This window comes from Fulvivirga sp. (assembly GCF_040218215.1).
Taxonomy (GTDB): Bacteria; Bacteroidota; Bacteroidia; order Cytophagales; family Cyclobacteriaceae; genus Fulvivirga.
In genome coordinates this window covers 1-57671 of the sequence record NZ_JAVJQL010000015.1, presented here as the reverse complement: position 1 = coordinate 57671, position 57671 = coordinate 1, and the positions used below count along the sequence as shown (strand labels likewise).

Here is a 57671-nt window from a genome sequence, read left to right as displayed (position 1 = left end):
AAGTATAACTTCAAAAATGTATTGAGCAGAAAAGATGAAAGTACAATAACCACAGCCTCAATGGACCTGTGCCAATGTTTGTTGGTGCCATAAAGTGAAAAGAAGATAATAGGCACACCTGCCAGATAAACGTAGAGATTGCCAAGCTCCGTGATACCCTTCATAATGGAATTCATCAGAGGATCACGGTTACCAATTATGAAGGCCGATATATCGTCATCAAAATCTGCTAAAGCCCCTCGGTGCAGACTCCCTGTTACTTTGAAGAACACAAAAAGAGCAAAGCCACAAAAAATAGTGAGCACCACCATGGAAGCCACAAATCTCCACTCGGAACGGATCGTTTGTGAGAAATTATCTTTCAAATGCTATTCTGATATTTCAAATTCAGCCATCAAAGCTTCCAATGGCTTCACTTCCTTAAAGTAAGACAGTACTTTCAACATCACATCGTCCACTAGAGTGTCCGGGCAGCTCGCTCCACTGGTCAGCACTATTTTGGTTGGTGTGTTTTTTGGCAACCATTGTTTGGTTGTCAAATTCGCCTTATTATGATAATCGAAGTGGTAAATTTCACCTTCAGATTTTATTTCATTAGGAGAGTTGATGAAGTAAGTGGGGAATTTTCTTTCGCACAGTTCAACAATATGCGAGGTATTAGAGCTATTATAACCACCAACCACTATTGCTAAATCAGCCTCTTCTTCCAGCAGTCCATATGTGGCATCCTGATTATCATTAGTAGCATAGCACAATGTATCACGTGTATCCGCGAAATGTTCTTTCAGTGAGGCTTCGCCATAAACTTCAAGCATGGTTTGCTTTATATAATCTGCTATTTCCTGCGTTTCTGTTGCCAGCATGGTTGTCTGATTTACCACACCAACTCTGGAGAGGTGCTGCTTTGGATCAAAACCTTCAGAATAACGGCCATCAAAAAGCTTATAAAAATCGTCAGAGCTCAATTCTCCAGATATAACCTTTGCTAGCTTTCGAGTCTCTTCAATATTTTTAACTATGACCGAAGGTGCCGTTTTAGAGCTATGTGAAAATGTAGCTCTTGTTTCTTCATGATTATGCTTGCCATGAATAATAATCGTATGCTGATCATCACCCAGCTTCTCAGATCGCTTCCAAACCTTTTCCACAAAAGGACAGGTAGTATTATACTTCTGCACCTCAATACCAATGCTTTCGAGCTTTTTCTCAATTTCTATGGTGGTTCCAAAAGCCGGAATAATTACAATATCATCAGGATTGAGCGCATCCCACTCGATAAACTGGGTACCATCGGTATCCATGATAAACTGAATGCCCTTGCTTACCAGGTCATTATTCACCTCCTGATTGTGGATCATTTGGCTCAGAAGAAACACCCTTTTGTCAGGATTTTCTTCAAGTGCTCTGTAGCTTATTTCAATAGCATTTTCTACACCGTAGCAAAAGCCAAAATGCCGGGCAATAAAAAACTGTACCGAGCCAAAGTCGAGCTTTGTGGGGGTAAAGTCCTTTTTGCGAGGATCTGTTATTCTTCGTGATTCTTTAATACGGCCTGTGATTGATGACCGGTAATAAACAGGGATTTCGAATTTTTTGATAGCGCGATACTTTTGTTCTCAACAAATTTAAATAATTGTAATTCAAACACAGAGAGAATGGAATTAGTTTGATGGATTGGTAAACTAATTAGTATGTCTTTCCGGAAAATAAAGCCCTAAATTCTAAAAGGGGTTTATTTATCCGGAAACTATAATTACTATAATGAAGATTGCGGATAATTTTCTTTTTGTAAAATGTAAAAAGAAAATTTCCACAATGACAGTTCTTTTAAGACCTCCTCTCCTTATTATTAAGGGTTTAGAGGATGAGTCGTAAATGCCAGAAAACAAAAATGGAGATTTCTCTTAACGAAAAATCTCCATTTCACTTTTAGCAACCGTAGCTGCTAAGGTGACCAAGCTACAGTTATCTGGCTTTGGTAGCGATATTGCACCGAAATGCTCATTCTACTTCTGGCTTTCGTGCTACTCTCTCAAATAATACCGCTCCCTTAGGTGGTACTTAATGTCAAAGCTTTTTGCAACTATTAGTCATTTCAGACAGTCTACCTGGGCAGCTGACCTTTCACCTTTAACATCAAATTCTTTTAAATCTTATTAATCCAGCAAGCTGTATTAACAGTCATTTACAAGAACTATTCTATAATGAATTGACCCTGTGACTTTAGTCATCTCAAGTTCTGAACCGAAGTCCGAAATCCTTGTACAATTACATCACGAAACTAACTTTACTGACCTAACACTCTTTTGTGTTTGCCGAGAGTATCTCTCACTTGGTGAATCTAAGGTCATCATTATTTTTGCAATCGCAAATTTTTTAAGGCTCTTGTTTCCCACAAGTTTTGAACAAAAAAATTGGCTTAAAAGCAGGTATTTATCAACCGAATTTTGCTGATAATCACGGGTTTATCCACAATTATTTCAATGCTTCGAGTTCAATGGTAAAACAGGTGTATTGATTGGGAATAGATTTAACCAAAAGGTTGCCATCATGTAGTTTAATAATCTTTCTGGCAAGGCTAAGGCCAACCCCAGAACCGGCCTTTTTGGTAGTGTAGAAGGGAATAAAGACCTTATCCATATCGTCAGAAGCTATACCTGGACCATTGTCAATTATTTTTAATGTGATCTGACGATTGGTTTTCACAAGCTGAATACTTAGCACAGCATTCTCTTTTTCTCGTAAAGCCTCAATGGCATTTTTTATCAAATTGATAATTACATGTTCCATCAAATCATAATCAGCGGCTATGGTTGAGCTTTCTTCAGCCTTTTGATACTTTATTTCAATATGGGCGCTTTCAAGATCAGGCTGAAAAAGTTTGATGATGCGCTGCAAGAGTTCATCCAATTCGAACTGAGTAATATTCAGATCAGGATTCTTCGCAAAATCTTTATAGGCGTTTACAAACTTCATTAAGCCTTTACTCCTTCTTTCTATGGTTTTTAAGCTATCTGATAAGTCCTGAGTCTCCTCCTCGCTGAAGTTGTTGAATGATTTCTTTTTTTCAAGCAGTTTATTAAAGGCATCACTTAAAGAGGCAATGGGCGTTACTGAGTTCATAATCTCATGCGTCAGTACACTAACCAGCCTTTGCCAGGCCTCCACTTCCTTCTGTTCAAGCTCCTCGTTAATATTTTGGATCAATAAAAGCGTAAAGGTTTTATCCTGCACCTTAAAAAGTTTGCACTGAATAGATAGCTGAATCAGCTGATTATCAATAATGGCTTTTAACACCTTACGATCACCGGATTGCAATGATTTTACCAATTGCAAAAGGCCATGATCAATTTCCTTTAGTTCATCAATATGCCTGAGTATGGGACGTTTTAATAAATTCTTAGCCGCTGGGTTTAGTAGGTCAATTTTTCCATCCTGATCATAACTTAACAGAGCCACTCCAAGATTTTCATTTAAGGTCTGCAAATACAGATAATGAGACTCCCGCTCCATAGAGACTCTGTGAAACTCCTCGATGACATCATTAAAAACCTTGTTCAGTTTATTTTGACCTTCCTGGCCACTTTTAAAAGAATGGGTAAATCCACCTTGCTTAACATTCAACAGAAACTGAGCAAGGTTACGACTGGTCTTTTCTACATAATAAATGAGGTTAGCCACCAGTCCTGAAATGATTATGATCAATACCAGAGGTGTGAAAAACCAATCGCGATTAATCAACACCCAGGAAAGCACCAGAGATACTAAAAGGATAAGTAAGCAGCGGAATATGACATGAAACTTAAAGCTCATTTTTTAATATTTGATGCCATATTTATCCATCTTCCGATAAATGGTGGTGCGGCCCAAACCCAGCTCTTTAGCGGCCTTGCTAATATTGCCTTCATATTTTTTTATAGCTCTTTCTATCGTGTTCTTTTCAATATCGTCAAGATTTACCGTGTCTACCAATGGGTTGCTCGTCAAGTTATTTTGGTTGATAAGGAAATCGTGCATGGTAAGGGAATCTGCATCTGACATAATAACTGCCCGTTCTATTGCATGCATCAATTCACGGATATTACCAGGCCAGCTATAGCCCTTGAGCTCATCAATGACTCCTGCCTCAAAAGATGCATATTTACCATACTTTGTATTAAATGACTTTAAGAAATGGTTGGCAAGGGCGGGTAGATCCTCCACTCTTTCACGCAAAGGAGGCAGCAAAATGGTTACTGTATTTAATCTATAGAGCAAGTCCTCCCTGAACGTCTTATCAACAATCCCCTTCTGTATGTCGCTGTTGGTTGCAGCTATTACCCTGTTGTTTACTTTAGCTGGTTTAGATCCACCCACCGGTGTCACTTCCTTGTTTTGTAAAATAGAAAGAAGCTTTGCTTGCATAGTCAGGGACAAGTTGCCTATTTCATCTAAAAACAATGTTCCCCCATCTGACAAAATAAATCTACCATGCCTGTCTTCTTTAGCATCAGTAAATGCTCCTTTTACATGACCAAATAGTTCCGATTCGAAAAGAGTTTCCGTTATGGCTCCAAGATCTACTTTAATGAAGGGCCCTTTATTGCGGAGGGAATTTTTGTGTAAGAGTTTAGCAATCTCTTCTTTTCCTGTTCCATTTTCACCCAGTATTAAAACATTCGCATCAGTACCGGCAACCTTTTGCACCTGCTTAAGCACTTGCTTCATTGCCTCTGACTCACCTTCCACAATATCATCACTGGCTATTAGCATTTGGTGAATAGAGCTTTGCTGCGCCTTCAAAGTTTTAATTTCCTCTTTGGATTTTCCGTGCTCATAGGCCAGCTGAATAGTTGCCAAAAACTTCTCATTCTCCCAGGGCTTAACTATAAAATCTGCCGCCCCACGCTTCATTGCCTCTACAGCCAGCTTTATATCTCCATAGGCGGTCATCATTACCACCTGCTGGTCGGGTTTAATCTCACGGATTTTTTGAAGCCATGTTAGGCCATCTTGTCCGCTGGTAGCGCCAGTAGTGAAGTTCATGTCCAGCAGTACCACATCAAATTGCTGATTGCTCAGTAGAAAATTAATTTGTTGCGGATTACTCTCCACTACCACCTTTGCAAAATGAGGCTTTAAGACAATGCGTGCGGTGTGCAGCACATCTACATCATCATCAATTACCAATATATATGCATCATTCATATTAATGGCAATTTATTAAAATGTTTCAATACGGAACGTTTCTGTGTTTCATAATGAAACATAGAACTTGAAATTAATTAAAAACAAAAAGACCTCAAGATAGAGGTCTTTTTACATCATATTGATAAAACGATAATTATTGAATTGATATTCTTCTGACTAAAGATGACGAGCTGTCTTTGATCTTCACCAAATAAATACCCTTAGCAAAGGCACTTACATCAATACTGAATTCAGCAGTTTGGTTATTCATTTCTACAGACTTTGCCCATTTAACTTTTCCATTTAGATCTATAATCTGAATTGTAGTTGCTCCTTTGAATGTATTATTAACACCAACTGTCAGCTGCTCATTAGCCGGTACAGGATAAATTATAACATCGCTGCCAGCTTCTTCTGCTATTCCTGTAGGTATGTTATCATCATCAAATTGGATCCTTAGGTTGTCAATTCCCCAACCCCAGGCATTAGCCCCAAAATCTGAGAACAATCTAAACCTGAGCTGAATGATGTCTCCTGCATCAAAGGTACTCTTGATATCTATTTCGCGTGGTCTGTAAAGGCTTACAGTAGCAGACGTTGAGGTACCATCCCAAGCCTCATTTGCATCTGAATCGTAGCCATCTAGCAATGGAATCCAATTATTACCATCTAATGAACCTTCTACAATAACATAATCCCAAAACTGCTGATCACCAAACACAGTTCCTGCTTCACCTTCTTCTACAAGAACTATTTCATCAAAACGAATGAAGGCGTCCCCTTCTGCCACAATAATTGGTTTAGCCAATTGTGCAGTAAGATTTACCTCATTTACTCCTAGGCTTTCAGCTGTAGGATATGGATGATCGGTATTTAACGCCCTGGTAGCGCCTGAGCCAGGTGCTACACTTATGGTGAAACGGTCTCTAATAAAGTCCGCATCATTATTTGGATCTTCGAAGTCTGAATAATAAGAAGTAATAGGCTCTAGATTTTCAGAAACATCAATGGCAGAAGTACTTGAGTAATATGGAACACCATTTACATAGCTTATTGCCTGAATTTCATAATTACCTGCAGCACTTACTGACAATGAAACTTCTATAGACTCAGGCAAATTATTTTCTGGAAGACTGCCTGCATAAAAATCGTTAGCAAAAACCTGGGTGCTATCATAAGCTGATCTCAAGTCAATCGTAAGTTCAATGGCTAGTTCTGTCAGTGATTTTCCTATTGAAGCAATAACAGGTGCCAGTGGTACTTCAGGAGCTTTAAAGTCCGCTAACTCTGGGATATCTGCTGTCCAGATACCACGTCCGTGAGTTGCAATCACAACTTGACCATCTTTAATTTTAAAATCCCAAATGGTTACTGATGGAAACTCATCTACAATATTCCATGTCTGACCAGCATCTGTACTTTCAAAAAGGCCTATTTCCGTACCTGCCCACAGCACATCTTCATCATAAGGCATCGCTTGCAGCGCGAAGACAGCCACATCAGGAAAACCTGTACTTGAACTTCCAAAGCTATAACCAGATATATCGGTCCAGGTCTCACCCAGATCATCCGTTCTTATTACCTTTGGAGAATTTGCTACTGAGAAAACTGCAAAGGCAGTGCTGTCCTTTGTTGGGTGAGAGTAAATACCCGTGCATAATCCTAAATTCATAAAATTTGGTACTGGTTCAAAAGACTCTCCGCCATCAGTGGAAACATGTAGAGAGCCATTCTCAGTCATCCTGCCACCTGCCCAAACAATTCTTGGGTCAGCTTTTGATACTTCGACATCTGACCCACTCCAGAAACCCCACTTTTCTGAAATTGGGATTTCTTTCCAGTTTCTTCCAAAATCGGTGCTCTTAAAAACCCCTGTATTCTCAACGGCAAAAAGCACATCCGGGTCTTGATAAGCCGTAGATAATCTGGAAACAAATGGCCCGCCATCTTCACTTAGTCCATTAGTTGCATTATAAAAACTCTCCCCTCCATCATCAGTACCTACAAAGCCATTGAACTGAGAACCTCCAATGAATTTTAAAGGGTCCGTGTAGTGTGCTACTACTTCAAAACCATCGCCACCAATAAGGAATTGAAAATTAGAGGTTTTTGAAGCGTTTTCACCTGCAATAGACCACCAGGTTCCATTGTCTTGTGCCCCTCCGGCATATCGCTCAACCCCTGCAATTTTGTCTGCCCCATAAAATTGAGTGGTATTGTAAGTGTTACCAACAGCCGTCCAGTTGTTGCTTTCTGTTCCTGGATCTGTTCCATCATTGGAAATATATACCCCTCCATCATTACCTAATAAAATTTTGAATGTCTCGGCTCCTTCGTCAGTGATTATTGGAGTAAGCCAATGCTGATCAGGATGCACATTGGTATTTTTCCCACCAAACTCGTTGTAGGAGTCAGCAACCACAGTTAAATCTCCTCCAAAGACATTCACTTCTTCAAAAGATATTACCAATTTAGAATCCTCGAATGAACCAGGAGTCCAGGAACCGCCATCTGTTAATACCGGCCAAATAAAGTACATGCTGTTATGAACATGACCTCCGGTCTGAGCAATATTATCATCAGGAGTTATAGCATTATAATCAACATCACTGATGTATAAATACTCTCTACTATGAGTGCTTGCATCTCCTTCGGTATTGGATGCATTTAATTCAAAAGTTCCATTGCGCTGCTGATCTCTAAAAGACACCATCAGTTGCCTGTCATTAGCAACATCCCATACTTCAAATGGCACATTCACATAATCAGCATAACTATAATTGGCATCCGGAACACCGGATCCCTGACCTTGAGGTACTAAAAACCGATGGGCTTTCTGACTCTTTCCTGCTCCAAACCTGATTTCAACGGTAATTTCATTTGCCGAAGAACCAACTTCTAATACGCCTCCAGCATTTTCTGCTGAAAAATTAATTAAGTTTAGAAAGGATCCCACCTCATCAATATTAATTGCATAAGCAGAAGAAGTGACATCATTTGTTGGATTTAGCTGCGCTTGAAAAGCACTTATCCCACCAAAATAAACTTTTGTATCATCAAAAGGATGAACCATAATAGTATTATCATACCAGCCTTGGGTACCCAAAAACTCAGGGGCCTCACCATCAAATTTAATATCTACAAGTCCCCAACTATCTCCGCCATTATTGGTAGTGTATAGATCTGATCCTGACCCAGACACAGACCCCTCTGCAGATGCATAAACTCTGTCAGGATTTGAATAAGACACTCCTAGTTCAATTCTACCTCCTGGCAATAACCCGTTGCTCTTCTTTGCCCAGGTTATTCCTCCATCAAGGGTTTTGTAAACACCTGCTGCTTGAGCAACTGCCAAATATTGAATATCAAAATTAGATGGGGCAGCAATAATTTGCTGAACAGGGGCACCGATCTCAAATACTTTAGTCCAGCTTGTTCCTCCATCAATAGACCTCATAACAGCACCAAACTCTTCGGTGCCACCACCCAAAACTTTATGACCAGAAGTACTAGCCAACAGGATGTTCTCATCTGCGGGGTCAACAATGATCCTGCTCACATTGGTGAACTCTGCTGTTGTTGTACTTGGTAATAACGACCAGGTTACTCCTTTATCTGATGATTTATAAATTCCTTCTCCATTAAGTATAAAAGTTCCATTATAAACAAAACCTTCACCCGTACCGGCATAAATCACTGAAGTATTAGCTTCTGACATAGCCAATGTAACTACAGCCATATTCTCAAGATCAGGGGCAATTTCTGTCCAACTAGTTCCACCATTCGTTGTCTTCCAAATCCCCCCGCTTACATTGGCAGCAAACCAGGTTTGTTGAGTAGCATCATCGGGATCAACAATGATTGACCTGGTCCTTCCTGGCACGTTAGCCGGACCACGCTCAATAAAAGTTGCTGTTGATTCTGTACGTGCTTTGAACCGTGATTTTCGGGCACTTTCCAAAGCCTCAAGTTTGTGAAATGGTTTGTATTGAGGATATCTTCTTGGGGCATCCAAATCCTCCTGACCTGCCCGTATGGCTGATTGATAATAGGCAAATTTCTCTGGCCCATCATATCTTAGGCCATTTACTACTATGGATTTTTTAGGTTTAGAGCTTTTTGCCTTTGCAATTAACCTTTCAGAGTCCGTTTTATCAAAATTGAATAATACTGTTGTTATAAGTGCCGCTGATAGCATTGCACCTATTACTAATTTAAAGGTGAACTTTTTCATTTTGGTTATTCCCGGTTTAGATTAGGAGAAGTCTCCTTTTTTTTGGTTTCAACATTGTACACATAAAAATTGTTGGTGCCTTCACCAACTGGCATTCCTATCATCAGATCAGCTCGCACTTCCGTTTCTGATTGCCAAGACACCTTTCTTATTCGTTCTGTTGATTCGTAGACAACCTCGTTCTTATTAAGGTCATAAATTATGAAGACCACACGACTTACATTGTCTTCTACCTTACTTGTTGAACATAACATGTAAGACTTGGTTGCATTTGGTTGATAAAGGACATCATCGCCTAATGCTTTTTGAGCTGCTTCCTCCAATTTTCCTTCACTACTACCATCTGGTGCTGTTTTAGATGCACCACAGGAAGCAGCAAGGAATAGAGTCAGCAAAGCAAATAACTTTGCCATTTTGATTAATAATTTGGTTTACAGTAATAAAATAGCCTGAAATTTACATCTATTTTATAATAGCCAAAATAAAATTGGTCACTAATTAGATTAATACAGCATATTAATTGGAAAATATTGCTGCCTGATGATCAGTACATTAGTTGTAAACTGTTCCGAACTGAAACACCTTATTGTTTCAGTTCGGAACAGTTCTGTATTTGGAATAGCATCAAATCTTACTTTAAGTTGATTAAACCTTATTTTTATGATGTGGCATTGTTTACGCTTATCATTAAATCATGATCAGAAACTATCTAAAAATAGCGTTTAGAAACCTTATCAAAAACAAGGTGTTCACTACTGTGAATATTTTGGGACTTGCTTTTGGAATAGCCTGCTTTGCTTTTATATCATTGTGGGTATGGGATGAACTAAGACAAGACCAATTCCATGACAATGGCGACAACATCTTTCAACTTTTTGGTGAAGTGGGACCCGATGGTGAAAGGCTGATCAGGCCTTACTTTCCTTCCGCTATGGTTGAGCCTATTATTGATCAACTGCCTGAAGTTGAAAATATAACCCGGGTCTTCCCATCAAAAGTGGTCTTTTCAAAAGATGCTTTTAAGTTCTCTGAATCCGGCCTTTATGTAGATTCATCATTTCTAAAGATTTTTAATTTCCCTTTAAAGGAAGGTGTGGTTGAAAATATATTTCGTGAAACTCACTCAGTTGTTATATCAGCCCAATTAGCAGAAAAATACTTTCCTGGAGAATCTGCTTTAGGCAAGTATATTGAGGTTGTGCAGAAGGAAAAGCAACAGTATATAATTACTGGTGTTTTGAAGTCCCTGCCAGGCTATTCTTCCCTTTCATTCGACTACCTTTTACCCTATGACAAATTTGAAGCCGAGACGCACCCTTGGTGGGGGAAAAGCAACAGATGGGCCTTTACAAATTATAATATTACAGCCTATGCCCAACTACAGGACAATATAAATACCGAAGACTTTGAAGCAAAATTAAACTCGCTTTTTCAAAAATATGTTCCGGAAGAAACGGCTGATGAAATCTTTATTTATCCATTTGAAGAAGTGTATTTACATTCAGATTTCTCCAATGGAAGAGTGCCTACAGGAAGAATTGAATATGTGAAACTGCTATTCTTTATTGCACTGATAGTGCTCTTAATTGCCTGCATCAATTTCATTAATCTATCAACGGCCATTGCCCATAAAAGGGCCAAAGAAGTGAGCCTTAGGAAGACAGCGGGGGCGAAAAAGGGACAGATCGTATTTCAGTTTCTGACTGAATCAATTATCATTTCAGCCTTCGCTTTTATTATAGCCATTGCCTTTGTGGAAGTGCTGATGCCCTCATTCAACCTGCTTACCCAAAAAGCCATAGTGGTACCTTTTAGCTCCGTTGGTTTTATCTTGCTGCTCGTTGGTTCAGCTTTGGTTATTGGTCTATTAGCAGGAATTTATCCCGCCTTTTTTCTTTCTTCTTTCGATGTTGCCAAAACATTAAAAAGCAACGGTTCTATCTCTGACGGATTGAAGGGTCTCCGTAAAGGTCTGGTAATTTTTCAGTTTACTTTATCTATCGTATTCATAGTTTTTACACTTCTTGTTTTTGACCAAATTGATTTCATACAAAACAAAGAACTTGGGATAAGGAAAAACAATATAGTAAGACATGCCCTTAACGGCATAAGGGGAAAACAGGACACTTATAAAAGCGAGCTGTTACAAATACCAGGAGTAGAGTCTGTAACTTTTACTGAGCAGGATCCATTCGGCACAGACAATGCTAATGCTGGCGTTTTTTGGCAGGGAAAACCAGAAGATACAGACATCTTTTTTAATGTAATTCAGGTGGATCAGGACTTTACAGAAACCTTTGAAATTGAAATACTGGAAGGCAAAGCCTTTGAAAAAAATAATGCCAGCGATCAAAAAACTTTCCTTATCAATGAGTCAGCGGCCAGAGCTATAATGACAGAAAATCCAATTGGAATGGATTTAACGGTCTGGGGCCATGAAGGCAAAGTAGTTGGGTTAATCAAAGATTACCATCATCAATCATTGGCTCAGGCCATAGAGCCCGTAGTGATCATTTGCAACCCTCCGGAAACGTGGAATGCCTTCATCAGTATTGCAGCTAATCAATCTAAAAAGGATGTTCTTAAGGCCATTCAATCAGTATACTCAAAGTATGAAGATGAGTATGTATTTGAGTACAATTTTGTTGATGACTTGTACCAACAGAAGTACAGTGACATTGATACTGCAGGCAAGCTAAGCAGTGTGTTTGCCGTAGCGGCAATAATCATTTCATGTCTTGGCCTATTTGGACTTTCAGCATTTGTAGCTGAACAAAAATCAAAAGAAACCAGTATTAGAAAAGTGCTTGGCGCCTCAGAGGTGAGCCTACTTATTCTTTTTTCAAAAGGCTTTACTACATTAGTCATAGTCTCCTTTATTATAGCTGCGCCTATTGCCTTCTTTTATGGAAAGTACTGGCTCTCTAATTATGCCTATCATATAGAGGTGGGTGTTATGCCATTTATTATCGCTGGCAGCTCAGCCATTTCCATAGCCCTTCTCACAGTTGGTTACAGCACATTAAAAGCAGCATTGACAAAGCCTGTTGATGTTTTAAAAGAATCTTAGACTCAAAATAAATGCTCAAAAATTATCTAAAAATTGCCTTTCGCAATATCCTTAAATCGAGGGTGCATGCGGCCATTAATATCACAGGGTTGGCTGTAGGGCTGGCTTCTGTACTGCTAATCAGTCTCTTTATCATTGATGAATTGAGCTATGACCAATTTCATGAAGATGCCGATGACATCTACCGCATTGCGTGGTGGTCTGATGATCCCCAAACCCGCACACCGCACCCTATGGCTCAGGGTTTGGTAGCCGAGTTTCCTCAGGTAGAATCTGCTGTTTCGCTCTCACCACTTTGGGGGCCGGGACTGACCAAGCAGCGTTTTTCTATTCGTAATATTGAAAAGGACATCACCTTTGATGAAACGGAATTGTTGGCAGTTGACAGTACTTTCTTTGAGGTCTTTTCATTTAACCTGATTAAGGGCAACAAAGACAAAGTACTTCGCAGTGTTGAGGGTGTAGTCATATCAGAAAGTATGGCCAAAAAGTACTTTGGTGACGAAGATCCTATAGGAAAAGAACTCTCCATCAATTTCGATGACCTTAGGGTGACGGTAGAAGGTATTTTTCAAGATATTCCGGTTAATTCCCATTTCCACTTCGATATTCTGATTTCCTATGTTGCCAACAAAGCAATGCGCGAACCGGGTGATAAATTTTTTACCTGGGCAGATTTCGGCCATTTCAATTATATCAGACTAAAGCCCGGCAGTGACCCACAATTGTTGCAAAACCAACTGATGAGCTGGGCTGAGAAATTTGTAGATGTATCTCCTGAAGAGTGGAAAAATGCCAAAGAAGCTGGAGATCATTTCGAGTTGCAGCGCATTACTGATATTCACTTGAACTCTAACATTAGGTGGGAGCTAGAGCCTAATAGTAATATTGAATACATCTACATTATGCTGGCCGCGGCTATCCTTATCCTTGTTATCGCCTGTATCAACTTTATGAACCTGGCCACGTCACTGTCTGTCATGCGGTCCAAAGAAATAGGCATTAGAAAATCTTTAGGAGCCTTTAAAAACCAACTCACTTTTCAGTTTCTCGGGGAATCGTTCCTGATTGCCATTCTGGCAATGATTTTTGCTGGCCTTATTGCAGAAGTTGGATTACCAATCTTCAATTCAATTACAGGCAAAACCTTAGTCATTTCTTATATCAGTCAACCTATACTGCTTGTAATTTTGGTGGGAAGCACACTGATTTCAGGACTAATTGCGGGTCTATATCCTTCATTATTTCTTTCCAATTTAAATGCGGCTGTTAGTCTTAAAGGGGTTGAAAAGATTAATCCAAAAGGAAGTTTATTAAGGAAATCATTGATGGTTTTTCAATTTGCCATCTCAATGATTCTCATAGTCGGCAGCATTGTAATTTATAATCAGTTGCAATTTGTTAATAGCAAAGACCTGGGCTTTGATAGTGAAAAGGTAGTAGTGGTTCCTTTGAAAAACTATGCGCTGTACTCCAAATTTCAGGAAATGAAAGCCGAAATGCTTCGAATTCCAAATGTTGAAAGTGTATCTGGCAGCTCCAATATTCCTGGTCAGCAATTCAACCAAAATGCAGTTTCCCTCGCTAATGATCCTAACATGCTCGTTAATGCTTCTGAAGTGTTGGTAGAACATGACTTTTTCAAAACATTGGGTATAGAATTTCTGGAAGGCCAAAATTTCAACAAGGACTACAAAAAGGACACTTCCGTTTTTATAATTAACGAAACTGCCGCGAAACAATTGAATCTAACCAATGGCATTGGTTCTGAAATAGTATGGCATTGGGATAATAATGGTGCCGAGCCGTTAAGAGGAAAGCTCATCGGAATTGTGAAAGATTTCCATTTCAACTCATTACATCAACCCGTCCGGCCATTAATTTTTAATCGCTTTCCTGGTTACAATAGCTTCATTATTAAAACCAAGGTTGGTGATATTAGAGAAACAGTAGCTTCTATTGAGGAAGTTTGGAAGCAGTTTGAAGATCGTTTTGGCTTTGAATATACCGTGCTGTCTCAGGACCTCAGTCAGCTTTACAGCAGCGAAAACAAAACAGCTACCGTATTTTCAGGATTCTCGGCCATCGCCATATTTATTGCCTGTTTCGGCCTATTTGGAATGGCCTCATTAAGCTACTCACAACGCAAGAAAGAGGTAGGCATTAGAAAAATATTAGGTGCCTCCACTAACGCCTTGTTAAAATTACTGCTACACGATTTTAGCAGGCTGATATTCATTGCCATTGCGGTAGCTATACCCACAGCATGGTGGGTGATGACCCGCTGGCTGGAAAATTTCAGATATCGCATAAATATTAACTGGTTTGATTTTGCCCTCGCTGCTACGGCACTAATTGTAGTAGCGCTGATAACCATAGGACATCTGACATTTAGAACAACAAAAGGAAATCCGGTAGATGTGCTAAAAGATTAAAAACCTAAAACTCAAAATCTCATGTTTAAAAACCTCATCAAAGTCGCTATTAGGAACTTGCTCAAACACAAGTCCTACTCCATTATCAATATTGCTGGTCTGGCCGGTAGTATTGCCGTAACCATATTGATACTGATTTATGCACAAAGCATCTTAACCTATGATCAGTTTCATACCGATTCTGACCAGATCTATTTTATGTACAGAGACAGGCCAACTGAAGATGGCAGGTTGGATGTCTTTGACACCTGGTATCCTTTGGTAGATGTGGCTAAAGAAGAATTTCCTACGATTGCCGAAGGAACAAGAAGTGTAAACATTGGCAACACTATGATCCAAAGAGGGGATAAGCGTTTTGAACAATCCCTCACTTATGCCGACTCTAACTTCTTTGATGTGTTCTCCTTCCCAATGATCAAAGGTGATCCATTAACTGCCTTAAACGAGATCGATGCGGTAATAATCTCTGAAGAAGTAGCCAACAAATTCTTTGGTGATGAAGACCCTATAGGCAAAACACTAACTTTTGGTTTTAACAACGAGCGTGTGGTGACTGGAGTTCTGGGAAAAATCCCTTCTAACTCATCTTTCACTTTTGAATGTATTGTTCCTATGAATGACAGGGTGGTTCATAACTGGGTTGGCGAGAATTTATGGGGTGGGTCTTTCTGTAACTCCTTTATCAAGTTAAAAGCTGGTGCAGATGACAAACAACTTGCCGATCAGTTGCACATCCTCATGGATAAATATGTAGTAGAACAAGAAAGGGGCGATTTTCTAATCTTACCAATCAAAGACTATTTTGATAAAATGACTGGCCAAAAGCAATATGCCTATATCATGTTGATTGTTGCTTTTGGCATCTTATTCATTGCCATTATCAACTTTGCCAATCTTTCTACTTCTCAGAGTTTATTAAGAACCAAAGAAGTAGGCGTAAGAAAAGTTTTAGGTGCTAAAAAAGGAGGCCTCATTAGTCAATTTATTGGTGAATCGATGATTATGAGTCTCATAGCCTTGCTTCTTGGTGGCCTTTTGGCAGAACTATTATTACCAACTTTCAATGACCTTATCGGTATTCAATTAGACATTATTTACTCTCCAATAAATCTGTTATTAATGCTGACATTGGCACTAGCAATAGGTTTTATTTCTGGCAGCTACCCTGCACTTTTTGTCTCCAGAATGAAGTCAGTTTCGATATTCAAGGGTGACAAGGTTTCCGGTAAAATGACGGTGCGTAACCTATTGGTGAGCATTCAGTTTATTTTGGCCATTGCCCTGATGGGAAGTTTGGGCATTATCATGCAGCAAATTGATTTTATGAAATCCCATGACCTCAATTTTGATCAGGACAATGTTATGGTAGTCCCATTATCTTTAAGGGATTTTGAAGACCCTCAAGCTGCACTGCCAAGAGTTGTGTCATTTAGAAATGAGCTCAAAAAGCTACCTGGTGTTGAGGCCGTTACGGGCTCCAGCTCTGTACCAGGAAACTATAGAAGATCATTTACCTTATTTCTGCCAAAAGGTAAAGAAGACATGCCTCCTCTGGACTGGCAAGTAGCCGTTGTTGATCATGATTTCTTTAATACTTATGGTGTAGATGTGCTTGAAGGTCGCTCGTACATTCAAGGTTCAGCCAATGACTTTGAGCATGGGGTAATTCTTAACAGAACAGCCATGGAACAAATTGGCTGGACATCTATTGAGGGCAAAAAATTATTGTTTCCCAGATCCAGAGAAGAGCTTGATATTGTCGGGCTGGTAGAAGATTTTAATGTGCAGTCATTACGTGATCCTGTACAACCATTAGTGCATTACTATGGTGGAGATAGTGCTAGATCTTATCGATTTATCTCTATAAAACTAAATCCCAAATCAAGAGAAAGTACGCTTGCTTCCATTGCTAGCACCTGGGAGAAAATGGATTTCGGGTTGACCTATGAATACTATTTCCCGGCAGAGCGATTCAGAGACCTTTATGAGACAGAAGAAAATATCGCCAATGTGCTCACTTATGCCATGATTTTGGCCATTGTAATTTCATGCCTCGGACTTTATGCTCTTGCTTCTTTCAGTGTAATGCTTAAAACGAAAGAAATAGCCATCAGAAAAGTATTGGGTGCTTCTATCAGTAGCATCATTACCTCATTCTCAAAGCAATATCTATATGTCGTTTTGGCTTCTGCTATACCTGCAGTAGTAATCTCTTGGTATGGCATGAGCGACTGGCTACTTGACTTTGCCTACAGAATAAATATTGGCCCTACGGTTTACATTTGGGCAATTCTAAGTGCAAGTATTATCGCTTTTATAACGGTGTCTTATCATGCACTCAAAGCCGGAGTAACAAATCCTGTTGATTCATTAAAAGAAGAATAATATGCTGAAAAACTATATCAAAATAGCGCTTAGAAACCTTTATAAAGGTAAAGTTTATTCTTTAATAAATATTGGCGGGCTGAGTATTGGCTTGGCAGGCGCGTTGTTCATATATGCCTATGTAACTCAAGAATTATCCTTTGATAAATTCCACGAAAATAGTGGTGAAATTTATAGAGTTGGGTTTGATGTTGATCTTGGGTCGGGTAAAAAAGTGATTGCCACCACTGGCTTTCCGGTAGCGGAACAACTGAGAGTGGATTTTCCAGATTTGGAAGAAGTAATTCAGATCAGCCGATTGTATGATGGTGAAGTAACCGCCAACGGCAAGAAAGTAATGGAAGAACGAATAGCTTTTGCTGATTCCTTATTCTTTGAATTCTATTCATTTGATCTTATTTCAGGCTCAAAAACAAGTGTACTTGACCAACCGAATAGCTTGGTTATCTCTGAGTCGATGGCCTTAAAGTACTTTGGCTCTACCGATGTTTTGGGAAAGGATATGTTGGTTCAAGAACCTTTTGGCGATAGAGATATGCCCATGGTAATTTCTGGCGTAATGAAGGACATGCCTGTGGCTAGTCATTTTCACATTGATTTTTTGGTTTCAATGGGCACATCCAGAGAATTCTACCCAGAATCCATTTTTGAATCTTGGGGCTGGGATTCTCAGTATACATATATCAGACTTCCACGAGCGCTTAGTGGAGATGATTTCAACCAACAACTTGCAGATTTTAGTGACAGACTTTTTAAAGACTATAATATTAAATTCTTCGCTTACCCGATAGAGAAAATCCATCTCCATTCCAATATTAACAGTGAAATTGAAGCCAATAGTAACATAATTTATGTGTATATATTTTCGGTTGTAGGTATCATTTTGGTTTTGCTGGCGTCAGTTAATTACATGAATATGAGCACCGCACGTGCGATGAACCGCAGCAAAGAAATTTCTATTCGAAAATCAGTAGGGGCGGCTCGTAGCCAGATAATATTACAGTTTTTAGGAGAGGCCGTAATTACTAGTTTTTTGGCGCTTTTACTGGGCGGTTTAATCGCTGAATTAGCTGCAGCTCAATTAGAAAGCTCTTTAGGGGTGAATGTTCAGATTGATATACTCAATGATCCCAAGCTACTCATATCATTTATTTCATTTGGATTGATCTTAGGTATTTTCTCTGGGAGCTATCCTGCGCTTTATATTTCTTCATTTAATCCTGCCAAGGTACTTAAATCAGGCGGTAGCAATGACAAATCTCCGAACGCCTTAAGAAAGGTATTAGTGCTTTTTCAGTTTATACTGAGTTCTGTGCTTATCATCGGCAGCATTGTGGTCTACAATCAACTCAACTTTTTGAGAAGTAAGAATTTGGGTGTGCAAGTTGAACAAAACATTGTTCTGCCGCCTACACAGGCAATCAGCCAAAGAATGGAAACATTCAAAAATAAGCTGAACGAACATCCGAGAATTGCCAGTGTAACCACTTCAAGCCGAAGACTTGGAGTAGATATTAACAGTGGCGAGTATTACAAAATTGATGTCAATGGCAAGATGGAAGAAGCCCGTTTGAGCAACATTTTTGTTGATTATAACTTTCTCAATCACTTTGAAGCTAAAATCATAGCCGGCAGGGGTTTTAATAAAAACATAGCATCCGATAGTTCTGCAGTAATTCTGAATGAATCAGCGGCCAAAGTATTTGGCTTTCAAAACCTTAACGATGCACTGAATAAACCGATAGAATCGTGGTTTAATGCACATGTAGTGGGTATCGTGAATGACTTTCATTTCGAAACAATTCATAATCGAATTAAACCCATGGTGTTTGTGGTAGACCCAACTTCAACTAGTTGGATGTCTATAAAAGTGAAAGGAGATCGGCTAAAACAGTCCATTGATTATATACAAAGTGTTTGGAATGAATTTGAAACAAACAGGGAGTTCAGGTATTCATTTTTAGAAGATAATCTGTACAACCTTTATCAGGCCGAAGAGCGATTTGTAAAGGTATTCACACTCTTTGTCGTGCTCGCCTTATTCATTGCTTGTCTGGGCTTGTTGGGGTTAGTTGCTTATACAGTCTCTAAACGATTGCCTGAAATTGGTATACGAAAAGTCTTAGGCGCATCCGTTTTAGATATAGCCATGCTTCTTAATAAAGACTTTTTAAAAATTGTATTGATCGCCAACATCATTGCCTATCCGCTGGCCTATTTTGGCATACAGCAATGGCTTCAAAATTTTGAATATAGAATTGATATGCCATGGCTGGCTTTTATAGTATCTACTTTGGTTATTGTAGGCGTGGCGCTTTTTACGATCAGTTTTAACTCGATCAAAGCAGCTCTATTAAATCCGGTTAGCACCTTAAATGAAGAATGATTATGCTCAAAAATTATTTCAAAATAGCAATACGCACCTTACGCAGAAAATCAGTTTTCGCCCTAATTAATGTAATAGGGCTTTCCTCAGGTCTCTTATGCGTTGTCTTTATCTTTAATTGGGTTAAGGATGAGCTATCGTATGATAAGCACATCAACGGCAGCCAAAATATTTACAGAGTTGCAGCCGAGGCCGGCACAGGAAATGACAAATGGCATCAGTCAGTCACCAGTCTGCCACTTGGACCAAGCATGCGAGACACCTATGCCGATATTGAAGCACAGGCTCGATTGGATAAAAACAATGCCCTGGTTTCTCGTGGTGAGATTAAATATGTAGAAGACTACATTATCTTAACAGATCCTGAGTTTTTTGATGTCTTTGACTATCATCTTATTCAGGGAAATGAAAAAACTTCTCTATCCAATCCTTATCAAATTGTACTTACAGAATCCATAGCCAACAAGTACTTTAATCAAGAAAATCCATTAGGTAAGACATTAAAAATTTATCAGTATGATCCTGACGGTAATGGTGTTGATTATACAGTGACAGGAGTTATAGCTGATCCTCCACACAATTCTCATTTTACATTCAACATGCTGGGTTCTATGAGCACTATAGAAAGTGTGAACCCCGAAGCTATGACACGATGGATGAACAATAGTTATCATACCTATGTAAAATTAAAGGACGGAACTGACCCGCAGAATATTGAAGCTCAACTACCCGATTTAATACAGTTAAACATGGGCGAACAAATGGAAGAATATGACCTCTCCTATCGTTTTTATCTGCAGCCAATAACGGACATCCATCTTCACTCTGACATTCAATATGAATTTAAAGCCAATGGAAATATAGAGTTGGTTTGGGTTTTTGGTGCAATTGGAATACTTATACTTACACTGGCTTGTGTCAATTATATTAATCTATCAACAGCATTTTCGCTTGACCGTGTCAGAGAAGTAGGTGTTAGAAAAGTACTAGGAGCGCACAAATCTCAGCTTGTAAAACAGCACTTTGCCGAGACCATAATACTAGTGTTAATATCAATATTGCTTTGTGGCCTAATGATAGAAATTGTGAAACCAATTTTCTATTCAATCACTGGAAAAGACGATATCAAATTTGAATTAACCTCAGTACTCCTCCAGCTGTTTTCCATCTGCATTCCTCTAGTTTTGGTTGCTGGCTATTTTCCAGCCAAGATATTGTCCAACGTTAATACTGTAAACTCTCTAAAAGGAAAGGTAAATAAGAGCAACACTTCTACATTAAGATCAGGACTAGTTGTTTTTCAGTTTTCAGTGACATTATTCATCATCATCTCACTTATTGTTGTTCAGCAGCAGCTAAATTTTGTTCAGTCGAAAGATCTGGGCTATGATAAAAACAATCTATTGGTGATGGCCGTGAATGGAAATGAAGAGGTAAAAAACAATTTTGATGCTTTTAAAAACACATTGATTACCTCAGGGAAAATTCAATCTGTGGCGCGCTCAAACTCTATGATAGTTGGCGGTCTTGGCAATGTTAACGGCAGAATAATTAATGAGAATGGAGAAAAACAGTTTGAAAAACTATATCGACTGAGAATAGATTATGATTATTTTAACACTTATGGCATTCAGCTATTGAGTGGACGTAATTTCTCTTTAGATCATCCTACTGACTCCACGCAAAGCTACATCATCAATGAAAGCACGGCCAAAGCCTTTAATTGGGATGTTCAAGAGGCCATTGGCAAGGAATTGACGTTGGGTGGTAATACAGGAAATATCATTGGCGTAACAAAAAACTTTCATTATAACTCATTACACCATGAAATTGAGCCGCTCTGTTTGACTTTACCTCGCAGTTATTTTTCCAGAATTACAATAAAGGCAACAACTCCCAGCAGCTACTAAAAGAAGTTGAACATGCATGGCAAAAGCATTTTCCAGATGAGCTTTTTGATTATAGATTTCAGGATGATGCGCTCTTTTACAATTATGAAAATGACCTGAGATTTGGTCAAATCTTTAATATTTTTGCCATCTTATCCTTACTCATTTCATTTATGGGTCTCTTCGGATTAATTGGCTTTAATATTCAGAAAAGAACCAAAGAAATTGGTATCAGAAAAGTATTGGGCAGTTCATCAGCACAAATAATTCAGTTGGTTTCTAAAAGGTATTTAAAACTTATCCTTATCGCGGCAGTTTTTGCAATTCCTTTAGCAGCACTTTCTATGAACGAGTGGCTTGCTACTTTCTCATACCGCACAGCACTGGAAGTCTGGTATTTTATTTATGCAATAGCCATTGTGTTGGCATTTGCCTTTGTAATAGTTTTAGCAAGAGCTTTTAAGCCCGCCCTAACTAACCCTGCTAACATTCTTAAAGAGGAGTAAAATTTTACTCCTCTTTAAAATTTCTTTGAATGAACTAATAACCAAAAAAAGCGTTGATGTAACTTTCAACTATTATGGCAAAGACGAAAGTTACTATTGGTCACGTATTCAAGACCATTGTTTGGCCCAGAAGAAATCAGCTTCTTGTTGGCCTTGTATTAATTGTAATTAGCCGCTTGGCAGGCTTGGTGCTTCCGGGCGCCTCAAAGTATTTGATGGATGATGTTATTCCAAACAATAACATGGAAACGCTAAAATTGCTGCTTCTTGCTGTGGCAGGAGCCATTTTGGTACAAGCCATCACCTCCTTTGCACTGACTCAGATACTGAGTGTAGAAGCGCAAAACCTGATTTCAAAATTGAGAGTTCAGGTGCAAGCGCACATTATAAAATTACCAGTCAGGTTCTTTGATAATACAAAAACCGGAGAGCTCGTATCCCGGATTATGACAGATGTTGAGGGTGTGAGAAATATTGTAGGTACGGGTTTAGCACAGCTCTTTGGTGGAATATTAACTTCAATCATCTGTTTGTTTTTATTGATCAACATCAGTCCGATGATGACGGTTTATGTGCTGGTGCCAGTCGCCATTTTTGGATTCATCTCGCTAAAAGCCTTTGGCAAAATCAGACCGATATTCAGAGAACGTGGAGTTATTAATGCGCAGGTAACAGGTCGATTAACAGAAACTTTAGGTGGAGTTCGAGTTATTAAGGGTTTTAATGCGGAAAAGCAGGAGATCAAAACTTTTGAGGATGGAGTAACCAAGCTGTTTCTCAACATTAAGAAAAGTTTGACTTCTACCAGCTTGCTTACCAGCTCAGCTACGTTCTTGCTTGGACTTGCTTCAACAGGTATTATGGGTATCGGTGGTTATATGATTATGAATGGTGACATGACCTTTGGAGATTTTCTTGCCTTCACACTCTATCTGGGTTTTATGATTGCTCCTATAGTGCAGATGAGTAATATCGGAAGCCAGCTTACTGAAGCTTTTGCCGGATTGGATAGAACGGAAGAAATCTTAAATACTCCATTGGAAGATGATCCTACAGTAAGGATTAATAACATTGGCCAAATAAAAGGAGATATTGAGTTCAAGGATGTGTCATTCGCTTATGAGGAAGAAAAAGAAGTGATCAAAGACATTAGCTTCAAAGCAGCCCATGGAACTGTGACTGCGCTGGTTGGGACTTCCGGATCAGGTAAAAGTACCATTGCCGGTATGGCGGCTTCATTCCTAAACCCTACCAAAGGAAATATTACGGTTGACGGATTGGACATGTCAACCATTACATTAGAAAGTTTTAGAAGTCAGTTAGGTGTGGTGCTGCAAAATGATTTCTTGTTTGAAGGCACAATAAGAGAAAATATTCTTTTCCCCAGGCCTGATGCAAGTGAAGACAGATTGATGGAAGCTGTAAAAGCAGCTCATGTGAATGAATTTACCGATCGATTTGAAGATGGTCTTGATACTTTAATCGGTGAGCGAGGTGTAAAACTTTCAGGTGGTCAGCAGCAACGGATTGCCATTGCCAGAGCCATATTAGCTAACCCAAGAATTTTAATCTTAGATGAGGCTACTTCTAACCTCGATATGGAAAGTGAAGCCTATATACAGCAAAGTTTGAAGAAGTTGATGGAGGGCAGAACTACCTTTGTTATTGCCCACAGGTTAAGCACCATCCGCCAGGCTGATCAGATATTAGTGGTGGAGAATGGCCAGATTGTAGAACGCGGTAAGCATGATGAGTTGATTGCCAAAGAAGGCCGCTACCATAACCTTCATCAATATCAGGCGAGGATATAAAAAAGGGAACGTCATTCCCGCATAAGAGAAAATGTAACATTGAGCTTGTCGAAATGTATCGGTTTCGACAGGCTCAACCTGACATTTATTATATTAATTCTTCACCCCAAGTTTGGCCAAGATGTCTGACATCAAGCACCACTTGGTAAAAGAGGACTGGAACAAATTGGCACCAACAAAAGCGGTAAACCATAACCAGTTCTGGTTCACATATATGGATAGCAAAATACTAATCAGTATAAAGCTTCCGGCTATTCCCATGATCATTCTATTTCTCATTTTCTTCTATTTTAAACTATGTTCGATTCTTTTATGTCCAATACAGCAGCGTGTATTTTGGTCAGCACTTCATTGGTTTGATTGAATTCTTCAATCTCTTCCAGTACTTTTTTTGCATTGTTTTCTGCTACAAAGGCATAGAACAAGACTGATTCTGACTCCCCTTTGTCTCGGGCAAACCAGTTGGATTTCATGTCTTCACTTCCTCCATTGCTATAACCCGCAACAGGCATGGAAGAAAAGGCTACAACTTCTGAGTTTTTTAAGATCGTTTTGATCGATTCCTCAAACTCTTTGATGGCGGTTATAATTAATAATTCCATGATTTTAAACTTTAGATTTTTCCTGATTCTGATTTTCCCATTTCTTACGCTCTGTCATATAATAGATTAGTGGAACTACAATGAGCGTAAGTAATGTGGATACAATTGCTCCTGCTACCAATGAAATGGCTAGTCCCTGGAAGATTGGGTCAAACAGTATGATAGATGCGCCAATAACTACTGCACCCGTTGTCAATAAAATAGGTGTTGTTCTCACTGCTCCTGCATCAATGATGGCCTCTTTAATAGAAGCGCCTTCAGCCAATCTTATTTCAATGAAGTCAATCAATAAAACAGAGTTTCTTACCATTACCCCTGCCAGAGCGATCATTCCTATAAATGAGGTAGCTGTGAAGAAGGCATCCAATAGCCAGTGCCCAAGCACAATACCCACCAGTGAAAGTGGAATGGCAATCATCATCACTATTGGCGTTTTAAAGTTTTGGAACCAACCAACTATCAGCATGTAGATGACTATAATTACTACCAAAAAGGCGGCTCCTAAATCCCTGAATACTTCAAGGGTAATTTGCCACTCGCCATCCCATTTTACAGTGAAATCAGACTCATCAGAAGGCTGGTTCATATACAACTCTGCTACTTCGTAGCCTTTAGGCAAGTTCATTTTCTTTAGTTTCTCTTCCATACCCAATATGGCATATGCCGGACTTTCCAGTCCACCGGCCATATCTGCTGTTACATAAACTACCCGCTTTTGATCCTTTCGGTAGATGGAAGGTTTCAGTGTATCTTGTTTTACACTTACTAGATCCTGAACAGGCACCAAGTTGCCATACTGACCTTTTATTTTGATGTCATTAATATCACCTAATCTTGATTTATCGGCATCAGGCACACTGAATACAACACCTACAGGATTGACAGAACGCTCGTCATAAAAATTAGTAAAAGGATACTCCTGCAATAGGTAAGTTAGGTTGCCAACTACCTGCTGTGGAACAATACCTCTTAGCATGGCCTTTTCGTAATTAACATCCAGTTTATATTCTACCTGCTCAGCTTCTACAGTCCAGTCCACATCCACCACATCATCAGTATTGATCAAGATGTCTTTTACCTGCTCAGCTACTTTTATCTGTTCAGCATAGTCAGGGCCATAAATTTCGGCTACAATAGTTGACAATACCGGAGGACCTGGTGGAACTTCAACAACCTTTACATTTGCATTGTACTGCGCTGCGATCTTCTGAATTTCAGGACGAACCAAAGTGGCAATATCATGACTCTTTAATGATCGCTCTTCTTTAGGAAGTAGGTTCACCTGAATATCAGCCATATTACTACCGCCCCTTAAGTCATAGTGGCGAACCAATCCGTTGAAGGTTATGGGAGCAGAGGTGCCTATGTAATTCTGATAATTCACTACTTCTGGCACTGTAATCAGGTACTGCGTAATCTCCTTAGTTACTGCGGCAGTTCTTTCAAGGGTAGCACCTTCAGGCATGTCGATGACCACCTGAAACTCATTCTTGTTATCAAAAGGCAACATTTTAACTGCCACTGATTTAGTAAAAAACATGGCTACAGAACCTAATAATAATAAGACTGTAAGCACCAACATTACCGTTCGTTTTAAACCACTGTCCAGAAATGGTTGCTCTACGAGTTTATAAATTCTATAGATGAATGTTTGCTTGCCAGCTTCTTCTTTATGCTCTTCGGCATGCTTTTCTTGTAGTAAATGATACCCCAAATATGGCGTTACTGTCAGTGCAACAAACAAGGAAAGCATCATTGCAATGGAGGCTCCAATTGGCATTGGACTCATGTAAGGGCCCATCATACCAGATACAAAGGCCATTGGTAATATTGCAGCTATTACAGTGAATGTCGCCAGAATAGTAGGGTTACCTACCTCATTGATTGCATAAATAGCCGCTTGCTTAAATGGCAATCTTTTCGATTTGAAATGACGATGCATATTCTCAGCGATGATGATACTATCGTCCACCACAATACCCACCACGAATACTAAAGCGAATAGTGTAATTCTATTCAAAGTATAACCCAACATGTAATAGCTGAAAAGCGTCAATGCGAAAGTCAAAGGCACGGAGAAGAATACAACTAAGCCTCCTCGCCAGCCCATAGCGAACATTACTAAAACGGTAACTGCTATAATGGCTACACCAAGGTGAAGTAACAGCTCACCAACTTTATGAGAAGCTGTTTCACCATAATTTCTGGTTACTTCAACATTCACATCATTTGGAATTAGCGTGCTTTTTAGAGTTTCTACATGCTCAATAATTTTATCAGAAACCTTCATGGCATCGGCACCTTTTACCTTGGCAATAGAAATAGTTACGGCCTGATAATCTGAAGGCGAACCTTCATAGTTTTCATTGGCCTTACCAAATCCAAAAGAAACATAGTCTTTAGCAGTGGCTGCACCATCTTCAATACTGGCTACCTGATGCAGATAAACCGGCATATTTTTATTTACGCCTACTACCAAATTTTCAATGTCCTCAACACTAGACAGGAACTTACCTGTAGTTAAAAGATATTCCTGATCATTATTCACAAACTTTCCAGACTGGGATGAGCTATTGCTGGCTTTCATGAGTTGCATAATTCCCAAAGCATCCACACCATTTTCAGCCATTTTATCAACATCAACCACCACTTTCACCTGGCGGGTTCTTCCTCCTATTTGCTTGGTGATAGCTACATCCTTAACCTTCTCTATTTCTGAAGTAAGCTCTTCAGCTAGTTGCCTTAACTCAAAATCATTATAATTTTCACTCCAAAGTGTCAACCCGAGCATGGGCACATCATCAATTGATCTGGTCTTAATTACCGGAGGGTAAACGGCCTCAGGAAAAATGCCCTGATGCTTCATCATCTCGTCATAGAGCTTTACATAAGATCGTTCTATATCCTCACCTACATAAAACTGCACAATCATCATGGCCTGACCGTTCATAGCCATACTGTGGATATGTTCTACACCTTTGATGTTAGCAATAATCTTTTCCAAAGGTTTTACAACCCTGTTTTCCACTTCTTCAGGCGTGGCACCCGGGTACCCAACCATGACGTCTGCCATGGGCACATTAATCTGCGGCTCTTCTTCCCTTGGGATCAGAAAGGAGCTATATACTCCTATGATCATCAAGGCTACCATTAATAAAATGGTGAGCTTAGAGTTTATAAAAAAGTTGGCAATCTTGCCAGATATTCCTTCTTGCATAGTTTCTAATCTTTAGCGTTTAGAATGTAACTTTGGCGCCATTGTATATTTTGCCCTCAGCCGATGTGATATAACTTTCACCTGCCTTAAGTCCTGAGAGAACCTCTACCTGTCCTTCCATTGATTTACCAAGCCTTAACCAGCGTAGTATAGCCACCTTATCAGCGCTTACCACATATACTCCTGACAACTGACCGTTTCTTACTATTGCCGACTGGCTCATTGTAATTCCAGATTCAGCGTCCGAACTACTCGAAAAGTTTACATTGACAAACATGCCCGGATATATGGCGCTTGAAGGATTATCCAATTGGACTTTAACCAGGTATTGCCCTGCAGTATTTTTTGCAGAAGTACTTATCTCCGTTACAATACCAGAAACTTCTTCGTTTATGCTTTTTACAAGTACAGTCACCTTTGAATCCTGCTTTAGCTTAGCAATGTCATTTTCTGAAACCATCACTACCGCTTCGTAATTTTTACTTCCTTCCAGTGAAACTAGTGGCATGCCCGGATTAGCCATATCACCTTCTTTTATAAAAGTATTGGTAACTACCCCGTCAAAAGGAGCGGTAATATTACTATAAGCATATTGTGCCAAAACCTCTTTCTTCATCTGACTGGCTGCTTCATAACCAGCCTTTGCCATCTCAAATCTTGTGGTCATGTCATCAAGCTCCTTTTGAGAAGCACTGTTTTTCTCAAACAGCGCCTTGAACCTGTTATAGTCCTTTTCAGCGTTCTCTAATGCACTCTGTGCCTGAGTGATTGAAGCTTCTACCTGCGCTTTTTTTGCATTTAAATCAGCATTATTGATGCTAATAAGAAGCTGTCCCTTTTTCACTTTCTGTCCGACTTTCACAGGAAGGTTGGTAACAAAGCCCATCATTCTGGTACTTAAGTTGGTGCTGTTTCCGGCTTCAATAGTACCGCTAGCTGATATTGAACTTCCCAGATTTTGCTTTACTGCCTTGGCTACTTTTACAGCCACTGTATTAGTTTCTTTAATAGTTGGCTGGTGATCACTGCCACATGAAAAAACAGTAAGCAGTAGAGTAAGTATGACTAAATAATTTATTGTCTTCATTTTCTATTTTGTTAAAAATCTTAAGTATTCCTTAGTGAGATTGTATTCAAATATTGACTGGCGATATTCCAGCTCCTTTTGAAAGTATTTTGTTTCCGCAGCCAGGAGATCGGCTGTTTTTTCCAAGCCCTCAGCAAACCGGTCTTTTCTGATTCTGTAAGCCTCTTCAGATTGCTCTAAAGCCTGACCTGTAAGCATTACTTTATTTTCCAGATCGTTCAGATGGCGAATAGTTTTATCCAACTCCATTTGCTCCTTGCCCTTATATTGATTGTTTTCAAACTGAGCTTTTTCAAACTGAGCTTTAGATTTTTGGATTTTTCCTATGGTGCGAGAGCCGTCAAAAATATTCCACGATAATTGAGCTCCAACGATGTAGCCCGAAGCACCGAAACCGGCAAAAGTATCGTCATAAAGTTGGTAGCTACCAAAGGCATTGATTCTCGGGATAAGGCTCATTTTGTCTGATTTCAACATGGCTTGATAGCCTTCCTCAGCGCGTGACATGGCCGTTACGTCCTTACGGGATTCGGATAGTTCACCGTCAAAAACTTCAACCTCAATGCTTTCTGCGGAACGCTCTGATGGCTTGTAAACAATGTCCTGATCTTGTGTACCTAGAAGAAAAGATAAATAGGCCGAAGCATTTTCAACATTTGACTCTGCAAAAAGCAACTGACTTTCAACCTCACTAGCCCTAACATTAACTGCCAGGACATCTGTTTTTTGTACTAGCCCTTGCTCGTTATAATTGTTGATAACCCGCAAACCTTCTCTTGCTGTAAATTGCGCCTTTCTAAGCACCGCTACGGCTTCATAGCTCAGCTGCAACTGCATATAGGCTTTCAACACCTCCATCTCCAGATATTCTGAAGTTCGCTGTGCTTGCAAAGTCTGAGCTTCTGTTTGAATTCTCGCTCCCTGCCTCTGATAAGCATAGTCCAGATTCAGCAAAGGCTGTAGGATCTGAATTTCTGTCGCGAAGTTTTTGGTTTGATCAGGGTCATTAAGCAAAGCGGGATTAAAATCTGCTTGAGTTAGTATCTCCTGATTGAGTTTTGATCCAAAAGCCATCAAAGGGTTATTAGTAACCATGGCTGTATGCGAGGCAGTAATGGTAGGTAGATAAAAAGCCCTTGACTGGCTCAAATCTCCTTGTGCTATCTCTACCTGCTTATTGGCAATTTTAAGTTGCAGATTTCCTTCATGGATCTTTTGAAGTAATTCCGTCTTGTCTATTACCAGCGTATCCTGTGCATAAGACTGCATGGTAATTGACCAGATAATAATAAATAATAAACCTTGTCTAATCATTGTATTTCAAATTTTAGACAAAGCTATCGTGGTTAATTGCCGAAGTCTGTAACGAATGTTACACAGCAATAAAATATGGCCCCATTAGCTTAAAATGGGCTGTTTAGGAACTAAAAAAGATTACGCTCTTCTTCTATAAGGCTTTCGATAGGCATAATAGCTCAATACAACTTTTAAGGCTTCTTCGATGGCGTCATTAATAGGCATCAACTGTCTGCCAAGCTCAGTGTCTATGGCTCTCAGCTGATGATAAAAGTCTGTCATAATTGGCACTTTTCCACCATCTTTAATCAGATCTTTAGCCGTCTGATACTGCTCAGGAAATTCAGCCTTTATTGTCTTACAAGTAGCCAGTTCGAGCTGGCTCATTTTATTTCTGCTGGCAGCAAATCCAAACAGTCGGCAAATGAGGCCTCGATATTGGTACTGCGAGCAGAATCCTGTTTCACCTTCAGAGAGCATTGGTCTAAGGATCTTGCATGTGCTGGTTTCTGAAGATTGCACATCTTCCAGCCACTGGTAGGCAAGGCCATTTTTATGTAGCTCGTATGCAAAAGGAAGAAACTCTAATGGGGTGGCCGTTATGTTAGGATTCAGGCAGCAAAGTCCGCAGCCTGATAAACAATTTAATCCTGTTCCATTTTTGAAGGAGGCCAGTTCCTTTTCCAACGCCTTGAAAACCTTTTCAACAGCCTGGACTTTCCTGTAGATTGACATAGTGCCAAATGCAATGCAAAGCTAATGAGTAACTCTGATTAAAAACACAGGTCATAATTTATATTTATGATGAACGAATCATAAGGCCATATTCGGGCATTATTTTAGGATTTTGTCTTATATTACCGGATGGTCTTGGCTAAGAAACATCAGAAACACATTGAAAACTTGTTGCTCGAAGGGGCTAAATTAAAGGCAGTCAGGTACATACAGGAGCATGTAATACCTGATATCTCCAAAGCCGTGGAGCTGGCAGAAGAGATAGATAAAACCATAGATGCCGATGCCACATTAAAAAAACTTAATGAAAAACTGATTATCCAAAATAGGGAGCTTGCCAAAAAAGAGAAGCAACTTGAGCAGTCAAACAAAGAGTTAAAACTAAGTGCCAAAAGACTCTTTAATTCTCAAAAGGAGATCGCCCAGAGTCAGGAGCTTATCAACTCTATTAATACCAACCTCTCTGAAGGCATATATAGAAGTCATGCAGTTGGAGGATTGGTATATGTTAACCAATCATTTGTCAAATTATTTGGCTACAATTCTGTTTCAGAAATGCTTGAAGTGCCTTCCCGCGAGCTTTATGCCAACCCCTCTTCACGAAAAGGATTAACCAAAGATATTGTTAAGGACAAATCCAGATCTAATCAGGAGGTGCTTTATAAAAGAAAAGATGGCAGCACTTTTTGGGGATTGAATAGCTACTATCTTACAATTGATGAAAAAGGAGAAGCTGTATTTGATGGGGCTATTAGAGATATAACGGAGGAAAAGGAGATTCAAAAAAAGATCTATGAGAGTCAGCGTTTACTAGAGTCAATTAATACCAACCTATCTGAAGGCATATACAGGAGTTACAAAAAGGGAGGCCTTATTTATGTAAATAAGGCTTTCGCTAAAATGTTTGGGTATTCCAGCCCGGAAGAAATCCTTCAGATCAAATCCATCAACTTATATGCTAGTCCTACTTCTCGTGAGGAGCCGATACATATAATGAGCAAGGACGAGGATCGGTCAAACGAAGAAACGCTTTTCAAACGAAAAGATGGCTCCACTTTCTGGGGTCTCAACACTTATTTGATTACTACGGATGAAGAAGGCAATGAAGTGTATGATGGGGCAGTAAGGGATATTACTGAAGAGAAAATTTACCAGGAAAAGCTTAACAAACTCAATGAAGAGCTTCTAAAGAGAAATGAGGAATTGGCCAAGCAGGAGAAAGAACTGGAAGAGTCCAACGATGCTTTAAGGGCCAACAGTGAGAGCCTGGTGAAAACCTTAGATGAGCTGTCGGACAGAAATTTCGAGCTTGATCAATTGGTTTACCGAACCTCTCATGACCTGCGCTCACCTTTGCGCTCTGTACTAGGGCTGGTCAATCTCTACAAGCTCGAATCAGACAATGCTGATTCAGAATTTATAGATAAAATAGAAGACCGAATACTGAAAATGGATGAGTTCATCAAGTCTATGCTGAACTATTCCAGGGCAGGTAGAATGGGGATAAAAAATGAGATTGTAGATATTGAAGCTTTAATAAAAGAAAGCATAGAAGGGCTTGAGTTTTTGGAGGGCTTTAAGAGAATGAAGATCACAACAAAAATTGCAGGTAAAACCGAAGACCTGATTACCGATCATCTAAGGCTAAAAATCATATTAGGTAATATCTTATCCAATGCCATTAAATACAGAAATCAGGAGTTGTGCACCAACGAGCTTTCGATCAACATTAAAATACTAAAAAAGAATGCCCTCCTTGTATTTGAAGATAACGGTATAGGTATTTCTGATGAGTACCTGGGGAAAGTATTTGATATGTTCTACCGCGCTACCGAGCAGTCAGATGGCTCAGGTTTAGGCATGTACATTGTAAAGCAGTCGATAGATAGATTGGGTGGAACAATTGATATTCAGAGTAAGCTTGGGGAAGGCACTAAAATAGTTATTGAACTACCACTTAGAGAAGTGGAAGAAAATTGAGTTTCAATTTGAAATAAGTCTAATTATTTGACTGTAGCAGAGCGGGTTAGCTTATTTTTATACGATTCAATCTATTTAGCGACCTAACCAGGATTGATCTGGATAGATTGTCCAAGCTAGGTAAAATTATAGAGGTAGATAAGAAAGATTTTTTCGTTAAATAGTCAGCAATAAAGCAACATTTATAGATAGTTATAGTCTACAGTAAAAACCATGCATATGCGCCTTATACTCTTCCTAGCCCTACTTGTACCTTCATCCACGCTCTACGGTCAAGATTATATTAAGGCAAAAGTTATTGATGAGGAAACAGGCAAGGGTGTACCCTTTGTAAATATTGGAGTTAAAGAATTGGGTATTGGAACTGTGAGCAACTCGAATGGGCAATTTACGCTCGAACTAAAAGATAGTAAATACCCGGTAATTTTTTCTTCTATTGGTTATGAGGTTATTTTTATACCTTATGATAACTTGAAAACACTCCAAATAATTAAACTAAAGCCTAAAACAGAAATGTTAGAAGAGGTAGTAGTCACTTCAAAAAAATACAATAAAGATGTCATACTAGGTTACAAGCTAAATAAAAAAGGACATAGTGTTGGTTTTGGAAGTCGTGCCCTTGGAACTGAAATTGGGGCACATTGTAAAATCAAAAAAGAAACATTCTTAAAAACAGCTAATTTCACTCTCAATTTTACAGGCACCGACAGCCTATTATTTAGAGTTAATATCTACAAGTATAATCAAGGAACAATAGGGGATAAACTTGTTGATCAGGACATAATTATCAGAACAATACAGCAAAAAGGTACAATTACCATTGACTTAGAGCCTTTTAATATTATAGTAAAAGATGATATATTATTAGCATTGGAGTGGATAGAAGATGATAATGGAAAGGGAAATAGTGGCATAATGTTCAGAGCTAAAAAAAGTGCCTCTAGTAGTAATCTTTATACGAAGCAAACCAGTTTTGCACCTTTCTTAAAGCTATCACAGATGATTTCTGGTGCGCCTTTAATAAATATAGGCTTCTACTTGGAAGCAGAAGAAGTAGACTAACGTTTCTCTTTCTTGAATCACTGGAAAAAAAATAGCCTGAGGCAATAATGCTTCAAGCTATTTTATCATTAATTAAAGTGCTGCTAAAGCCGCCTCATAATTAGGCTCCTGCCCAATTTCAGGCACAAGCTCAGAATATGCCACTTTATGATCAGCATCCAGCACAACAACTGCTCTTGCATTCAGTCCTTTAAAGCCGGCATCTACCAACTCAACTCCATAATCTTTAGAATACGTGTCGTTTCTGAAACCGGACAAAGTGATTGCATTTTCAATACCTTCAGCTCCGCAAAATCTTGCCTGAGCAAAAGGCAGGTCTTTAGAAATGCACAGTACAACCGTGTTGTCCAGTGAAGCTGCCTTTTCATTAAATTTTCTAATAGATGTGGCACAAACGCCTGTATCCACACTTGGGAAGATATTCAAGACAACCTTCTTGCCTTTAAAGTCACTTAGTGATGCCTCCGAAAGGTCATTTTTTACTAAAGTAAAGTTGGGAGCCTGGGTTCCATTCGCTGGTAAATCTCCGTTTGTATTTGTTGGTTTTCCACCTAATGTAATTTTTGCCATGTTAATAGTTTTCTGTTATTTATTATAGTTTAACAACTCATCCAAAGAATTGGTTGACACAAAATGATAATTTGGTCTGGCAGTAGCATATATACTCGTTGCCATAGATGCGCAGCACTCTGAATTCACCATTTCCTGATATAAAGGCACTAAGAACTTGCGCCTTCCGGTATTCACTAAAAAGTGAATAAGTTCGTCAAATGATGCTTCATAATTATGCCTGATGGACTGAACCAACCATTCCGTAAGCACTTCTGAATTGCCACTTTTAGTAAACCCAAAAGCATCATCCAAAGCCTTCATCTGATCTTTGGTTAAATTGGCTGGAATTGATCTCACAAAATGTAACCATTCTTGCGAAGACCATCCTTCAACATCAAGATCAGAAGCTTCGGTTTCTGTTAAAAACCTGCTCATCTGCTCATCAACTTTAGCGAATTTGTCAGAAGTAGGTTTTGGCGCATCAGCGGGTAAACCCGGGTTATAAATCCATTCATTTATTTTAGCGGTGTCCATTGTCAACCCGTTCTTTTGATAGAGGTTTTTATCAAGAAGATCAATAAACTCTTCAGTAGTCATTACAGAAAAAGCATTGCTGGTAAAGTAGTCCTTTACAAAAGCATCAAACTTCTCCCTGCCCACTTTCTCTTCCTGACTTCTTAAAAATAAGTAGCCTTTGTCATAGGCAATAGAAGTTACTCCATCATCTGGGTTTCTGTTAGAGAGGTCAAGTTTCAATTTTGTATCATCACCTGATCCATTATTCTTCATGTCGTCAATTTCTGCCACAAGCCCCTGATATGCAAGGCTGGCTTCCATCTCAGAAAAATCACGGCCATACATTTTTTCCATGATCCGGTTTTCGAAATATACTGTAAACCCTTCATTGAGCCAGAAGTCGTTCCATGTGGCGTTGGTCACCAAATTGCCAGACCAAGAATGTGCCAGCTCATGAGCCACCAAAGAAGTTAATGATTTGTCTCCCGCCAAAATAGTTGGGGTGGCAAAGGTAAGTTTAGGATTCTCCATGCCACCAAAAGGAAAACTTGGTGGCAGAACCAGTAAGTCATACCTGCCCCATTGGTATGGCCCATAAAGTGACTCAGCGGCTGATATCATTTCTTCTAAATCTTCAAACTCATAGGCAGCAGCATCTATTACTGATGGCTCGGCATAAACGCCAGACCTGTCGCCTATAGGCTCAAATTCTAAATCACCCACCGAAAGTGCCAAGAGATAAGCAGGTATAGGCCTGTCCATAACAAAATGATACTCTCCTTTGTCATTCTTTTCCTGAGGGTTTTCAGCACTCATCAGTGCCAAAAGCTCTGAAGGCACTTTCACATCAGCCTCGTAAGTAAATCTTATACCTGGCGAATCCTGAATGGGCACCCAGCTTCTGGCCAGTATGGCTTGCGACTGAGTAAATAAGAAAGGGTGCTTTTTACCAGCAGTTTGCATAGGGGTAAGCCACTGCAAAGCCTCAGCTCCTTCAGAAGTGGAATAGTAAATTGTAACAGAATCTGTCGATGATTTAATAGGAATGGTCAGGGCACTGCCCAAATTCTTGTCTGCTTCCCCTAATGTAAACTTTACTTCTTTTTTGCCAACCAGCACCTTCTCTATATTCAGTGCTTTGGTATCAAGTATAACTTCTTTAGCATCATCATCATTTTTAAGATGCAACGTGGCAACACCATCAATTTTCTTATTTTCGAAGTCGACTACTGCATCCCATTTAAGGTGAGTAACCACCGATTCGGCAGGTTTTGCATAACTATGCTGATCCATTATTGTTTCTTTGTTGGTTTTTTTGCTCTCTTCATGTCCTTCCATAGCGCATGCTGGTAGCATTATGGAAATAAGAGCGACTATTTTAAGTTTCATTTTATAACGTTTGATATCATTGAACAAGCTGTTTTTCGCTTAAACAACTTGAATCTAAAAAATCTTACCCTGTAAGCCACATATTAACCTTAATTTATATTTTCTGACCTAAAATTTCGCTATTTTCCACTCGTGATACGCAGTGGCAATAACATCCTGATTTTGAGCATAATACTCCTTTTTGCCAGCAAGGCAGCCGGGCAGAATATGCTGACTATAGACAGTTTGAAAACCATTGTGAATAATGCTGATGTTGAAGAAAAAGTGGCCATTTATAACCAGCTCGGTTGGCAGTACAGAAAACTTCATCCTGACAGCTCTATCTATTTCCTCAACAAGTCGAGGCTGCTGATAGATGAAAGTGGTAGCCTAAAGCTACTGCCTGAATGTTACAATTTTTTAGGGGTTGCCTATTTATACAAAGGCGACTATCTCTTTTCATATGATTATCATGAGCAGGCTAAAGAGTTGGCATTCCAACAAAGGGATAGCCTCCAGTACGCGCATGCACTCAACAGTTTGGGCCGTCTGTATGAAGGAACTGCTGCTTATGACAAAGCCATTGAATATTATGACGAAGCTTTAAGTTATTTTCAAAAATTGGATGATCCTGTAGGGTTAGCCTACATTTACTCAAGTCTGGCCACTTTTTATCAGAGTCAAAATAATTTTGCGCGCGCTGAAGAAATGTCTAAACAAGGACTGGAGCTAAGAATACAGGAAGAATTATGGGCTGGAGTGGCCTTTAGTTATTTGGAACTGGCCAAGATTTACAACAATTGGGGCAAACCAGATAAAGCTTTTACAACCTTGCAAGAGGCTCAAAAATATAGCCAGCAGGTAACAGCCAATATGGTATTAAGGGCTGAAGTAAATACTGAAATAGCTAGTCTTTACAGGCAGAAATCGGAATTTAACAAAGCCAAGGAGATGATGGATGAAGCTAAAAGTATAGCTGAGGGTATGAGCAATCAAAATCTGTTCATGAAGGTTTATCTGGAACTTGGAAGGTTAAATTATGATCTTAAGCAATATGATGCGGCCATTGGTTACAATAATAAAGTGGTGTTGGCTGCCGAAAAGTCTGCCTTTATGAAAGAGCTACGGGAAGGCTATCTGAACCTATCAAAAAACTATGAGCAGAAAGGCGATATAGCTACGGCATATGAAAATTTTAAAAAATACAATGAGATTGAAAAGCGATTCTTAAATACTGAAAAAGCCCGTTTAGCCCAGCAGCATGAGTCAAGAATAGCCTTGGAAACACGGGCCCGTGAAAATGAACTGCTACGCATAGAGCAGCAGAAAAATGAAGAGCTGATAGAAGAGCAAACCTTAAGAAATTATGCGCTTTTGGGTATTGCAGCTTTAATGTTTGGCCTTTTGGTAATGTTTATGATTTACTCATTCAGGCGCAAGAGGGCTAATATGCTATTGACCCAACAGAAAAATAAGCTTGCTGATATTAACCTGGAAAAAGATACTTTGATGAATATCCTCGCCCATGACTTAAAGGCTCCGTTCAATAGAATTTATGGACTGTGCGATTTGGCTAAAATTGACAAAGGACAGGAGGAGCAGTATATCAAAATGATGCAAGACATGAGCAGCTCTGGTCTGTCATTGATTAAAAATATTTTGGAAGTGAGTAAGTTGGAAACCGGGGAGGCACTTTCAAACATCAGTTCGGTCGATTTGAACCTGCTGTTTAGAACGAAAATCGAAAATTATACTGATGATGCCAAAGCCAAAAGCATCGCATTAAAAAGTGATCTGAATCTGGATAGTAATTTTGTGACCAATCAGCTATTTCTAGAGCGGATTATTGACAACCTGATTTCCAATGCCATCAAATATTCAAGCAAGGATTCGGAAGTGGAGGTAAAGGCCTTTAAAAATTCTAAAGCGTTAAATATAACAGTCAAAGATCATGGCCCTGGATTTACCGAGGAGGACAAGAAAAATCTTTATCAGAAGTTCAAACCACTTTCTGCAAAGCCCACTGCAGGTGAGGCCTCTAATGGCTTAGGCTTGTCTTTAGTTAAAACCCTTGTGGATAAACTTCACGGAACAATCTCACTTTCCAGTGAAGTAGGTAAAGGAAGTACTTTCAGCGTGGAGATTCCTGAGCTGCAAGCTTAGTTATAAACAAACTCCCCTTTTTCGCTTTTTACCGTCACCTGTGCTTTATCAGCACCTTCAACTCTACCAATAATTTTACCCCTGATATTGAAGGATGCTCCAATTGAAATCAAATCCTGCGCAATGTTTTCTGGCACGTATAATTCCAATCTGTGACCCATGTTAAACACCTTGTACATCTCTTTCCAATCGGTGCCGCTTTGCTCATGTATGGCCTGGAACAGTGGTGGTATTTCAAATAGGTTATCCTTGATCACATGTACATTATCCACAAAGTGAAGTACTTTGGTTTGGGCACCACCACTGCAGTGTACCGCCCCATGAATTTGACCTTTGTATTCTTTAAGAATGGCGGTCATAATAGGCCCGTAGGTTCTTGTTGGCGATAATACCAACTTGCCCATATCCAAAGGCACACCTTCTATTTGATCAGTCACTTTATAACCTCCTGTATAAACTAAGTCTGCAGGGACAGAAGGGTCATAAGTTTCAGGATATTTAGAAGCATAAGACTTATCAAAAACATCATGCCTGGCAGAGGTTAGGCCATTACTACCCATGCCGCCATTGTAAGCTGTCTCATAAGTAGCCTGACCGTATGACTCAAAGGCCACTATTACATCACCAGCCTGAATGTTTTTATTATCGATAACATCAGCCTTTTTCATTCTGGCAGTCACCGTGCTATCTACGACTATAGTTCTTACTAAATCACCTAAATCTGCCGTCTCACCACCAGTGCTGATAATGTTCATGCCATTATCACGTAGCATCTGTAGCACCTCCTCGGTACCTTCAATAATCTCAGCAATAACTTCACCCGGAATCAGATTTTTATTTCTTCCTATGGTTGAAGAAAGCAAAATATTATCCACCGCACCCACACAGATCAAATCATCTGTATTCATGATGATCGCATCCTGAGCGATACCTCTCCAAACAGAAATATCACGTGTTTCTTTCCAGTAGATATAGGCCAAAGATGACTTCGTGCCTGCCCCATCAGCATGCATCACCGTGCAGTAGTTAGGATCACCACCCAGGTGATCTTCTACGATCTTACAAAACGCTTTAGGATAAAGCCCTTTGTCAATGTTTTTGATGGCATTGTGAACATCTTCTTTGGAGGCAGAAACCCCTCTTTGTGCATAGCGATCGCTCATGAGCAGTACGAATTAAAAAGGAAACGCAAAAATAAGAAAAGTATGGAGAGTTTGGGTTTAATGCAATCACTTTGGTTTTTATGTTCTCACGGAGTAACCTATTTAGGTCAAAATTGATATATTGCAATAATTAATATTATAATTTATTGCTCAAAAAATGGATATACCCAGACAAATCGAATCGGCCATTAAGGAAAATAGTCTCGTTATTTTTGCAGGAGCAGGAATGTCCAAAAGGTTCCATTTTCCGGACTGGAAAACCTTTGTGAGGCAAATAATTGAAGATATTAAAAATAAGGACTATGAGAGTTTTTTACCTGTTTTAGAAAAAGGTATCATGTCTCCCATTGAAGTTCTGGATAAAATGGACAAATATCATAATGAGATTCATAGTCACATCAAATCCAATTTCAATGTTACGCCAGACAAGGATTTAAGCTTGCATAAAAAGTTTCTGACACTAAGCAATCAAATTGTTACAACGAATTTCGACAATGCTTTTGAGTCCGCGTCTGATAACAAAATATACCCCAGTAACTATAGCTCCTCTTTCAATATAAGTGAGATACTAAAAAAGAATGAGCCTTATATTTTAAAGCTACACGGAACGTTCAATGAGCCTGAAAACTGTGTTGTTTTTAGCAAAGATTATCAAAATCTTTATGCTAAAGAACAAGCAAGTATTCAAAAATTAAAATCGATTTTTACGGAGAAGACAATTCTCTTTGTTGGTTTCAGCTTTGGTGACCCAGATATAAATCTACTTTTTAACAACCTCGACACCTTATTTGACAATAATAATCGTCACTTCATTCTATCTACATCTCAAGAAAAAGACAAGGATTTTGAATTCCTTGAAAAGATAGAATTAAATAATTATGAAGATGATTTAGTTAGGTTCATTAATCAGTGTCTTGAAATCAAAAATAACGTTATTCCCAGTTCATCTGAGAATACGTTGAATCAAGATAATAACCGACTAACAAAAGCTGCATTTTTATACCCAGAACCTATTGATGTTAAGCTTGTACCGGAAATCAATAAAATTAAATCTTGTTTTGAATCTTTAGATATAGAACTTCTTACGGGTACTTTAAACCTTAAGACCTTAAATCTAGTTGACGACTTTGACTTACTAATTATTGTTTCTAAAACTTATAAGACCAAGATTTATGTTGAAGATGATTATTTGAAAAGCAACCTCGTATCACTTCAAGAAATTTGTGACAATGTCCCAAATTATTCCATCCCAATAATACTAATTACTGATGCCTGTGTTGACTTAATTCCTAATTATTCAATAGCCAATATAGGATCTTATAAAACTTCTGACATCAATAGGTTCGTTTACAAGGCAATGAAAAATAACAACTTAGATTTTTATAATGATTGCTTTAAACTGAATTTTAATGATACAGTTGCTATTTCGTGTCAAAAGGGATCCGCTATTACCAAAAGTCTATATGGTAACTCAAGAGAATTAGATATCGGTAAAAAATGTCTCCATAATGTTATAGGAAGAATTGAAGAACAATCCTATATCTCGATGAAGCTCTTGAACATTAGAAAGACTGATAAGTTTTTAAATATAAAGGCTTCTGGAGGTCTTGGTAAAACAACACTTGTCAAAAAGGTATCTTATGAATTATATAATAGAGGGTATTTTAAGAATGGAGTTACCTTTAATTCATGCGAATCTGTAACTACATTTGAAGATTTCGAGGAGATTCTTATTACAGGTTTTAAACTTACCAACATACTTAATTTCAAGGATTACTTAATAGACAATTTTAGCTATCAAAAGCTAGATTTACTCTTAATCCTAGACAATTTTGAAACTGTCAGAAATGTTTTGAACAATGATGATTTTATTAAAGTTATTGAACTACTTGAGTTTGCCTCTGATCATGCTAGCATTGTCATTACTTCTAGGGAGACTATAACACAAAGTGGTGGGTCTGAAGATTTATTCTCACTAACCCCTTTAACAACAGATGATGCCTTTGCACTTTTTGAGTCGCTATATGGTCAAATCAATGAGTCCGAAATAAAGATTTTAAGAACAGAAATTCTTGAGGATTTACTCAATAATAACCCCCTTGCAATTAAGTTGGTTACAACCTCCAGAACAACTTATTCTAATATCCGTCATTTAAAGAGTCAACTAGAGGTATCCTTTTTTGAGTCAACCAATGAAGATTATAATCTTGTTTATAAAGATGAAGCTGATTTAAATATTGAGCGTACTAAATCCTTATTTCAATCAATTAACTATTCATATATAACTCTAAAGGAAAAGGAAAAATTGGCATTTGAAATACTAAACTTACTACCAGATGGAATTAGTTTGTCCAATTTCAAAAAATGCTTTACTAAAAAAAGTGCATCAAATAATATCACTGATAGAGATCTCCGTACCCTAAGAGATAAGTCTTTACTTGAAGACTATAATGGTACACTTCAGTTACAGCCAATAATTAGAAGGTTTGCAGAGTACAAATTTTTAAAAAGGCCAACGGAGGTAATTGGTAAGTATTGTTTGGATGCGTATTCATTCAATTGCCATACACTTAAAATGTTGTATCTCATTGAAAAAAAGAAATCCCTTTCTGAAGCTTTAAGATATTATAATTTTCACAGAAACAATCTTCTAAATGTTCTCAACTATCTTCCTAAAATAGAAGTCAAAGAAAAGGGCAGAGTTCCGGAAAAAAAATACCTGCTTAATTTCATCTATGATATGGAAGATTACATTGTCAATGTGAAAACTATTAGTCAATTTCAAAAAAAAATAAGCAGTCTCATAAATTACTTTGAAGACGTAAAGAATGCCAATACACTGCTTAGTGTCATTAACTTAAACAAGACTTATTATTTTAAAGAATTCGATCGATCTTATAAGTTGCTTTCTGAGATTTATTCTATTGAAGATATAGAGAATAGGGAATTTGATGATGAAGATTATATCGTAAGACGTTACAAAGACATAATAGGAAATGTCCATAGTATGGAAGGGCATACATTAACGAGAATTAAGTCCTATATCAAAAATGATTTTACTTCTCACTTTCTGGATAATCACTTTTTCTACTTAGGCATTGTAGATAATATTTCAAGAAAGAAGGATGGGTTCTATTTCTTTGAATATGAACATATGTTTAATCGATTAGATAAAGAAAAACTAAAAGAGTACATAGCTTGCTTATATCAAGAAGAACATCTTGAAATTATGCAATGCACTTATACACTTTCAAAAGTTGAAAAAATTAATAGAAAGTCTATCCAAAAACTTGTAGTTACAAACCCTTATACACTAGGTTTAAAAGAGCTCATGTTAGCATTTATAGCCGATCAAGATGAGATCATACATAGGCATTTTAATGAAGCCATCAAGAATCTTTTTCATATAAAGTACTATTATCTTGAGGCTCTTTACTATTACTGCATTTTTTTGAAAAAAATTGGCTCCTCCTTATTCGATACAAAACGTTCTGAAGGTATTTCTCTTTGCAAAGAGTATAGGTATCAGTACCTTCATTTTCTATTTCATAACATTAGCCTAAATAAGAAACCAAAATATGCATTTAATTATGACTTTTATGATACTCCTGGTTTAGAACTTTTTGTTCAAAAACACAATTCAGAATGGGAAAAGTACTTTAGGGAGAATGAGGTTGCTTAGTTAACACCTTCGATTTTTTTGGGTGGTATTGAACGAATACAAGAATAGATCTTCATTTAAAGCAAAATTAGACATCATAAAAAAATCACCGAACAACTTCCGTCATTCGGTGATTTGATAATAGTCTCCCTTTGCAGGGAGTGCCGGAAATTCCGGATCTATAATTATTCAGCCGCCAGGCTTACACTGCGCTTGATGAAGTTGGTAAGATCAGCACCAGTCAGCATGTTTTGAGAAAGCATTGCTAAATCATAAGCCTGCTTAGCCAATTGTTCCTTCTTTTCTGCCTTCTTAGCTTTCAAAATCTTATCAATCACTGGGTGATTACCATTTACAGTCACTTCAAACTGGTCTGGCATATTGCCCATCATGGCATAAGCTCCGCCACCCATTTTGCTCATGTCTTTCATTCTACGCATAAACTCAGACATGGTAATAGTTACTGGCATTTCTTCCGGTGCTAAAGAATCAATGCTCACTTTCATGTTCGCATTGTTGATTGCGGTTTCGAAAATACCTTTCACTTTTTCTTCCTGCTCTTTAGTCAATACACTGTCCAGCTTCTCATCCTTGTCAATCAGTTTATTAATCGTATCAGCATCAACTCTTTTCAGCTGCGTGTTCTCCAATTTCTGCTCCAGGAAGTTCACATAGTGGCTATCCAAAGGACCATCCAGCAACAATACATCATAAGACTTGTTCTTGGCCGTCTGGATGTAAGTATCCTGAGTACCAGGGTGAGAAGTATATAAGTAAATTTTGTTTTTGTCCTTATCCGTCTGATTTGGAGCAACCGCCTCAGCATACTCATCTAATGTTGAGAACTTTTTGTCGACACTTTTGAAAAGTGCAAAGTCTTTGGCTTTCTCGTAGAACTTCTCTTCGCTCAACATGCCGTACTTTACAAATACACCAATATCATCCCACTTTTCTTCGTAAGCTTTTCTGTCCTTTTTGAACAGTTCGCTTAATTTATCGGCCACCTTTTTAGTAATATGTGCATTTATCTTTTTCACATTACTGTCAGACTGCAAGTAACTTCTCGATACGTTCAATGGAATATCCGGAGAGTCAATTACACCATGCAATAGCATCAAAAATTCAGGAACTACGTCTTTTACCTCATCAGTAATAAACACCTGACGTGAGTACAACTGAATTTTATTTTTCTGTACTTCAAAGTCATTCTTCACTTTAGGGAAGTACAAAATACCTGTCAAATTGAATGGGTAATCAACATTAAGGTGAATCCAGAACAATGGATCTTCAGTCATCGGATAAAGCTCCTTATAGAATTTAAGATAATCCTCATCAGTTAAATCTGCCGGGGATTTAGTCCACAAAGGCTCTGTTTCATTGATAAATCTGTCTTTCTTAACAGTCTTATATTTTGTCTTTCCATCCTTATCTTTTCCATCTTCTACAGACTCGTCTTTAGTGCCGAATCTGATCTGAACAGGTAAGAATTTGCAATATTTATCAAGGATGCTTTTTAATTTCCACTCATCTAAAAACTCTTCAGAGTCATCAGCTATATGAAGAATTACGGTTGTACCACGCTCTTCTTTTGTTGCTTTAGTGATTTCAAATTCTGTAGAACCATCACATACCCAACGGGCGGCTTCAGTTCCTTCCTGATATGATTTAGAAATGATCTCTACTTCCTTAGCTACCATAAAGGCAGAGTAGAAACCTAAACCGAACTTACCGATGATGTCTTTAACATCTTCTTTGTCTTTGAATTTCTCAACGAATTCAGTAGCCCCGGAAAATGCGATTTGATTAATATACTTCTTAATCTCCTCGGCAGTCATACCAATACCTCTATCCTGAATGGTAATGGTTTTTTTATCCTTATCGAAACTTACATCAATGGTTGTGTCCCCTACTTCCTGATTGATTTCTCCCAAAGAAGACAGTCTCTTAAGTTTTTGAGTAGCATCAACAGCATTAGAGACCAATTCCCTCAAGAATATTTCATGATCTGAATACAAAAACTTCTTGATGATAGGGAAAATGTTTTCGGTGTGTATCGAAATCGTACCTTTCTCTTCCATTATTTATAATCGTTTACGTGTTAGTTTAATCAGTAATTCGAAACACCCTTTTCAAATACTATTCCACGTCATATTTGGTGACAAAATGACAGCTTAAAGGAAATTGTGTGAATATTTACCTGACTTTTAATCCTGACATAACTTATAAAAACGAAGTTGTTCTTAAGTTATCGTCATGAGTCACAAAAATTCGTGACTCAATGGGATTATTGGACAGGCCTGGTGGCAGCCAAAACAGTTTTGTTTCTGTCAATAAGGTCAATGGCCTCATTGCCATACCTGTATAGGTCTATGGTTACGATATTGCCCTGCCATCTTATGGCTTCCTCCACACCTTGCTCTACAGCTTCAATGATGAGGAAATCACCATATTGATTTACAAGCTCATCTTTCATTCTATCAAAATCAGCCTGATTGAGCCTGTGAAAGTAGAAATCAACATATTCCAGCAAATCATTGCGATAGCCAAGATTGATGTCATAGATTTTATTGCCATAAAGCTCCTTTAAATCCTTGTCATCATACTTATAATACTTGACACCAAAAGAGATGGTAAGATCTAAAGTGAGCTTGCCGGGAAGGCTTTCAGGAGAGCTCCTGAATTCAAAATTGTGAAAAGAGGTGATTTTGTCAATATCTGCACTTTGCTGCGCCCAACTTTCTGAAAAAGCTATGAGCAGCAGCAATATGGAGATATATATTTTCATTTACCGAATCCTATCTACCGATTTTACGAGTTTATCGTCTTTGCGGATGAACCTGTTGGCCAGCATATTACACATCATGGCAGCAGCAGGAAGGAAAAGGCCTATTCCAAAATTACCGGAAGCACCTACTTCCTTCATTAATTCAGTTGAAAACCAGGCGCCACAACCTAAAGCACCTGCCATAAATAATGAGTTAAGTGCACCTAACCTCATTTGCATCAAGCGGTCTTTAAATTTGGTGATAGAGACAACTGCTATAATCGCAGAAATTAGAGCACAAATAGCCATTGAAGCATATGGAAAATACACAACAGCATTCGCTTCATCAGTCGCTTTAAAGTCGCTTAATTTCATGGCCATTAGTTGCTGAACTAATTCTCCATTTTCGGCCCTTAGTGTCCAGATTGGAAAAAATAAGGTGAGCAGCATGAACAGGGCTACGAGCATTAGAAATACGGTTTGAATCCTTTGTAACATATGGCTATTGGCTTAACTTGCAGCGCAAATGTAAATCAAACCGTTCGGTTTTAAAAAGCATTCCTACTATGAAAACAGCCTATATTGTTGATATTTTAAGAACCCCTGTCGGGAAATTCGGTGGAACATTGGCTTCTGTAAGGCCAGATGATATGGCCGCCTTTGTTATTAAGAAACTGATAGAGCGAAATCCATCTTTAGACACAAAACTTATTGAAGATGTGATTTTTGGAGCTGCCAACCAGGCTGGCGAAGACAATAGAAATGTAGCCAGAATGGCCGCTTTAATGGCGGGACTGCCGATTGAAACTGGCGGGGTAACTGTCAACAGGCTGTGTGCTTCAGGGCTTCAATCCATTATGGATGCCTCCAGAGCTTTAATGCTCGGTGAAGGTGATGCGTATATTGCTGGCGGTGTGGAAAGCATGACCCGTGCGCCTTTTGTTACCGCCAAGCAAGAGGCTGCTTTTGGTAGGGCAGTTGAAACTTATGATACTACTATTGGCTGGCGATTTATCAACCCTAAGCTTTCGGAACTATACTACCCATATGCTATGGGTGAGACCGCAGAAAATGTGGCGGACCAATGGAAGGTGAGCCGTGAGGCTCAGGATCAATTTGCCTTAAGCTCCCAACAGAAATATCAGGCTGCCCATGAAGCAGGAAAATTTGCCAATGAAATTGTGCCCTATAATATTCCTCAGCGCAAAGCTGATGACATTATCTTCGATAAAGATGAACATCCCAGACTATCAAGTTTGGAGAAACTGGCTTCGCTACAGCCGGCCTTTAAAAAAGGAGGCAGCGTAACCGCAGGCAATTCTTCAGGTATTAATGATGGCGCGGCTGCATGTCTTATTGTAAATGAAGAAACACTAAAGAAATATAATCTGACACCTATAGCAAGAGTAGCTTCAATGGCCATTGCCGGTGTTACTCCAGAGTGCATGGGTGTTGGGCCAATACCTGCTACACGAAAAGCACTAAAAAGGGCAGGATTAACTTATAACGACCTCGATATTATAGAACTTAATGAGGCCTTTGCTTCACAATCTATCGCCTGTATGAATGACTTGGGTTTTGATCCTGCAAAGGTCAATGTCAATGGCGGATCCATTGCCATTGGTCACCCGCTTGGGGCTAGTGGAACAAGAATAAGTGCTACCCTAATTCATGAAATGCAAAAAAGGCCAACCGCTAAATATGGCCTTGCTACCATGTGTATAGGTGTTGGACAAGGTGCTGCCATCATTTACGAAAAACTTTAATCCGTATGTCGATCAAGGTAGTGGCATTTGATGCTGACGATACTTTATGGGTAAATGAAAACTACTTTCGTGAAGCCGAAGGCGAGTTTGTAAAGCTAATGTCTATTTATGGCTCAGAAGAGGATACTATGAAGATTCTTTTCGAGATAGAAATGCAGAATCTGGGCATTTATGGTTTTGGTATTAAAGGTTTTATGCTGGCCATGACAGAGGCAGCAGGCAGAATATCCAAAGGAAAGGTAACTTCTACAGAAATCGACAAAATCCTGGACTTGGGTAAAGCAATGCTTAACAAGCCCGTGGAGTTGCTTGATAAAGTAGAGGAGATTTTAAAACAGGTTCAAAAAGACTATCGGGTGATACTGGCTACTAAAGGCGACCTACTGGACCAGCAGCGTAAGTTGGAGAAGTCTGGATTGGAAAAATATTTCCACCATATAGAAGTGATGAGCGATAAAAAAGTGAAGGATTACCAAAAGCTGATCAAGCATTTGGACATCCGGCCTGAAGAATTTTTGATGGTTGGGAACTCCTTAAAATCCGACATTTTACCTGTGATAGAAATTGGAGGAAAAGCCATTTATGTTCCTTACGAAATTACCTGGCAGCATGAGCAAGCGGCTCCCCAAGATCAGCATAATGGTAAGTATGTTGAGGTTGGGAAACTTCATGAGGTTTTAGAACATATTTGATGAGATACTTTTTTGAAATAGCATACAAAGGCACCAACTACCATGGCTGGCAAAGGCAAAAAAATGCCATGACCGTCCAGCAAATGGTTGAAGAAGCTTTTTCAAAGATCTTGAGAACTGAAATTACCATTTTAGGTAGCGGAAGAACAGATACCGGAGTGCATTGCGAGCAGCAATTCTTTCATATTGAAACCGAATCTGAGATTCAGGATACTGATCTTCTCCTGTTCAAAATCAACAATTACTTACCTGAGGACATTGCCATAAAAAATGCATCCCTTGTTATCGATAATGCTCATGCCCGGTTCAGTGCATTTTCAAGAAGTTATGAGTATCGGATCACCTTGGTGAAGGATGCTTTCAACGCTCCACTCAGATATTTCTTTAATAGACCACTGGATATCAAAACCATGAATGAAGCCGCTGCGTTATTAATCGGGAAACATGATTTTGAGTGCTTTAGTAGGGTAAAAACTGAGGTCAATAATTTTTACTGCGACATAACAGAAGCAAAATGGGTTTTAGAGGGCGACAATCTCACCTTTTATATTTCAGCAAATCGGTTTTTAAGAGGGATGGTTAGAGCTATTGTTGGAACTTTGCTGAAAGTAGGATTGGGAAAATTAACTGTGAGTCAAATACCAGAAATTATCGATTCTAAAGAACGGAAGAACGCAGGGGCTGCTGCTCCCGCACAGGGATTATTTCTGACCAAGGTTGAATATCCAAATACTATATTTGTAAATCACTAATGATAAATCTACTTATACTGACATATTCAATCTTCAACTCATGGAGTATTCAGCCCACCATTTCTGATAATGAAGGACTATATCTGCCATTGGGAGAAAAGACTTGCTATTATCAGGAGTTAAAATATAAAGACGAAGTGTATTGCATTCCTGAAGTGCCTTTGATTCCCGTGAAACACTTTAAAAAAATAGGTGCCTTAAGGTCTGCCGGACCAATGGACTTTTTTGATGTTGACATTGATAAGCAAGGGACTAAGAAATTATACCTACTTCAGGAAAATCTCAAGGGCCTTAGTCTGGCGTTTGTTATGAATGAAGAAATCATAGGAATGATTGAACTGGATGACAAAAACTCTTCCCATCAAATTCGCTTCTATTCTGTGGGGTTTGAAGCACCTCTCAAAGAAATTCATGATCACCTTGAAACTATATTGAAAAGTAAAAAAGACTAGCTGAGTGGAAAAAGAGAAAGTAACGAGCGGAAGTATTGTTGATTACCAAGTTTTAAAAAGGCTTTTCAAGTTTGTTCAGCCCTATAAAGGCCAATTTTATGGACTGGTGCTACTCACGATTTTACTCGGTATTTCTGCACCGCTAAGACCATACCTTATTCAGTACACCTTAGATAATGATGTGGCCAATGGCGACTATCCTGGTTTGGTTAATATGATCTACTTCTTGTGTGGATTGTTGGTAATTCAGGCGATTATACAATATTTACATACTTACCTATCAGGTTGGTTGGGCCAGTTTATCATTCGTGATATTCGAGTTAAACTTTACAGCCACTTGGTAAAACTCAGGTTGAAATTTTTTGATAAAACACCAATAGGGCAACTGGTAACCAGAACAATTTCAGACGTTGAAACTTTGGCAGATGTTTTTAGCGAAGGGCTCGCAGCTATGGTCGGTGATCTGCTGCAGCTCATATTCATTTTAGGCATTATGATCTATACCGATTGGCGACTGGCATTAATTAGTTTATCTACATTGCCCCTCCTTATTTTAAGTACTTATGTTTTCAAAGAAAAAATAAAAGTGGCCTTTAATGATGTGAGAAATGCCGTTTCTAATCTCAATACCTATGTTCAGGAGCATATTACTGGCATGAGTGTGGTACAGATTTTCGGTAGCGAAAAAAGAGAATACAAAAAATTTACCGATATCAATCGCGAGCACAGAAGGGCTAACTTGAAGTCGGTGCTTTACTATTCAGTCTATTTTCCTGTAGCTGAAATCATCAGTGCAGCCGGTATTGGATTGCTGGTTTGGTATGGCGCCAAGGGTGTTATCCACCAAGTAGATACTGGCATTACGCTCGGTATGCTCATTGCCTTTATTATGTATATCCAAATGTTCTTCCGTCCGATCAGAATGATTGCCGATAGGTTCAACACTTTGCAGCTAGGTATTGTAAGCTCTTCCAGAATTATGAAGCTTTTGGACAACAATGAGCACATTCCTAACAATGGAACCTTGGCTCCTGAAAAGATTGAAGGTGCTGTTTCATTTGATAAAGTCTGGTTCGCCTATAACGATGCTGACTATGTATTAAAAGATATTTCTTTAGATGTAAAACCCGGTGAGACCATTGCTTTAGTGGGTGCAACCGGAGCGGGAAAGTCTTCTATCATCAATCTGCTCAACCGATTTTACGAAATCAATAGAGGAACCATTAATGTAGACGGCAAAAGCATTCAGGATTATGACATCGATAATTTAAGAGGCAATATTGGTGTAGTCCTTCAGGATGTGTTCTTGTTTTCAGACACCATTATGCAAAACATCACTTTGGGCAATCCTAACATTACAGAAGAAGATGTGATGGAAGCTGCCAAGTTGGTTGGTGCTAAAAAATTCATAGAGCGACTTCCAGGAGGCTTAAATTATAATGTAATGGAACGTGGGTCAACACTTTCTGTCGGTCAGCGCCAGCTGATCTCTTTTGTTAGGGCCATGGTATACAACCCACGCATATTGGTACTGGATGAGGCTACCTCATCGGTAGATACAGAGACGGAAGAGATGATCCAGAAAGCCATTGACAAAATGATGTTCGGTAGAACATCGATTGTGATAGCCCACAGGTTGTCTACTATCCAGAAAGCCAACAAAATTATTGTGCTCGATAAAGGTGAGATTAAAGAGGAAGGAACACACGAAGAATTATTAGAACTTGGAGGATATTATACTCAACTGCATAAAATGCAGTACAAAGAAATTGTATAAATCCTTTAGCAATCAATTAACGACATTCGCGAATTAATTATATTGTGTCTAATTTAGCTTGCTGATGTCCAAAACGTTCCGCTATATTATTATTCTTTCACTGTGTCTCCTGATGACGGAGGTCGACCTATTCGGTCAGAGCAGAAATAAAAGACGTGCAACAGCGACATCCTCTCATAGAGGTCGTTTTAAACAGATTAATATTAGCAGGGCAAAAGCCAGGGTTGTTTGCCCGGTTTTTGAAGATAGTCAGTATCCATATCAGGGGATAGGTATCAAAGTTGGCGATCCATTTGCTGTTACTTATAAATTTTATGCCCATGATAATTTTGCCATAGCCATAGATGCAGGTAAAGCCGCCAGTGGTTTGTACAGTGGCTATCACAGAGATAATTTTCAAGATCTTATACAACCAGATACCCTTGGCTTCGACCAAGGTGTGGGTTATTTGGGTCATGTTGTAAAAAAAGAATGGATTTTGGAGGGCAAAGCCTTGTATCAGCGCGATGCTTCCAAAGTGTTGAAAGGACTGCAATGGTATGCTGGTGCAGGATGGCAGTGGCGGAATACCAAAATTCAATACGAATACCTCTTAGAAATTAGCTTTGATGAAAATGAGATCAATCTTTTAGATGAAAGTTATCTAACCATGGGGCCCGTTTTGGTGTTAGGTATTGAATACTCCTATTTCACAATCCCGGTGGCTGCTTTTATGGAAATAGAGTGGTATACTGATGTGGTGCAGGATCCGGGGTGGCAGCGTTTTCAGGGTGGTGTAGGACTAAGACTAGTTTTTTAATCAATGAACAATAAGATCAAATACGGTGTCGCGATACTTATCTCGGCTATCATTGTTATTGCAGTTTATTATGGACTAGGTGGTGCGGAGCCCCTCGTTTTTGAAAAAGAAACCAGGCCAATGCTCAAGGTTTATGGCAAGCCCTTTCAGGGCGAATATACTGACCCTACTATAGAAAAGCTATTTACCGAAGCCCGCGAGTTTGCCCTAGCCAATGAAGATGCCACATTAGCCATCATCAACTATAATATCTCTGATGAAGATTCAGTAAAGCAGTTTATAGGCTACATCTCCGACAAAGACTACGACAAAATGTTTGTGGAAATGAAGGAAGTCACATTTGTGAAAACCAAGATCAATGCCCATAATCTGGTAATGCCCCGCCCTGATAAAGTGCTGGAAGAAGCCACTGCCTTTGCAAAAGATAACGGATTAAAACTCGATGAACTTTCTATTGAGATATATCATAAGGAAAGTGATTTAGAGGTGTTATTTCCTTGTAAGGCGGAGTGAATAGCAATTAGCTCTTGATCTGATCACGTGTACTCTCTTCTTAAAACTTGTAGCCGCTTCTTTCTATAAAGATTCACTTTTTGTTTTCAAAATTGATTCTAACTCCTTGTAAATCTTAACATTAGAACAATTGATGGCCGTTATCAAAGTTTTTGAAACTCAAAAAACTATCACTTCAACTTGTTTTTATATTACAAAATGTGGTTTAAACTCCAATTTTTTAAATTGTTCTCTTTAAAATTGCAGTTCATTTAAAAGTTCAAAGTTGTCTAAATATACAGTTGGCTTGGCTAGCCTCATTTTCTGTTGTTGTGCAATCAATCTATGCTTGGGGCAAACAGCTGACTTCACATCTAACACTACAAATGGTTGTTTTCCTTTAGTAGTCCAGTTTTCAGATCTTTCTACCGGAAGTCCTTCTTCATGGCAATGGAGTTTCGGGAATGGCAATACCTCTACCATTCAAAATCCAAGTGCCATATACTCTTCGCCTGGTACTTATACTGTATCACTTACAGTAAATGGAGGTTCGACTGAAACCAAGGTAAATTATATTGTCGTTCACAATAACCCAACCGCTGAATTTTCAGCAGTTGAAACTTTAGGTTGTGCACCTGCCACAATGACTTTTGTGAATGAGTCCACTGCTGATGCCGGACAAATATTAAGCTATGAGTGGGTATTTGGTGACGGAAGTACAAGTACAGAAACCAGCCCTCAAAAAACATATGCTGATGACGGCACCTATTCTGTCACCCTTGTAGCAACAAATCAATTTGGCTGTGTTAGTACAAGTACTAAATCCAATTACATTGAGATAGAAAAATATTTTGCAGAATTCTCAACGAATACCGAAATATACTGTTCAACACCTGCTAAAGTCAATTTCACGAACAATTCTGTTGGTCCCGGTGACCTCACCTATTCATGGAGCTTTGGTGATGGAACTGCTTCTTCTGAAGCAAATCCCATTCATGAGTTTACAAACCCCGGAACATATAGTGTTAAGTTGACTGTGCTTAGTTCATCTTGCAATGAAGAAAGGAACTTCACGAAATCTCTACTTATAGGAACCAACACAACACCAGAATTTAACATTAGCCCACAAGATGCGTGTATAAACGAAGCTATTTCTTTTTCTACTAACAGCGGTCCCAACGTAAAATCTGTTACATGGGACTTTGGTGATAATACAACCTCTTCAAGCCTTACGCCAATACACTCATATAAAGTAAAAAACGATTATACCGTAACGCTAAAAACTGAATATCTAAATGGCTGTATTGTCAATCAAACAAAAACTGTAAGCGTCATAAATAAACCACTTGCCGGCTTTCAATTTATTCAGGAATGTGCTGAAGCAATGGCGTTTACGAACCTATCCGAAAATAGCAGTTCATGGCATTGGAGTTTTGGTGATGGCACATTTTCTGAAGAAAAAAATCCTACTCACACCTACGGCAGTCATGGCAGTTATCAGGTAACACTAACTGCTAAAAATAAGAACTGTGAAGTGTCTTTTAATCAATTCATAACTGTACAACAAGGCCTTGAAGCTGATTTTTCACCTACCGAGAGCATGTCATGTGAAACAGATGAAATACTTGGAGGCTGCATACCAAAGACAATAAATTTTATTGATCTAAGCCTCTTTAGTGAAGATATTGCTTCCTGGAGTTGGGACTTTGGCGATGGTGAAACAAGCTCATCTCAAAATCCATCGCATACTTACACAGTTCCGGGAGATTTTCCAGTCATTCTGTCTATTACAGACATTGCTGGTTGCCAAAGTATTAAAGAGCAACTTGTACAAGTAACTGACCAACAACCGATAGCTGACTTTATTGTTGACAAGGAAATAGCATGTGTTATGGAGGCTATTGTATTTACAGATAATTCTGAAGGTGAAGTAGACTTTTGGTGTTGGGATTTTGGTGATGGTCTAACTATGCAAACCACAAACAGCAATGTAGCCCATTCTTATACATCAGTTGGTGTCTTTACAGTTAAGCTGATAGCAAGTTTTAAAGGATGCAAAAGCCCTCAAGTAGTTAAAGAAGAATTAATAACCATTTTGGACCCCGCTCCTGAATTTGAAATTGAAAAAAACTGTGATGACCCCTACACAGTAATCTTTACCAACTCTACCGTTAATTCAGATTCCTTTTTCTGGGATTTTGGTGATACAACAACAAGTGATGTTGAATCTCCTGATGCCCATACCTATGCTGGCACAGGGCTTTATATAGTAAAACTGACTGCCTCCAATAATACTACTGGCTGTACTGTTACCACCGCACTACCTGTAAACATATATGATGTCTCAGCAGACTTTGAAACTGATAATTTAAAATTGTGTAAAAATGATGCCGCAACTTTTAGCAATCTGTCAGTAGATGGTGCATCATACCAATGGGATTTTGGAAATGGCACCGTATCTACCGCTATATCACCAAATCCAGTTATTTACACAACTCCAGGATTATATACTGTCACACTGAAAGTAACAGATAATGATGGATGCTCAGATACCAAAACAAGATCAGAATATATTTCTGTAGCTGATATTGAAGGTGATTTTATTAAAACCGCCAGAACAAATTTCTGTGATACATTGGAAGTGTCTTTTGACGATACCTCCGTTGCCTCGATAGATATTGAAAAATGGTTTTGGGAGTTCGGAGATGGCACCACTTCCGAACTTAGAAACCCTACAAAAAGGTACGCTGAAGAAGGCTCATACAAGGTTGATTTAACTATTACAAATGATGAAGGAGCTTGCAAGGTATCTAAAGAAAATTTTGTTGTATTTACTAAACCTCATGCTGGCATTGCCACTACTAAAAATGACTATTGCCTGGACGAACCCATAACATTGACCAATGTCTCAACTAACGCATTTAACATTAGGTGGGGGCTGCCTGACAACAAAACATCATTTGGCCAAGTGATGGCTACTTCGTTTGGCACAAAGGGGATGCATAATATATCATTAATTGCGACTGACTTTGAAGGTTGTGCTGATACTACAGATATCAATGTTGAAATTCATAAGCCCACAGCGGCTTTTTCCGCAGTACAAACCTCCGCTGAGTGCCCCCCGCTTATTACTACTTTTGTTGATGAATCTTCTGAATCTGCCATAAACTGGGTGTGGTCGTTGGATGCTGTAAAAAGATCTGTCGAGGAAAATCCTGTTTACACCTATACTGTTCCCGGTTCATATGATGTAGAATTAATTGTAACAGACAAATTTGGATGCCAGGACACTTCTTTTGTATCAGGATTTATAGAGCTTGGCGGCCCTTATGGTAGCTTTGATGTAAGCCGTATTGAAAGTTGTGTTGACAATATCATTGAATTTAAAGCCTCTGCCACAAATACCAAAAAGTACATTTGGGATTACGGTGACGGAATATTGCACGAGGATTCTCAACCAGAAACTTCTCACACCTATGTAAACAGTGGCACCTATTTTCCATCTTTAATTTTAGAAGATTCTCAAGGTTGCCAGTTTGGTGTAACTCAGAGCATTGAGATTGATATTTTTGATGTTGACTCATTAGTAATATCTTCAAGTGTTATTTATCCATTCACTGACGAAGAAATTCAGTTCGAGCATAACCCTATTGAAGGTGGCTCATACAGATGGGACATGGGAGACGGCACAATCATTGAAGCCTCAGAAACAACCCATAGTTATGATCAGCCCGGGATATATCAGGTGACATTACAATATCTCAACGATTTGAACTGCGATGTATTTGCTACTAAAGAAATATGGGTTCAATCCGATAATTTAGAAATCCCTAATGTTTTCACGCCTTCTCTGGTTGACAATAAAAATGATGTCTTTCAAATGCCAGGATTAGAATATGGGGATTGGAATTTGTCAATATTAAATAGGTGGGGCAAAGAAGTTTATAACATGGATAAATATGACGGACAGTGGACCGGAGAAAATGTTGCTGCTGGGGTATATTACTATTATCTGAGCAACGTCCATAGGCCTGAGAAAACATTCACAGGTTATGTACATGTTTTAAAATGAGTTAAGAACTCTAGCAATAGTCCTTTCTTTAACAACTCATTAACACTATTTAAAAGCCTGACCCTCTATATTTGACAGTACACATCAACACCAACTGTCAAATGAAATATCTGCTTTCCATACTACTTTTTAGTTTCCTTCAAATCCATTCTGTTAACGCTCAAGAAGCAACCCAGGAACATAAAGATTCTTTAAACAGGCTAGTCCAGGCGTATTATGACCTCAACCTGAAAATATTTCAGGCCAATTCTAAGGTTGAGGATATTGATAAGATATTCGAACTGTTTACTGATGATTTTACATATGTGCATCCAAAATATGGCGGAACCTATACCCGGGAAGACTTGTACAACGGCTACGTGCGCAATCAGAAAAATGGAGGTTATGATGGCAGTGTAGTTGATATAAAAATACTCAACAAGATCAGTGGCCTCAAAGCAGTGACCGTAGAAAAACGTTTTGTAACTAAAGAAAACGGCCAGCTCACAGAAAGTGAGCCTCAAATGACCCTGTTCGAATTTAAGGATGGAAAAATTTCAAGGATTTTTGAGTATTGGTGATTTAGAGGTAGTGTTTCTTTATTAAATATCCATAATAACTTTAAATAAGTATCTGAAAGCTATAGCTTGTAATAATTGCTCCTGATTTGTACCAAATACATATTTAGTCTGCCAATGGGTAGTGTAATCTAAACTCTGTCTGGTGATGTCCTAGCTCAATGATCAGCGCCCCACCAAAGGGCTAGCTGATCAAATCGAGCGGCAATCGTTCTCCAAATTTAATGGCTAATTGTTGTACTGTCAAACCCCAGTTGTGTA

Annotated in this window: 38 protein-coding genes (1 of these 38 running past the window's edge); 20 read left to right on the top strand and 18 right to left on the bottom strand. The window is 38.8% G+C overall.

Annotated features, from left to right (window positions below; translation table 11 throughout):
• The 6 genes from RIB54_RS11645 to RIB54_RS11620 all read right to left on the bottom strand — a co-directional run.
• Nucleotides 1-365 carry the 5' portion of a phosphatase PAP2 family protein gene (locus RIB54_RS11645; RefSeq protein ID WP_350101065.1) on the bottom strand. The gene continues 319 nt to the left of window position 1, outside the view, so only the first 365 of its 684 coding nucleotides appear in the window; it begins with the start codon at nt 363-365; its stop codon lies beyond the left edge, outside the window.
• Between the two features lie 3 nt (nt 366-368).
• Complete coding sequence (locus RIB54_RS11640; RefSeq protein ID WP_350101263.1) at nt 369-1583, bottom strand: 4-hydroxy-3-methylbut-2-enyl diphosphate reductase; 1215 nt, start codon at nt 1581-1583, stop codon at nt 369-371.
• An 892-nt stretch (nt 1584-2475) separates the two neighbouring features.
• The gene (locus tag RIB54_RS11635) at nt 2476-3813 is read right to left on the bottom strand and encodes a sensor histidine kinase (RefSeq protein ID WP_350101064.1); all 1338 of its coding nucleotides are present in this window, start codon (nt 3811-3813) and stop codon (nt 2476-2478) included.
• Between the two features lie 3 nt (nt 3814-3816).
• Nucleotides 3817-5187: a sigma-54-dependent transcriptional regulator gene (locus RIB54_RS11630; RefSeq protein ID WP_350101063.1), complete on the bottom strand. Its 1371-nt coding sequence runs from the start codon at nt 5185-5187 to the stop codon at nt 3817-3819.
• A gap of 136 nt (nt 5188-5323) precedes the next feature.
• Nucleotides 5324-9403 (bottom strand): T9SS type A sorting domain-containing protein, encoded by a 4080-nt coding sequence (locus RIB54_RS11625; protein WP_350101062.1) that lies wholly within the window; start codon nt 9401-9403, stop codon nt 5324-5326.
• A gap of 5 nt (nt 9404-9408) precedes the next feature.
• On the bottom strand, nt 9409-9816 hold the full coding sequence (locus tag RIB54_RS11620) for a hypothetical protein (protein ID WP_350101061.1): 408 nt from the start codon (nt 9814-9816) through the stop codon (nt 9409-9411).
• Nucleotides 9817-10097: 281 nt separating this feature from the next.
• Between RIB54_RS11620 and RIB54_RS11615 the strand changes: the two genes are divergently transcribed.
• The 7 genes from RIB54_RS11615 to RIB54_RS11585 all read left to right on the top strand — a co-directional run bounded on the left by RIB54_RS11615 (nt 10098) and on the right by RIB54_RS11585 (nt 23885).
• Nucleotides 10098-12473 carry an ABC transporter permease gene (locus tag RIB54_RS11615; RefSeq protein ID WP_350101060.1) on the top strand — a complete coding sequence of 792 codons (2376 nt, stop codon included), beginning with the start codon at nt 10098-10100 and terminating at the stop codon, nt 12471-12473.
• Nucleotides 12474-12484: 11 nt separating this feature from the next.
• Nucleotides 12485-14908 carry an ABC transporter permease gene (locus RIB54_RS11610; RefSeq protein WP_350101059.1) on the top strand — a complete coding sequence of 808 codons (2424 nt, stop codon included), beginning with the start codon at nt 12485-12487 and terminating at the stop codon, nt 14906-14908.
• Between the two features lie 21 nt (nt 14909-14929).
• The gene (locus tag RIB54_RS11605; protein WP_350101058.1) at nt 14930-17293 is read left to right on the top strand and encodes an ABC transporter permease; all 2364 of its coding nucleotides are present in this window, start codon (nt 14930-14932) and stop codon (nt 17291-17293) included.
• A gap of 1 nt (nt 17294) precedes the next feature.
• Complete coding sequence (locus tag RIB54_RS11600) at nt 17295-19679, top strand: ABC transporter permease (RefSeq protein WP_350101057.1); 2385 nt, start codon at nt 17295-17297, stop codon at nt 19677-19679.
• Between the two features lie 2 nt (nt 19680-19681).
• The gene (locus RIB54_RS11595) at nt 19682-21589 is read left to right on the top strand and encodes an ABC transporter permease (RefSeq protein WP_350101055.1); all 1908 of its coding nucleotides are present in this window, start codon (nt 19682-19684) and stop codon (nt 21587-21589) included.
• Nucleotides 21520-22074 (top strand): ABC transporter permease, encoded by a 555-nt coding sequence (locus RIB54_RS11590; RefSeq protein ID WP_350101262.1) that lies wholly within the window; start codon nt 21520-21522, stop codon nt 22072-22074. The genes RIB54_RS11595 and RIB54_RS11590 overlap by 70 nt, the downstream gene beginning before the upstream one ends.
• Nucleotides 22075-22148: 74 nt before the next feature.
• The gene (locus RIB54_RS11585) at nt 22149-23885 is read left to right on the top strand and encodes an ABC transporter ATP-binding protein (protein ID WP_350101054.1); all 1737 of its coding nucleotides are present in this window, start codon (nt 22149-22151) and stop codon (nt 23883-23885) included.
• 93 nt (nt 23886-23978) lie between these two features.
• On the opposite strand, the gene RIB54_RS11580 is transcribed toward RIB54_RS11585, so the two are convergent.
• The 6 genes from RIB54_RS11580 to RIB54_RS11555 form a co-directional block, all read right to left on the bottom strand.
• Nucleotides 23979-24164 (bottom strand): YgaP family membrane protein, encoded by a 186-nt coding sequence (locus RIB54_RS11580; protein WP_350065208.1) that lies wholly within the window; start codon nt 24162-24164, stop codon nt 23979-23981.
• A gap of 11 nt (nt 24165-24175) precedes the next feature.
• A complete protein-coding gene (locus RIB54_RS11575; RefSeq protein WP_350101053.1) occupies nt 24176-24487 on the bottom strand; it encodes a hypothetical protein in 312 nt (103 codons plus the stop codon).
• Nucleotides 24488-24491: 4 nt separating this feature from the next.
• The gene (locus tag RIB54_RS11570; RefSeq protein ID WP_350101052.1) at nt 24492-27704 is read right to left on the bottom strand and encodes an efflux RND transporter permease subunit; all 3213 of its coding nucleotides are present in this window, start codon (nt 27702-27704) and stop codon (nt 24492-24494) included.
• Nucleotides 27705-27723: 19 nt separating this feature from the next.
• A complete protein-coding gene (locus RIB54_RS11565) occupies nt 27724-28791 on the bottom strand; it encodes an efflux RND transporter periplasmic adaptor subunit (RefSeq protein WP_350101051.1) in 1068 nt (355 codons plus the stop codon).
• 3 nt (nt 28792-28794) lie between these two features.
• Nucleotides 28795-30105, bottom strand: a complete 1311-nt coding sequence (locus RIB54_RS11560) for a TolC family protein (protein ID WP_350101050.1) — start codon at nt 30103-30105, stop codon at nt 28795-28797.
• A 120-nt stretch (nt 30106-30225) separates the two neighbouring features.
• Nucleotides 30226-30822 carry a YkgJ family cysteine cluster protein gene (locus RIB54_RS11555; RefSeq protein ID WP_350065218.1) on the bottom strand — a complete coding sequence of 199 codons (597 nt, stop codon included), beginning with the start codon at nt 30820-30822 and terminating at the stop codon, nt 30226-30228.
• A 135-nt stretch (nt 30823-30957) separates the two neighbouring features.
• Here RIB54_RS11555 and RIB54_RS11550 point away from each other — a divergent pair, with 135 nt between their 5' ends.
• Together RIB54_RS11550 and RIB54_RS11545 are read left to right on the top strand one after the other, a co-directional pair.
• Nucleotides 30958-32802 (top strand): PAS domain S-box protein, encoded by a 1845-nt coding sequence (locus tag RIB54_RS11550; protein WP_350101049.1) that lies wholly within the window; start codon nt 30958-30960, stop codon nt 32800-32802.
• A gap of 219 nt (nt 32803-33021) precedes the next feature.
• Nucleotides 33022-33864, top strand: a complete 843-nt coding sequence (locus tag RIB54_RS11545) for a carboxypeptidase-like regulatory domain-containing protein (protein ID WP_350101048.1) — start codon at nt 33022-33024, stop codon at nt 33862-33864.
• 72 nt (nt 33865-33936) lie between these two features.
• Here RIB54_RS11545 and tpx read toward each other — a convergent pair whose 3' ends face one another.
• Together tpx and RIB54_RS11535 are read right to left on the bottom strand one after the other, a co-directional pair.
• Nucleotides 33937-34434, bottom strand: a complete 498-nt coding sequence (tpx, locus tag RIB54_RS11540) for a thiol peroxidase (RefSeq protein ID WP_350101047.1) — start codon at nt 34432-34434, stop codon at nt 33937-33939.
• Nucleotides 34435-34449: 15 nt separating this feature from the next.
• Nucleotides 34450-36321, bottom strand: coding sequence for a M1 family metallopeptidase (locus tag RIB54_RS11535; protein WP_350101046.1), 1872 nt, complete (start codon nt 36319-36321; stop codon nt 34450-34452).
• Between the two features lie 162 nt (nt 36322-36483).
• On the opposite strand from RIB54_RS11535, the gene RIB54_RS11530 reads away from it, so the two are divergent.
• Nucleotides 36484-38463 carry a tetratricopeptide repeat-containing sensor histidine kinase gene (locus RIB54_RS11530; protein WP_350101045.1) on the top strand — a complete coding sequence of 660 codons (1980 nt, stop codon included), beginning with the start codon at nt 36484-36486 and terminating at the stop codon, nt 38461-38463.
• Here RIB54_RS11530 and RIB54_RS11525 read toward each other — a convergent pair.
• Nucleotides 38460-39626, bottom strand: a complete 1167-nt coding sequence (locus tag RIB54_RS11525) for an AIR synthase related protein (protein ID WP_350101044.1) — start codon at nt 39624-39626, stop codon at nt 38460-38462. The genes RIB54_RS11530 and RIB54_RS11525 overlap by 4 nt on opposite strands.
• Before the next feature lie 157 nt (nt 39627-39783).
• Here RIB54_RS11525 and RIB54_RS11520 point away from each other — a divergent pair, with 157 nt between their 5' ends.
• On the top strand, nt 39784-43308 hold the full coding sequence (locus RIB54_RS11520; RefSeq protein ID WP_350101043.1) for an SIR2 family protein: 3525 nt from the start codon (nt 39784-39786) through the stop codon (nt 43306-43308).
• Nucleotides 43309-43472: 164 nt separating this feature from the next.
• Here RIB54_RS11520 and htpG read toward each other — a convergent pair whose 3' ends face one another.
• The 3 genes from htpG to RIB54_RS11505 all read right to left on the bottom strand — a co-directional run bounded on the left by htpG (nt 43473) and on the right by RIB54_RS11505 (nt 46549).
• Entirely contained in the window at nt 43473-45365 is a 1893-nt protein-coding gene (gene htpG / locus RIB54_RS11515; protein ID WP_350101042.1) for a molecular chaperone HtpG, read from the bottom strand.
• A 206-nt stretch (nt 45366-45571) separates the two neighbouring features.
• Nucleotides 45572-46072 (bottom strand): hypothetical protein, encoded by a 501-nt coding sequence (locus RIB54_RS11510; protein ID WP_350101041.1) that lies wholly within the window; start codon nt 46070-46072, stop codon nt 45572-45574.
• Complete coding sequence (locus RIB54_RS11505; protein ID WP_350101040.1) at nt 46073-46549, bottom strand: DUF4293 domain-containing protein; 477 nt, start codon at nt 46547-46549, stop codon at nt 46073-46075.
• A gap of 68 nt (nt 46550-46617) precedes the next feature.
• Here RIB54_RS11505 and RIB54_RS11500 point away from each other — a divergent pair, with 68 nt between their 5' ends.
• The 9 genes from RIB54_RS11500 (at nt 46618) to RIB54_RS11460 (ending at nt 57413) form a co-directional block, all read left to right on the top strand.
• On the top strand, nt 46618-47817 hold the full coding sequence (locus RIB54_RS11500; protein WP_350101039.1) for an acetyl-CoA C-acyltransferase: 1200 nt from the start codon (nt 46618-46620) through the stop codon (nt 47815-47817).
• Between the two features lie 5 nt (nt 47818-47822).
• Nucleotides 47823-48509 carry an HAD family hydrolase gene (locus RIB54_RS11495; protein ID WP_350101038.1) on the top strand — a complete coding sequence of 229 codons (687 nt, stop codon included), beginning with the start codon at nt 47823-47825 and terminating at the stop codon, nt 48507-48509.
• Nucleotides 48509-49261 carry a tRNA pseudouridine(38-40) synthase TruA gene (gene truA / locus RIB54_RS11490; protein ID WP_350101037.1) on the top strand — a complete coding sequence of 251 codons (753 nt, stop codon included), beginning with the start codon at nt 48509-48511 and terminating at the stop codon, nt 49259-49261. The genes RIB54_RS11495 and truA overlap by 1 nt, the downstream gene beginning before the upstream one ends.
• Nucleotides 49261-49713, top strand: a complete 453-nt coding sequence (locus tag RIB54_RS11485) for a hypothetical protein (protein ID WP_350101036.1) — start codon at nt 49261-49263, stop codon at nt 49711-49713. The genes truA and RIB54_RS11485 overlap by 1 nt, the downstream gene beginning before the upstream one ends.
• Before the next feature lie 4 nt (nt 49714-49717).
• Nucleotides 49718-51490: an ABC transporter ATP-binding protein gene (locus RIB54_RS11480; RefSeq protein WP_350101035.1), complete on the top strand. Its 1773-nt coding sequence runs from the start codon at nt 49718-49720 to the stop codon at nt 51488-51490.
• Nucleotides 51491-51602: 112 nt separating this feature from the next.
• Nucleotides 51603-52289 carry a hypothetical protein gene (locus tag RIB54_RS11475; RefSeq protein WP_350101034.1) on the top strand — a complete coding sequence of 229 codons (687 nt, stop codon included), beginning with the start codon at nt 51603-51605 and terminating at the stop codon, nt 52287-52289.
• Nucleotides 52290-52292: 3 nt separating this feature from the next.
• Nucleotides 52293-52802, top strand: a complete 510-nt coding sequence (locus tag RIB54_RS11470; protein WP_350101033.1) for a hypothetical protein — start codon at nt 52293-52295, stop codon at nt 52800-52802.
• A 328-nt stretch (nt 52803-53130) separates the two neighbouring features.
• Nucleotides 53131-56853 (top strand): PKD domain-containing protein, encoded by a 3723-nt coding sequence (locus RIB54_RS11465; protein ID WP_350101032.1) that lies wholly within the window; start codon nt 53131-53133, stop codon nt 56851-56853.
• A gap of 101 nt (nt 56854-56954) precedes the next feature.
• Nucleotides 56955-57413 carry a nuclear transport factor 2 family protein gene (locus RIB54_RS11460; protein WP_350101031.1) on the top strand — a complete coding sequence of 153 codons (459 nt, stop codon included), beginning with the start codon at nt 56955-56957 and terminating at the stop codon, nt 57411-57413.
• Nucleotides 57414-57671: the final 258 nt, after the last annotated feature.

Excerpts from the sequence above, each read along its gene's own strand:
- RIB54_RS11635 (WP_350101064.1), bottom strand. The coding sequence starts at position 3,813 with ATGAGCTTTAAGTTTCATGTCATATTCCGCTGCTTACTTATCCTTTTA.
- RIB54_RS11630 (WP_350101063.1), bottom strand. The coding sequence starts at position 5,187 with ATGAATGATGCATATATATTGGTAATTGATGATGATGTAGATGTGCTG.
- RIB54_RS11625 (WP_350101062.1), bottom strand. The coding sequence starts at position 9,403 with ATGAAAAAGTTCACCTTTAAATTAGTAATAGGTGCAATGCTATCAGCG.
- RIB54_RS11620 (WP_350101061.1), bottom strand. The coding sequence starts at position 9,816 with ATGGCAAAGTTATTTGCTTTGCTGACTCTATTCCTTGCTGCTTCCTGT.
- RIB54_RS11615 (WP_350101060.1), top strand. The coding sequence starts at position 10,098 with ATGATCAGAAACTATCTAAAAATAGCGTTTAGAAACCTTATCAAAAAC.
- RIB54_RS11610 (WP_350101059.1), top strand. The coding sequence starts at position 12,485 with ATGCTCAAAAATTATCTAAAAATTGCCTTTCGCAATATCCTTAAATCG.
- RIB54_RS11605 (WP_350101058.1), top strand. The coding sequence starts at position 14,930 with ATGTTTAAAAACCTCATCAAAGTCGCTATTAGGAACTTGCTCAAACAC.
- RIB54_RS11600 (WP_350101057.1), top strand. The coding sequence starts at position 17,295 with ATGCTGAAAAACTATATCAAAATAGCGCTTAGAAACCTTTATAAAGGT.
- RIB54_RS11595 (WP_350101055.1), top strand. The coding sequence starts at position 19,682 with ATGCTCAAAAATTATTTCAAAATAGCAATACGCACCTTACGCAGAAAA.
- RIB54_RS11585 (WP_350101054.1), top strand. The coding sequence starts at position 22,149 with ATGGCAAAGACGAAAGTTACTATTGGTCACGTATTCAAGACCATTGTT.
- RIB54_RS11580 (WP_350065208.1), bottom strand. The coding sequence starts at position 24,164 with ATGAGAAATAGAATGATCATGGGAATAGCCGGAAGCTTTATACTGATT.
- RIB54_RS11575 (WP_350101053.1), bottom strand. The coding sequence starts at position 24,487 with ATGGAATTATTAATTATAACCGCCATCAAAGAGTTTGAGGAATCGATC.
- RIB54_RS11570 (WP_350101052.1), bottom strand. The coding sequence starts at position 27,704 with ATGCAAGAAGGAATATCTGGCAAGATTGCCAACTTTTTTATAAACTCT.
- RIB54_RS11565 (WP_350101051.1), bottom strand. The coding sequence starts at position 28,791 with ATGAAGACAATAAATTATTTAGTCATACTTACTCTACTGCTTACTGTT.
- RIB54_RS11560 (WP_350101050.1), bottom strand. The coding sequence starts at position 30,105 with ATGATTAGACAAGGTTTATTATTTATTATTATCTGGTCAATTACCATG.
- RIB54_RS11555 (WP_350065218.1), bottom strand. The coding sequence starts at position 30,822 with ATGTCAATCTACAGGAAAGTCCAGGCTGTTGAAAAGGTTTTCAAGGCG.
- RIB54_RS11545 (WP_350101048.1), top strand. The coding sequence starts at position 33,022 with ATGCGCCTTATACTCTTCCTAGCCCTACTTGTACCTTCATCCACGCTC.
- tpx (WP_350101047.1), bottom strand. The coding sequence starts at position 34,434 with ATGGCAAAAATTACATTAGGTGGAAAACCAACAAATACAAACGGAGAT.
- RIB54_RS11535 (WP_350101046.1), bottom strand. The coding sequence starts at position 36,321 with ATGAAACTTAAAATAGTCGCTCTTATTTCCATAATGCTACCAGCATGC.
- RIB54_RS11525 (WP_350101044.1), bottom strand. The coding sequence starts at position 39,626 with ATGAGCGATCGCTATGCACAAAGAGGGGTTTCTGCCTCCAAAGAAGAT.
- RIB54_RS11520 (WP_350101043.1), top strand. The coding sequence starts at position 39,784 with ATGGATATACCCAGACAAATCGAATCGGCCATTAAGGAAAATAGTCTC.
- htpG (WP_350101042.1), bottom strand. The coding sequence starts at position 45,365 with ATGGAAGAGAAAGGTACGATTTCGATACACACCGAAAACATTTTCCCT.
- RIB54_RS11510 (WP_350101041.1), bottom strand. The coding sequence starts at position 46,072 with ATGAAAATATATATCTCCATATTGCTGCTGCTCATAGCTTTTTCAGAA.
- RIB54_RS11505 (WP_350101040.1), bottom strand. The coding sequence starts at position 46,549 with ATGTTACAAAGGATTCAAACCGTATTTCTAATGCTCGTAGCCCTGTTC.
- RIB54_RS11500 (WP_350101039.1), top strand. The coding sequence starts at position 46,618 with ATGAAAACAGCCTATATTGTTGATATTTTAAGAACCCCTGTCGGGAAA.
- RIB54_RS11495 (WP_350101038.1), top strand. The coding sequence starts at position 47,823 with ATGTCGATCAAGGTAGTGGCATTTGATGCTGACGATACTTTATGGGTA.
- truA (WP_350101037.1), top strand. The coding sequence starts at position 48,509 with ATGAGATACTTTTTTGAAATAGCATACAAAGGCACCAACTACCATGGC.
- RIB54_RS11485 (WP_350101036.1), top strand. The coding sequence starts at position 49,261 with ATGATAAATCTACTTATACTGACATATTCAATCTTCAACTCATGGAGT.
- RIB54_RS11475 (WP_350101034.1), top strand. The coding sequence starts at position 51,603 with ATGACGGAGGTCGACCTATTCGGTCAGAGCAGAAATAAAAGACGTGCA.
- RIB54_RS11470 (WP_350101033.1), top strand. The coding sequence starts at position 52,293 with ATGAACAATAAGATCAAATACGGTGTCGCGATACTTATCTCGGCTATC.
- RIB54_RS11460 (WP_350101031.1), top strand. The coding sequence starts at position 56,955 with ATGAAATATCTGCTTTCCATACTACTTTTTAGTTTCCTTCAAATCCAT.